We start from the raw sequence: 47,407 nt of genomic DNA, 5'->3' as shown, positions 1-47,407 counted from the left end.
GCACTCTTCAGACTGATTGGTTTTGAATAGAATAATACCGAACATAAAAGGAATCCAGGCATGACTTTGGTTCCTTTATATTTTTGTGAGACAAAGAGTGCGGAATTTTGATTGTAATTCGGTTAAAAAATGGTGAATTATACCATATGGAATTATTTTTCGAGGCCTGCCTGCTTGACCCTCATATTATATTCTGCTAATATGTTTTTTCCAGCGTTTCTCGATGGTTACTCAATATTAATGACAGGGGATGGTTTGCCAGTTTTCTTCCTCGTGAGGTGCTTTATGAACATAATACAACATATTGTTGCAGGGTTATTTGTTTTATTATTGTGCAGTTGCGCGGCAACGCAGGGAGATAATGCCGGCGGCCATGCCGTGGTCTATGAAGATCCTTCCGCCAGAGGTGAAGTGAGCGGTATCGGCATTGACAGTAATGACATTGTGGCGATGACCGGAACAATGGTCAGCAGTATGCTGCAGAATCCCTTGCTCATGGGCAGAAAACCTGCACCCAGGATCATTATTGACGCCGAACATTTCAAGAACGAAAGTTCCACGAGAATCAACAAGAATATGATAACCGACCGGCTGCGTATCGAGCTTAACAGGGCGGCCAATGGCAGGATTCTTTTTCTCTCCCGCGAATACAGCGATGTAGTTGACAAGGAAAGAACAGATAAAAGGGAAGGCAATCTCACCAAGGGATCCATGGGGATGGCCAAAGCCCAGGCCGGCGCTGATTTCAGGCTTGTGGGGCGTATTTCCTCAAAAGACGCGCTCCGGCATAAAACCGGGCAGACCAGCCGTTTCCATCAGATTACCTTTGAAATGATTGATCTGGAAACCAGTGCGGTTATCTGGGGTGACCAGTTTGAATTCAAGAAGACTGGGCAGGATGATGTTGTATACCGCTAGTGTCAGTCCAGAAATGGTCTTTTGTATCCGATCTCTGTGTCATGCGAAAAAAATAATGCTCGAAATATCATTTATATGTCTGTGCTTATTTTTTTCGAATTCCTTGATCTCGAATAAAAATCCTCATTTCTGAACAGACACTAAAAAATCAAAGTGGACTATCTTTTATGAAACTATCAGCACATATTTTTCTTATCCTGGCTTTGGTTGTTTTATCTGGTTGCAAGAAAGAAGTCCGGGATACAAGTCATGACCCGGTGCCGCCCCCCAAACCGGTGAGCGCCCTTGAGCAGAATCTCCTTGAGCTCTATGAGGCGGAGACGGTTGCCGACTCCGGGCAACCTTCCTACACGCAATCCAAAAAGACGGTGGTCAATGATACCGACACCATCCCGGATTTTGCCAAGGCCTTCGATGACGACGACCTGGCGGTGGTCATCGGCATTGAATTTTACCAGACCCTGCCGCCGGTGGAATTTTCCGCCAACGATGCGGATCTTGTCCGGCAGTATCTGGCCAAAATGGGGTTTGCCGAAAGAAATATCCGCTATCTGGCAAATGAAAAGGCCACTGATTCGGCAATCCGCGTCTCCATTGAAAAATGGCTTGCCAACAACGTAAAACCAACAAGCCGGGTATTCTTCTTTTACTCGGGGCACGGGTCGCCTGAACCGACAACCGGCAACGCCTATCTGGTGCCATACGACGGCGATCCCAATTATCTGGCGGATACCAGCTATTCACTCACAAAACTATACGACAACCTTGGGAGGCTTCCGGCATCCGAGGTCATTGTGGTGATTGATGCATGTTTTTCAGGGATCGGCGGCCGTTCGGTTCTTGCCAAAGGAGTGCGGGCAATAACCATCAGAAAAAAGGAGCCCAAGGTCTCGGCCAATATGGTGATTCTGGCTGCGGCTCAGGACAAGGAGATTGCCACATCGTATCCTGAAAAGCAGCACGGACTTTTCACCTATCATTTCCTTAAGGCTTTGAAAGATGGGAAAAAGACAATTCCCGAAGTATATGAGTACCTCAAACCCCTGGTTGAAGATGAGGCAAGACGCCAGAACAAATCCCAGACACCACGTCTTTCACCGACGCCGGAGGAGACCGCCGGCCGTTTCACACTAGTCAGATAATCAAAACGCTAACTTGGCTACAATCTCAAAGAAGGAGAAAGTTCATGCGGGGAATAGTTTTATTATGTTGCGGACTGATGTTTCTTGCCACCGCTTGCGCCAGAACCATTTATCAGCCGGAGCAGATGTCCGGCTATGTTCAAGACGAGGAGCGGACGGTAACATCTTCGGACCGCGACCTTACCATTAATTACGATGGTGGCGATCTGGTTGCCGTTTCCCTTGACGACCGAACCCTTGACCAGCCCCAGAAAAGGCGGCTTAAGCAGTTCAAGCAGTGCTGGACCGTTGTGCACGGGCCGCAGAACCCCAATCCCATCGAGGCGATTTTTGGAATCGTCGAACTGCCCTTTGCGATTCTTGAGGTATTGCTCGGCGGCGGGCCATCACCCGGATGCAGAAATACCCGAACCGAATGGGCGGATTGGGAAAATTATGGTCCGGCAACCCCGGCGATCAATGAGCCCATTGCCAATGTTGCGGTGAAATTTGAGATAGAAGGGACCGGTTTCAGCAAGATGCTTGAAACCAATGAATGCGGCCTTGCAGCGGTGGACCTTGTTCAGGCCCTGGGTGGCATAGATAAGGGGGCGCGCGGCGTCACTCTTGCTGTCAAGGCATGGACCGGCGGCGGCGAATACATTGCGAAGCTTGATGTTTCCGGTTCAAAACTTTTTGAAAGACTTGGAAATAATTATCAGGAGGGAAGTCAGTCAGAAGCAGACATTGCCGCCACGCTGAAAAGTGGTTGCAAGGATCTTGCCGCAGATGTCGCCACCAGGAAATACGAGAATGCCAAGCAGACGGTTGCAACCCTGGTTCCCGGGATCATTCACGATAATTCCGGCAGCTATATGTGCCCCTTTACACAGGACGGCACTCTGGCCGATTGGACTGATATGATCATCAGCGCCAAGATCGGCGAGACCGCCGGCAGTGTAGTGGGTACCGCAGCCGGGGCCTATGCCGGCAAGGAAATCGCCGACCGGGCATTTGATAATGTGCCCTTTGGCGGTTTACTGGGCGGTATAGTTGGCGGCGCGGTGGGCAACAAGGTCGGCAAGGAGGTTGGCAAGAATCTTGGTCTTGAGGCTGCCGGCGGTATGGAAAACATCAGGAAGACATCTGATCTTTCTTTTAACAGTCTGGATCAGATGGCAAGATATATGTATCTGCAACATTCAGGGGGGGAGCATTATCAGGAGGCCTTGAACGCCGCGATTGCGATTTATCCAGAGTTTCAGGGAAGTTATGACAATACTGCCGCTGGTCTTTCTGTAAGTCAGAAAAGTCAATTCAGGGATGCTACGAGCTTGCTTTCAAATGATTAACGTGTGTCTGTCAGAAAAGGTTTTTTTCACCGATCTCTGCGTCATGTGGAAAAAATAATGCTCAGAATATTAAACATATGCCTGCGCTTATTTTTTTCGCAATCCTTGATCTCAATGAAAAATCCTCATTTCTGGACAGACACTATATCCAAATGATCCACGGAAAAAGGAATAGTGTTTAGGTAATCATATGGCTTTATTTGACAAGGTATCCTTCTTGTTCCGTATTTCGCGTCTCCTCGTTCTTGTGGCGGGTTGTCTGCTGGTTTTCACCGGTTGTGCCACAAGGCAGGAATTTGCCAAAAGAGATGTTTCCACCGGAGAAATGCAGGCGGTGATGCAGGACAGACCTGCCGAACTTCAGTCGGCCTACAGGAGACTCCTGGAGGAAGGCCAGAGAAATGCAGTGCTCAATAATATGAAACTCGGGCTTGATGCCAGGCAGCTGGGCTATCTGGACGAAGCCCAGAAGGCCTTTGAGGCAGCAACCCTGAGTATCAGCACCGTCTATGCGGATAACGAGGATGCGGCCAAGGCCAGAAGCCTCTGGTATGAAGAAGGTCAGAAGGATTTCAAGGGAGAACCTTACGAAAGGGCCATGGCCTTTTATTATCTGGGTTTGAATGATCTTGAGCGCGGGGATTTTGAAAATGCCCGGGCATCTTTCAAATCCGGGATTCAGCAGGATGCCTTTGCCGAGGAAGATCAGAACCGCTGCGATTTCGCAAGCCTCATTTTCATGGAAGGCTGGGCATCACAGTTGAACAACGATATGGGTATTAGCCGGGATGCTTATGATGAAGTGAAGAAATGGCGTCCTGATTTTGAGGAGCCCTTTGACAAGAATACCCTGGTAATTATTGAAACCGGCAAGTCCCCCAGAAAGGTTGCAGACGGGGCAGGGCACTCGCAACTCAAGTTCCGGCGCGGCAGGGATTTTGAGGAGTACCGTGCAGAGGTCTCGGTAAACGGCGGGCCGTATGTGGAGGCCTACCCCATGGAAGATATCTATCTTCAGGCAACCACCCGTGGCGGCCGGCCGGTGGATAATATCCTTAAGGGAAAGGCGGTTTTCCGCAGCCAGAATGTCAAGATCGGCAGTACCTTGAGTTCTGCCAGTGAGAAAGTCATGATGGCTGCAAGCGCCATGACTGCCGTGCCGGTGGTAATGGCTGCCGGCGCCGCACTTGGTCTGGTAAGTGTGACCCAGATGGCCCTGGCCGCCCGTTCGCGGGTGCGCGCCGATACCCGCTATTGGGACAATCTGCCTGACAGCACTCACATTCTGCCATTGAAGCTGACGCCTGGGAAATACACGCTGGATGTCAGGTTCCGGAACCGCTTCGGAAGTATCATTCCCGGAATGAAAGTGGTTAAAAAGATTGAGATGACCGGTGATACGCTGCCCCTGGTGTGGATCAAATCACGGCGCGAATTGAGCCAGGACCTTGCTTATTGATTGTGCATTTCTTGTCCTTTTCAGGATTGCTGGTTCAGTAACTATCTCTAACAAATTATTTTATCATTAACAAAGACTCTTTCTGCTTGAGACTTTTTAACGAGCGGTATATTGTTTTTTGGGATGCAAATTAATTTCTTTTTTGGGAGGAGAAGAAATGGCAGTGGAGCTCGAATACGATTCAAGCAGGGATCTGCATACTATTATTCTTAAAGAAAAATTCGATTTCGAGGGGATCAAAAAGATCCTCATGCCAATTTACCACGGCGCTACTCCTGGATCGACTTTACGATTCCTGTACGACGCCCGGCAACTCACCGGATCCATAGAAAATCACCAGGTCAAAGAGATGGTTGCGTGGACCACCGAAAACCGACCGAAAGTTGCCGGCAGGACCGCGATCATTGCTGAATCCGACCTTATATTCGGCATGGCCCGGGTGACCGAATCCTATTTGAATGCCTCGGAGATTCCGGCGGAGTATCGCACTTTCAGGGACATGGGGGCCGCGGAACGCTGGATTTTTTCTTAGTGATATTCTACGAAGCGTAATTCATCAGGTTTTTTCAAACACCAGTGCATTACTGAAGGCAATGCGCGGCAGGTCTTTGACGACAAAGCCCATTGCTTCGGCAGTATTTTGTTCCTCTTTGAATTGTCCCCTGGATACATGAAATTTGGGTTCGGCAATGAACAGTATTCCACCGGGTTTAAGTGCCGAATATACCTGGCTGAGAAAGTTGCCGATATCCGGAGTTTCGTGGACCACCCAGAAGGCCAGGGCGAAATCCAAGGGTTGGCGCACGCCAATGTCATCTTTCCTGCAAAGCCTGGTGGAAATGATCTGCGACAATCCTGACTTTCGCGCGCGTTTTTCAGTTTTTTCAAGCATTTTGGGCTGCAGGTCAATTGCCAGGACTCGACCGTTATCCTTGACCATTCTTGCAAGACCCAGGGAAAAAAAGCCCATGCCGCAGCCGAGATCGGCAACAGTCATTCCTGCCTTTACATAAAGGGAAAACATATCTTCGGGTTTATGAAAAAGGCTCCGCAGGGGATTATCAAAGGTGTAGGCAAGCCACCACGGGCAGACATGATTTCCCATGATTGTTATTCCTCAGTGCTTTTTTTTGAAATATAATTCAGTTGATCTCTATATCCTTCACGAAGGGTCTTGAATTTGCCGGTTTCCGTGTCCAGATTATAGATATTAAAATTTGTTTTGATGTCGAAACCTTCATAATGGACCGCAAAGTTCAGCGAAGCCGACCCGCCTTCGGCGCTCCTGATCCGGTGGAAGACCCCACGGGGCCAGACAAGCATCGCCGGTCCGTCAAAAAGAATTCTGTCGTCTTTTTCAATGCGATTGGCAGAAACCACAAAGCTTTCTATTTTCCCATGTTTTTTTGTGTAGATATCAACGTGGCGGATGCCATGCAGCACCATGAGGTTGTCGTCCTGGTGCGGATGCATGTACCAGGGCCTTGGGATATCGCCCACCGGTCCGGGGGACACAGCGCCTTTCTCGTGGATAACCCGGTCGATGGCATTGATGCCGGGGATCGCCTGCATTGGGACAATATCAAAATAAACGTTCGGTGTCCGCCGGAAGGGGACCAGGGGGATTATCCTGTATAGGCCGGGAATTTCTTTTTTTATTTCGAGTTGTTGTGTCATTTAAGGCCTCCAGGTGCTGATATTATTTTTTGGTTATTTGTAAAATCCTTACCTGTCTGCATGTAAGATAATTATAAAACAGATGGTTGGCCAGGATTTCGTCAGGAAATTTCGGATTGGCTAAATTTACCGGACACGGTATTTTTACTGGTAATTATTTTTTCCGTGCCGTTGTTTATCTCTTAAGGAATAGAAGGCTCTTGTCATGTTCATGCTTAAAAAATTTATAGCGCAGTTATTTTTTCCCTTGCCGATGATTGCCTGGCTGCTTGCAGCCGGCCTTATTCTCCTGTGGTTTTCTGAAAAGCAGAAAACGGGCAAGATTCTTGCGACCGCTGGATTTATTTTATTTGTGCTCCTCAGCAACAGCGGGTTTTCAAGCATGATCCTTTCCCCCTTTGAAAAAAAGGTTCCGCCGGATGCCGCGCAATTGTCCGGCGGAGAACACCGTCCCGGCAAATATCCGGTACGATTCGTGATTGTGTTGAGCGGAGGGCATGCCACCGATCCTGATCTGCCGGTGACCAGTTATCTGAGCCACTCATCCCTTGTCCGTCTGGTGGAGGGGATACGGCTTATGAGATATTATCCTGGCAGCAGGCTGTTGCTTTCCGGGGGCAAGGTGTTTGATAAAAACTCTGAAGCGAGTTCGATGAAGGATGTTGCCCTGGGTCTGGGTGTGGACGAGAGGCATATCGTGCTTGAAGAGCAGTCACGGGATACCAATGACCAGGCGCGGTTGATAAAAGCGATAGTCGGAGACAGCATCACGGTGCTGGTCACTTCTGCATCGCATATGCCCCGGGCTCTTGCCATGTTTCACAGGAATGATATGCGGCCGATCCCTGCCCCCACCGGCCATCTGGTGCAAAAAAATAGGAATTTCAATGTGTTACACTGGTTTCCCAGTGCGGAAAATCTCCGAAAATCAGAAAGGGCCTTCTATGAGACCCTGGGCACATTGTGGGCAAAGCTGAGAGGGCAGGCGGTATTTTTGGGCAGACACCAGGTACGGAAAAACCTGGGAATGGAAGAGTAGTCTGGAGGGTAGAGCAGGAATATGAAGGCCATGGTTTTGAACAAGCCGGGTGAGGCCCTTGAATATTGTGATTTGCCGATCCCGGATCTTGAGCCAGGAAAGGTTTTATTGCGGGTACAGGCCTGCGGCATATGCCGGACCGACCTGCACATAATCGACGGCGACCTTCGCGACCCCAAACAACAGCTTATTCTCGGCCATGAGATCGTCGGCATTTTGGAAGAACTCGGCAAAGGAGTAACGGGATTCACCCGCGGCCAAAGGCTTGGGGTGCCGTGGCTCGGCGGGACCTGCGGTGCATGCGGCTACTGTATTGCCGGGCATGAAAACCTTTGTGATTTCCCCAGGTTCACCGGGTATCAGATCAATGGCGGCTTTGCGGAATATGCCATTGCAGACCCGAGGTTTTGTTTGCCGATTCCTGACCTGTATTCCGATGTCGAAGCCGCTCCCCTCCTTTGCGCCGGCCTCATCGGTTTCAGATCTCTTACGATGGTTGGTGACGCGAAAAAGATCAGCCTCTACGGCTTTGGCGCTGCAGCGCATATTATCATTCAGATTGCCCGGTGGCAGGGAAGGGAAGTGTTTGTTTTTACCAGGAAGGGTGACAGCAAAGGGCAGAATTTCGCCCGTTCACTGGGGGCAAAATGGGCTGGCGGGTCTGATGAATCACCCCCGGAACCAATGGATGCGGCAATCATCTTTGCACCTGCAGGGGAGCTTGTTCCGGTTGCCCTTAAAGCTGTCGGCAAAGGCGGGGTTGTGGTCTGTGCCGGCATTCATATGAGTCAGATCCCGGCTTTTTCCTACGATCTTCTCTGGGGTGAAAGAAGTATCCGGTCAGTTGCCAACCTCACCCGGCAGGATGGCATTGATTTTTTTGAAATTGCCCAGCAGGTTCCGGTCCGGACCAGGGTTGAGGCGTTTCCATTAATGGAGGCCAATGCGGCGATTTGCAAGCTGAAACAAGGTGAAATTAAAGGCGCCGCGGTGTTGGTAATGGAAAAATGAGAACTGGTTGATAAAAATAATATGTGCCTCTTATCAATTCTCAGGTATTTTATGGTTCAATCTGAAAATAGTTTATAGCAACAAAACAATAAGACCTTAATTGACCGAGTTAGGAAATCGCTCAACTCAGGTAAAACTACATTGCAAAAAGTTTCTATTTTTTTCTATACTTAAGGGAGTGCAACTTGATAACACAAGTTAAGGAGAATATATGATTGTTATTGGCGATCGTTTCAGGGTTTTTGTTCTGGTGATCGGGTTGTTGCTCGTCTCTGTTTCCTGCAGCACCAAGATGACTGCCCTGAATGAAAAATTTGAAAAGAATCCCACCCTGTCTATTCAATACTGGGGCGAGGATTGGCGCAAAAAGAGCTGGACCCAGAGAGTGAGCGTCGCCCCTGATGAGCTTTTACGGAAAATTTCAGCCGAAAATATCAAACAGGGTTTTGTGGAGCAACCGGTAAAAGCAGAGCCATTGCCCGAATTTTACGAAGCGCTGCAGGCCCTTGATGCAGATATGCCCCAACCCCTTAAGTCTCTCCTGCAGGAGCGACTGGTGGGTGTTTTTGCGGTAAACGGCCTGGGGGGTACCGGATATACCGAGGTAGTCTATGATTCCAAGGGAGAGGAGAATCTCGGGATTATTGTCCTTGATGCCTCTGTACTCAAATCGCGGACAGCCAATGAATGGGCGAGCTGGAAGGAAAACAGTTTTTTTAATTCCGGAAACACAGAAAACATATCTCTGCGAATGGCAATTGAAGAAGAGCCCAAGGATACTGTGGCAAATGCGGTTCGCTATATACTGCTTCATGAGATGGGACATTTTTTCGGCATGGTTACCAAGGCGCACTCCTCCTGGATAGAATGGAGCGAAACAAAACAGATTGCGATGAACTACCCCTTTGCGCAACTGACCTGGATTCAGGACCCGACAGGTGAAGTCAGGAGCCGTTTTGACGGAGTGATTCCCGGGCGGCAACATATCAAGGCATACGCCAATGAAAAATCAGCCCTTGACCATTCAAGTGTCTTTCCGATTTACACCAAAATGAGCAGGTTCAGCAGTTTCCCGAGCCTTGCATCGGCTCAGGATCCATGGGAGGATTTTGCCGACAGTTTTGCAACGTATTTCCATACGGTTATTTCCGGCAGGCCCTGGCGGGTGATTCTTGAAAAGGACGGCAAACCCGTAAAAGTGATCGGCACCTGCTGGGATGAGGAGCGTTGCATGTTTAAAAGGGCGTTTATGCGGAAGTGGTTTGAAAAGCCCGGTGTTTGAGGGTTGCCGGGAGGGGGTCAGAGCAGGTCCAGTATTTTTTTTACCTCTGCCATGCGTTTCAGCCGCACAAGCAGGGTGATTTTATCGCCCTCCAGTATTGTCGTGCCGCCGTGGGGGATGTAGAGAGTCCCGTCTTTCCTTTCCAGCGAGACCATATTGACCCCGTGGGGAAGCTTAAGATCGGCAACCGGTTTTCCCACATTTCGGTTGGTGTTCAATATGCAGACTTCAATTACTTCCATATCGGTGATATTTCTCAGCGCCGCGCGATCTCTGGCTTGCTGCGTATGTTGTTTCCGCATAAGGGCAACATCGTAGGCTCGCATAATGTCACTGCGGCTTATGAGTCCGACGAGTTTTGTTTCGGCGTCGCGGGAAACAACCGGAAGTCGTGCAAGATCCCGGGAGGCCATCTTCCTGATCGCGTTCCAGACCGGTTCATCCGGGAACACCGTAATGGGATTTGCCGTTGCGACTTCCTCAACCCGGATATCACTGATTGCGCCATGCTGTGAGTCAAGTCGGCGCTCCATATCATTGAGGGTGACCATGCCGAAGAGATCTTCATCGCTGGCCATCACCGGAAAACCGTTGAGATTGGTTTCCTGAAAGGCGGCGAAAAGTTCCGCTGCCGATTGGTTTTTATGGATGGTGATCGGCGAATGGTTCATGACTTCTTCCACCAGCACCCCCTGCATGACATCCAGGTCCCGGCCCTGATCCAGCTTGATTCCTTTTCTTGTGAGTTTCAGGGTGTAAATGGAATCCGGATGCAGCCACTGTGAAAAGGAGGAGGCCACCATCCCTGCTGCCATCAGCGGCAGAATGAGATGATAGTCATTGCTCATTTCAAAAACTATGAGGATTGAGGTGAACGGTGCTCGAGCCGCGGCGGCAAAGACCGCAGCCATTCCAACCAGGGCGTAGGCCCCGACCTCGCCGGCGATTTCCGGAAACAGGGCTTTGGCTGCATAGCCGAAAGCTCCGCCGAGCATGGCACCGGTGAACAGCGACGGCGCAAAAACCCCGCCGGAATTGCCTGACCCCAGGGTGAATGAAGTGGCAAGGGGTTTTATGAAAACCAGAACGACAAGGAGGATAAAGGTTTCCTTGCCGAGCAGCACCTCTTCTATAAAAGTAAATCCCGATCCATAGACATGGGGAATATTTTCCACGAGCGGCATGCCCAGGCGGAATTTTTCAGGGGTAAAGCCCATGAATCCTGAAAAATGAATATAGGTATAGCCGGTGATGCCGAGAAGCAAAGCTCCTGCCGCCGGTTTAAGGGTTTCGGGGAATTTCCATTTCTTGAAAATGGTTTCCGTGGAATCAAGCATCTTGATAAACATGATGCCGACCACCGCCGCCAGCAGACCCAGTATCATATAGAGAAGAATCTCCCAGGGGGAATGCATGATGTATTTCGGGATTTGAAAAGCCGGGCGGGCGCCAAGAAAAACCTGGCTGACAATACTTGCGGAAACCGCGGCAATCAGCACGTTGCCGAACCTGGTTACCTGGAATTCACTCATCAGGACTTCCGAGGCAAAGGCGACTCCGGCGATGGGAGCGTTAAAAGTGGCGGCAATGCCTGCTGCCGCGCCGCAGGCCACGAGGTTCTTGATCCGTTCCGTTGACAGCCCCAGGATCTGTCCCGCTGAAGAGCCAAGGGCTGAGCCAACCTGGATAATCGGTCCTTCGCGGCCTGCCGAGCCGCCGGTGCCGATGCAGATTGCTGAGGCTATTATCTTTGCAAGAACTACTCGGGGGCGGATGCGGCCGCCTCTCAGGATAAGCGCCTGCATGACTTCCGGGACGCCATGCCCCTTGGCTTCGGAAGCCCAGTAGGCGATTATCGGCCCCACCAGAAGTGCCCCCAGAAACGGAATCAGCACAAAGGCCCAGGCGCCGAGAAACGGGAAGAAATTTTCCGCAAAGGAGTATGAGAAAACTTGAATCGAGGCAATGAGGCGGATGAAGAATACTGCGGCCAGGCCGGTTGCGGCACCAACGGCGACTGCGGTAAAGACTAATACCAGGCCTTCATGGGCGGTGAGGCGGTTCAGCTGTTTCGAGAGAAAATGTTTAAGCATTAAACTCTCCTTGAAAATGGTGCGGTGAAAGCCTTGTAAATCAGGCACATTATCAAGGGTTATATGGGTATAAAAGGTGTAAGGCCCGTTGTTACCTTTAATAGAAACAACACTCCAGGGGAAAAAGCAAATTATATTGTTTCAGTTTGTGCCGCTTAAGACACAGACTCAGGCAAGAAGGAACTAAAGGGTGGGCGCCATGAAACGCCGCATTCGGATATTCATAAGTATTGCCAGGCCCGCCAGAGTGGTGATCAGCGAGGAGCCGCCATAGGAAAATAACGGCAGTGGCATGCCGACAACCGGCAGCAGGCCCAGGATCATCGCAATGTTGATAAACGCCTGCCAGAAGATGAGTGAGATGATGCCGAATGCAAGCAGCACCCCGAATTTATCCCTGGAGGAAAGAGCTATATTCAGTCCGAGAAGGAGAAGAAAGAAAAAACAGATCAGGAAGAATAAAGAGCCGAGAAAACCCCATTCTTCTGCCCAGACCGAAAAGGCAAAATCCGTGTGCCGCTCGGGAAGAAATTCCAGATGCCCCTGAGTGCCTTTCAGAAAGCCCTTGCCGAACGTGCTGCCGCTGCCCACGGCAATTTTTGACTGCAGGATATGGTAGCCGCTGCCACTGGGGTCAAGTTCCGGATTGAATAATGTCAGGACCCTTTGTTTCTGATAGGGCTTGAGGAAGTAATTCCAGCCGATGGGGATGAGGGCGCAGCAAGACCCGACAAGGGTCGCGAGGGTGGTCCATTTGAGTCTTACAAAAAGGGTCATGGAAATAAAGATGAAGCAGAACATCAGCGCCGTACCGAGATCAGGCTGTTTGAGGATCAGCAGGAAAGGCAGGGCCGTGAGTAGGGCCGGCACTCCCAGTTCTCTCAGCCCAAAACCCTTGCCGGTATCTTTCCGGTAATAATAACTTGCCAGGGTGATGACCAGCACAAGTTTTGCCGGTTCCGATGGCTGCAGGCGAAAAAATCCCAGGTTTATCCAGCGCTGGGTTCCGGCGACAGTGCTGCCGAATACCAGAGCGATAACCAATAAAAGGATTGCACCTGCATAAAGAATATAATTCCAGCTCATAAATAACCGGTAATCAAAGCTGATCAGCAAGATGGCAAGGCCGAATCCCAGCAAGTAATAATACAGCTGTTTCATATACACCGGGGTGCCGAAATACTCATTCATCGCGGTGGCGCTGTATAGATTGGCTATTCCCATAACGGCGATGATCAGGATTGCCAGCAGGAATATCCAGTCAAAGTTTTGCAGGAGACGGCGGTCAAATTTGAACATTAAATGTTATCCGTAAGTTTGATGAAATCGTCAAAAGACTGATTCCATCGAGTTATTGCGTTGTAATCTGTTGATTTTGTGGTGGACCTTTTGCTACAGCGACTTTTCGAAGTCTCGTTTCTCTCTGGCTTATCTAAGAGTCCATCACCTTTGAATATTTTAATGTCGGCTCTTAGTCTGTCTCGATTACTGGGAAGAAGTCCGCATCATCTGATAGGATATTAAAATACTGTTTCAGGACCTTTTTAGCAATGGGGCCGGCGGTTGAACCTCCGTGACCGCCGTGTTCGACGATTACTGCAACGGCAATTTCCGGTTTGTCGGCTGGCGCATAGGCTGTAAACCACGCATGGTCCCGATATTTATAGGGGATTTCATCTTCCTTCAGGTCTTTATGCTGACTCAGGCCTACGACCTGTGCAGTCCCGGTTTTGCCGCCGACTTTTATGGATTTAAGCCGGGCGGCGCCGCCGGTGCCGCGAGGATGATTGACTGCAGCGACCAGTCCCTCGCGGATTAAGGCGATGTTTTGCGGGCTGCCCAAAATCTTTCCGTCAACCAGGGGGGTGAAACTCTGCAGGCTTTCCCCTTCAAGTCCCTTGACGGAAAGAACAAGCTGGGGTCGGTAGAGAATACCGCCGTTAACCAGTGCAGCCATCATCTGACATATCTGTAACGGCGTGGCGAGATTAAACCCCTGGCCAATTGATGCGGAAAGAGTCTCGCCGTCCTGCCAGGATTCGCCATATTTTCTTTTTTTCCAGGCCGAAGTGGGGATTAACCCTGGTTTTTCGTGTTCGAGATTGATGCCGGTTTTAGTTCCGAGGCCAAAACTCTGGGCATATTTGGCGATGTTGTCAATGCCGGTTTCCTGGCTGGCATGGTAGAAATAGACGTCGCATGATTCAGCCAGGGCCCGATGGAGGTCTATCGCCCCATGCCCGGATTTTTTCCAGCAGCGATAGGTTTTATTGCCGAATTTCAGGGCGCCGGAACAGTAAAAGATTGTTTTTGGAGTGATCGCCCCGGATTCAAGGGCGGCGAGTGCAGTATTGATTTTGTAAGTTGAGGCGGGCGGATACTGGCCTTGAATGCTTTTGTTGAGAAGGGGATGGAGGGGGTTGTCGAGCATGGATTTCCAGGCGGTTGTGGAAATGCCGTCGACAAACTCCTCAAGCTTTAACGGAGGAGAGCTGGCAAGAACAAGGATTTTTCCGGTGTTTACTTCCATGGCGATAACGGCTCCGGCCTTGCCCTCCATTGCCTGTTCAGCAGCGAGCTGGAGTTTGTGATCAATGGTCAGATATACATCATTGCCCGGCAGTGGTTCCTGGGCTTCGAGCTGTTTCTGCTCAAAACCCAGGGCGTCCACCTCAACATATTTCCGTCCTTTTTCGCCATGCAGATGATCTTCGTAGAGTTTTTCAACACCCATTTTGCCGATCTGGTCTCCACCCAGGTATCCCTTCCATTGCAGGGATTTAAGCTCATCCGGATTTACTTCACCGAGATAGCCGATGAGGTGTGAAGCCAGGTCGCCGAAAAGGTAATCCCGGATCGGCAGAACTTCGATACGGACGCCTGGGAGGTCTATTTTGTGGTTTTCAATATAGACCAGGGTTTTCCAGTCAATATCCTTTTTCAGGCGGATTGGGACATAACGCGGTTTGTCGGCGCTTTCTCTCACAATTTTGAGGAGGGCGGAGATGTCTTCGTCGAGTATTTTGGCAAGGCTTTTGATGACTTTGTCAGGATTCGGGGTGTCTTCCCGAACCCAGACAACATTGAACTGCGGCCGGTTGGCAACAACGATGTTACCTTTGCGGTCGAGGATGTTTCCTCGCGGCGCAGCAATATCTCTTGCCCGAACCCGGTTGTTTTCCGAGAGTTTGCTGTAATCCTGGCCTCGATGGATCTGCAGAAACCAGAGGCGTGAAATCAGGATCGCGATAAAAACTATGATAATCGCGGTTACGACATCTACCCGTCTTTTGAGGACTTTGAGCTCTGCTTCGTCTAATTTTCTTATCCGTGTGGGTATTCGTGGCATCAGGCTTTACTGGAGTATTTAAAAACTACGATTTAAAACGATTGCGCTGTTTAGCCCGCAATGACCAAACCGTTGTCTGTTTATGTTCAAGCACCGGAAAGATCCGGTCATACAGGTGACGGAGTGGAACGGATATAATTGAGATTATAAGGAGCTGGAGCAATATGTCCCGCCAGGACCAGTAGAACTGGTTTTCCGGCGCCATAATCGAGCAGAAAATGAAGAGGCCGACTGTTGTAAAGAGATAGCTGACAACAACAAGCGGTGCCTGGTAGTATGAATCTTCAATAAGAATGTGCCTTGAAACCCCTTTGATTACAAAAAAGAGAATGAGGTAGAGAAGGGGGTACAGTCCCAGAAATAAACCGGAAAAAATATCCATCAATAAACCGAAAAGCAGGACCAGGACCGTGCCGCGAAAGGTTTCCATACTTGTGCCGATAAAAACAACCAGGATGAACAGCAGGTCCGGTCTCCCTATCCATTCAGGCAAAAGAGGCAGGATGCTTGTCTGTATAACGAGCAGCAGGGCGCCTATTATTAAAAAACCGGTAATTCGCATACACAAGGTTACTCGGTGAGGGGGTTTTCCGTCAGTATAATTATAACATATTCAAGGGTTGAAAAATCCACCGCCGGAATAATATCGATCTGCTGAAACATGCCGCGTCTGCTTTTGACCGCTTTGCTCACCGTTCCGACGGGAAGTCCTTTGGGGAAGACGCCGCCGAGACCTGATGTGACAATCTGGTCACCTTCATTGACAACGGCATTCTTTAATACATATTGCATCTCGTAGGAGTTGTCTTTGCCCTTGACCATGCCCTGGACCCTTGTTTCCTGGATGAGTCCGTCAATGGCGCTGTTGGGATCGATTGCAAGAAGGATTTTGGAATAATGTGGAGAGGTGTTCAATACCTGCCCGATAACTCCTTCGCCGGTAACGACAGGCATGCCTGTATGTACTCCTTCGCTGCTGCCGCGATCAATAATTATGGTTTTGAACCAGAGGGAAGGATCTTTGCCGATTATTTGAGCGGTAATGGTCGGTGGTGAAACTTTTTCTTTTATTTCAAGCAGGTTTGTCAGCCTGGCATTTATTGCAACTGCTTCGCGATAAGAATTATTGGTTGCCTGTAATTTAATGATTTTTTCTTCGAGGCGTCTTTTTTCATCGCGGATGTTCAAGAGTGCGATGTACTCTTCCCATATGCTTCGAAAACCAGAGGTCACCTGCGAAACGGCATATTGGGCACTACCGACGATTTCCAGAGCAAGTTTATGCGGAGAATTGAATTTTTTACGGCCCACCGTGGTAACAATCAGGATGAGGATTAGGGTAAGAACAATACCGAAAACCAGTAAGGCTTTGACCTGTTGTTTGTGTTGTATTCTTTTTCTCATTGCATTTGCAACCGGCTGAAATTACAGGCAGATGCAGAAGGAAAGCAGCTGTGGTGGCCTCTTATGTGCTGTTGTGTCAGGAAAAACATTGTAGTTTTTTTGTCTGCCGCACTTCATGCCCGGCGGGATAAAGGGCCGGACTGCAGGTGATATGGGTTTTCAGTCGTTCCATACAGGAGAGAAACACCAGCGAAAAGGATTGTCCGGTGAATGAAACAGGATTGTTCGTTCGGCAATCAGGAGATCATGATGTCTTTAAGGACGTCAATATTTTCAAGGGCCTTGCCGGAGCCGAGGACTACGGAAGACAGTGGGTCTTCGGCAATGATGATCGGCAGGCCGGTTTCTTCCCGTAACCGTTTGTCCAGGTTCTTGAGCAGTGCGCCGCCACCGGTTAAAACAATTCCCCGGTCAACTATGTCCGCCGACAGCTCTGGAGGGGTTGACTCTAAAGCCAGCTTGACTGTTTCAATTATGGCATCAACCTGTTCTGAAATGGCAATTCTGACCTCGTTTGCGTCGATGGTCAGGGTTTTGGGAACGCCGGAAACCAGGTCACGGCCTTTTATGTCCATGGTGGCGTAAGGCTGTTCCGGCATGACATCGGCCAGGGTTGTTTTAATGACTTCGGCGGAATGTTCGCCAATTGCCAGGTTATGTTTTCTTTTAATGTAATGCAGTATCGCTTCATCCATTTTATCACCGGCAACGCGCACAGAGTTCGCGTACACAATACCGGCAAGCGAGATGACCGCAACTTCCGTTGTGCCGCCACCGATATCGACAATCATATTGGCGGTGGGTTCGGTTATCGGCAGGCCGGCGCCGATTGCCGCGGCCATGGGCTCTTCGATGAGGTAGACCTCTCTTGCACCGGCGGATTCCGCCGATTCGCGCACCGCCCTTTTTTCAACCTGGGTAATGCCGGAGGGAACACTGATAATGATTCGCGGATGTACCAGGGTTCTTCGGTTGTGGACCTTGTTGATAAAATAGCGAAGCATTGCCTCGGTGACTTCAAAATCGGCGATAACCCCGTCTTTAATCGGTCTTATGGCCACGATGTTGCCGGGGGTGCGACCCACCATCATTTTGGCTTCTTTCCCCACGGCGAGAACCTTGTTGCCCCTGGGGTCCTGGCGTACGGCGACAACAGAGGGCTCACGCAGGACAATGCCTTTACCCTTGACGAATACCAAGGTGTTGGCGGTGCCCAGGTCAATGGCAAGGTCGTTGGAAAGCCATCCGAAAAGCGAATTGAAGGGAGGGAACATTGGGTTTGTGCCTCAGAATTAAGCAGTTTCTAGGTTGAGTGTAGTAAATTTGAAGCAATTCCGGCATTGATTGCTAATTTCATGAGTTTCGAACGATTGTAATACCCAAGACATTTTTTTTGCAAATATCGGCATAAAGCCAATTAAACTTCAATGTTTTCCATATATTGCTGAATCAGGTATAAGCAAAAATGACTCTAACAGACTCTATTTTGCTTGGCAAGAGAAATGCAAGCCATTGCGTAAGAGAAAAACACTTGACACTGGTTTGGGTTGCATGGTAATCAAAAATCCCTCATTTGCAGGCGATTCTCAGGTGGAAAAATTGCAAAGAATGTGGGGCTATAGCTCAGCTGGGAGAGCGCTTGAATGGCATTCAAGAGGTCAGCGGTTCGATCCCGCTTAGCTCCACCAATATATTATCTGTTTTTTAGGGAGGGCTTGATAGGTTTTTCCTAAAGGTCAGCCTCTGGCGGCATAAAAGAATTGGCCTTCTTCAAGCCGCTGAGGCTTTCTTGTCGTTCGAAAACGATCGCATGGTTCGACTTTGCCCCCCACGATCTGAGCGCCCGACAGGGCGACCCGAACCAACTGACCTGCTCGAAATCGTCGCCTATCTGCGAACATGACCGATCCGGTGATCGCTTACGGATAAATGAAAGGGATTCCAGGTTTGAAACCTGGCGCGCATCCCGGGACCAGTTAATTCAAGTACATCATGAGCTCATCAAATAAACCAGCAGAACAAAACGATGCAACAAGCAAACCGGTCTCCGATGACACTATCCTCAAAGTGGCAAAAGAGGTTGTGGTGAAATTCATCGAAGTGGGGCGATTGTCGCCTTCAAATTTCAGTGAAACCTTCGAAGACATCTATAAATCGGTACGCGACACCGTCCGGTCCTGAGTGATCAGGTGATGCTTGATCCTTCGCTGAATTTTTTCCCTGATCCCGTCAAGCATATACATCTCATGGGTGCATGCGGTACCGGCATGGGCGCCCTTGCCGGAATGCTTATTGATTCCGGTTACCGGGTTACCGGTTCAGACGCAAATATCTATCCGCCGATGAGTGACTTTCTGGCGGGTATCGGCGTTGCTCTTCTCAGCGGTTATGGACCGGGGAATCTCGACCCGGAGCCCGACCTTGTCGTAGTCGGCAATGTGATTTCCGCCGGGAATCCAGAGGCGGTTTCTCTTTATGATCGCGGTCTTCCGTATGTTTCCTTTCCCCAGGCAATGGGCCATTACTTCCTGAAAGGCAAATCTTCTATTGTGGTTTCGGGCACCCACGGGAAAACCACCACATCTTCAATTCTTGCAACGGCTCTTGATTCCGCAGGCCTGGATCCCGGTTTTATGATCGGCGGTCTGGTGCAGGCATTTGGCCGGAATTTTAATATAGGTTCCGGGGATTATTTCGTCATTGAAGGGGATGAGTACGATACCGCTTTTTTCGATAAAGGCCCGAAATTCCTTCATTATCAGCCGCAAATAGCAATAATTACAAGTATAGAATTTGATCACGCCGACATTTTTGATGATCTTGATTCCATAAAAAAGGCTTTCAGGAAATTGGTGGAGATTGTCCCAACGCATGGCTGTATTGTTGCTTGCATGGATGATCCGGTGGTGCGCGAGATTGTTGCCCATGCCAAATGCCCGGTCAAATCCTATGGGACAGGTCCCGATCAGGAGTGGTCATTAAGGAATCTGGTGGTTTCAAGATCGGGGACACGATTTGAAGTTCTGAAGAATGGCGAGCCGTTCGTGGAGGTGATGACCGCAATGCCCGGGATGCATAATGCGCTGAATAGCCTTGCGGTTATTGCGGTATTGGACCATATCGGTGTCAGTCCTGAGAAGATCGCTCAGGGTCTTAAAGAATTTCAGGGCGTCAAGCGGCGACAGGAAGTTCGGGGGATTGCAAAGGGAGTAACGGTGATTGACGATTTTGCCCATCACCCCACTGCAGTTGAAGCAACGCTTGCCGCCTTGAAAGGGGCATACGACGGGGATCGCCTCATTGCAGTTTTTGAGCCCCGGACAAATTCCAGCCGCAGGAAAATATTTCAAAACGCCTATGTTGATGTCTTCGGGAAGGCAGACATGGTGCTGATCAAGGAGCCGGAGCCCTTGAAAAATATTCCGGAAAGCGCACGGTTTTCTTCACACCAGCTGGTTGCCGACCTGGTACATAGACATTCGGCCAATGCCCAGTATTTTGCCGATACTGAAGCCATTTTGAATTTTCTTGTCAAGGTTGTTGAGCCAGGGGATGTAGTGGCAATCCTGTCCAACGGCGGCTTCGATAATATCCATGAAAGACTGCTGGCAATGCTCAAAGAATGACATTGCCTGGGAAATAATTATTTCCGGCAGGATCTTTCATATTGCATGAAGTGTCACGATTCGCACCAACCTATAAGTTGTAATTGTCAGGAAAATGATCCATGAGCGGGGTGTTGTTTTGCTATGGTAACCAATTGTTTCATCGTTCTTTTCATGTTTGTGGCGAGCTGTATCGATTTAAACAGATGAAAAATTTCATCGAGTAATCACTTATTTTTCCTAAGTTAATACAGCTCCGCAGGCCGGAAAAACAATTTCCTGAATGGCCATTCATTTTTTCTTGACAGGGAATATTTATTGGGATAATAAAGTTACCGGTGATTTATTGTTGTGGTAGGAAATTTGTCCGCTCTTCAATTCAACCAGGAGCACTTAATAGTGGAACAACAAGCTCTTTTTGATCACTTGGATCTTCTTTATGTGGTCGCCTTTTGTCTCGGCGGTCTGGCTTTTGCTATCGGCCCGTTCATCATTGCCATCCTCTTTGCCCCACGCGGCACCCGTAATATAGCTAACAAGACCAGTCAGATTATTGAATGTGGTATGGAACCCATCGGCGAAGCCTGGGTCAAATTTGGAATTGTCTATTATCTTTATGCGTTGATGTTTCTCGCTTTTGATGTTGATGTTCTGTTTCTCTTCCCAGTTGCTGTTGCTTATAATTCTGAAGCCGGTATCCGTGACTTTGTTGAAGTCTTGATGTTTGTCGGAATATTATCTCTGGCTGTTCTTTATGCCTGGAAAAAGGGAGTGTTTCAATGGGGACGGAAAACGTACAGCCCTCAATAGTTCAATCCATTGTCCAGCTTACACAGCTTGACAAAATTCTTGGCCTTGGAAGGGCCAACTCATTATGGCCCATGACCTTCGGCCTTGCATGCTGTGCTATCGAAATGATGGCGGCGGGTGCATCGCGCTTTGATCTGGCACGGTTCGGAGCCGAGGTCTTCAGGCCTTCTCCCCGCCAATGTGATGTAATGATTGTTGCCGGGACCATCAGTAAGAAAATGGCGCCGGCGGTGAAAACGCTCTATGACCAGATGCCTGAGCCGAAATGGGTCATTGCCATGGGCAATTGCGCAATTTCCGGCGGGCCTTTTGTGTTTGAAGGGCAATACGGCATAGTTGAAGGCGCGGATAAGTTTCTGCCCGTTGACATTTATATTCCAGGCTGCCCGCCGAGGCCCGAAGCTTTAATCGAAGGAATCCTGCAGCTTGAGGAAAAAATAACAGGCACGCGAAGATGGCCAAGGGTGGAGGCCGGGTGAGATGATCCTTCATACGGTAAAGAAAGCGTTGTCTGATTTGATGGGTGTTCAGGAAATCCCTGCGGCGGTTGAAGCGCAACCAGCAGTTGTGGAAGAAGCGCAGAAGGGTGAGCAGACTCCTGATGGAGAGGGTGCTGAAAAAGAAAAGGCCGAAGAAGGGCCGCGTCAGCCGGTAATGGTAACCGATTATGCTGCCAAGGGGTTTCATCTTGATGCAGAGATAACCCCTGATAAGGTAGTTGCCGCCGCGCAGATCCTCAACAGGGAAAATTTCTTTATCGAAGCGGTTACCGGGGTTGACTGGATTAATGATCAGCAGATGGAAGTTGTGTATGACTTTAATAATTTTTCTGAACTTTGCCGGGTTGTGGTAAGGGTTCGGATTCCACGCGACAATCCGCAGATACCGACCATTTGCAAGGTTTTTTCCGGAGCCGAGTGGCACGAAAGAGAGACCCATGACTTTTTTGGGATAGTGTTTGAAGGACATCCAGATCTTTCACCACTTCTTTTGCCGGAAGACGCCGATTTTCACCCATTACTGAAGGATTTCAAAGCATGAGTGATTTTGCAGCAAGTCAGACGCAAGAGTCCTTTGTCCTCAATCTGGGGCCGCAGCATCCGGCAACCCATGGTGTACTCCGTGTAAAACTCACCATGGACGGCGAATATGTCGATAATGCCGAGCCGGTGCTCGGCTATATTCACAGAATGCATGAAAAAATGGGGGAAAATCGTACCTGGGCGCAATACCTCCCGAATATGGGGCGCCTTGATTATCTGGGAGCATTGTCCTATAACCATTGCCATGTTCTTGCCGTAGAAAGAGCTGCAGGGATTAAAGTTCCGGAGCGGGCCGAATATCTGCGGGTGATTACCGTTGAGCTCAACCGGCTTGCCAGTCATCTTCTCTGGTTCGGCGCATTTGTCCTGGACCTTGGAGGTTTCACCCCACTGCTGTATGCCTTTGATGATCGTGAGCATATACTCGATCTCCTGGAGTCTGTAACCGGCGCCAGGCTCACATTCTGTTATTTTCGTTTTGGCGGCTTATATAATGATATCGATGATGCTTTTGTGCCTGGAGTAAGAGAGTTCATTAAACGCCTTCGTTCGCGGATGCCCATGTACCATAACCTGGTCACCAAGAATATTATCCTGATCAAACGGTTGAAGGATATTGGACCGATTTCTGCTGAAATGTGCAGGCGTTATGGTGCCACCGGTCCTGTGGCCCGCGGTTCAGGCATTAATTTTGACGTACGAAAGCAGGAGCCCTATTCGGTCTACCCCGAACTTGATTTTGATATTCCAGTCTATGATGAATGCGACTCCATGGCACGCTATATGGTGCGAATGGATGAGATGGAACAGAGCATGCGGATTATTGAGCAGGCTATGGATAAACTGCCAGAAGGGCCGATCATGGCTGAGAAGGTTCCTAAGGTTATTAAACCTCCCAAGGGTGACTATTATACCGCTGTTGAAGCGGCTCGCGGTTCTTTTGGAATGCGGGTTGTCAGTGATGGCACCAATACACCATATCGCGTCAAGTTGCGGTCTCCGACATTTTCAAATTTGAGTTTGTATGCTGAAGCTACCAAGGGCTTGCTTTTGGCGGATGCCCTGGCATTGATGGGTAGCCTGGACTTGGTCATCCCAGAGATTGATAGGTAAGGAGCGCTCCAAATGAATGAATTACCTGAAGTCGTGCGGCTGCTTATTTTCCTGGTGGGAATTATTGGTTTTGCCGCTTTGAATGCCGCCTACCTTGTCTGGGTGGAAAGAAAGGGCGCCGCGCATATTCAACGCCGAATCGGACCGAAAGAAGTGGGACCCTTTGGCCTTATCCAGCCCCTTGCCGACGGTGTCAAGCTGATGACCAAGCAACTCCTGGTTCCAGCCGGAGTTGATCCGATACTGTTCAAGGTTGCGCCAATATTGCTGCTGGTCCCGGCGATCATGAGTTTTCTGGTTATCCCGTTCAGTGAAGATCTGGTGGGTCGGGATATCAACATCGGTCTTCTTATGATATTTGCCTTTGCATCAGTGAATGTCTTTGGAGTTCTTATCGGCGGCTGGGGGTCGAACAATAAGTATGCGGTGATTTCCGCTGCCCGTGCTGTTTCCCAGAATGTTGCCTATGAAATTCCCATGCTGCTGATCGTCATTTCAATCGTCATGGTGTCAAATACCATGAACCTCAATGAAATTATCAGGCAGCAGGCCGGCTGGTTCTTTAACTGGAATGTCTGCCGTATTTGGGTTAATCCATTGATGCCCATTGCTTTTGTCGTATTCTTTATCTGTTCTCTCGCCGAAACTAACCGGGCGCCATTTGATCTTGCCGAGGCGGAAAGTGAGCTCATTGCTGGTGCTTATACCGAATATTCCGGCATGGGATTCGGAGTTTTCTTCATGGGTGAATATGCCAATATTGTTATCGGCTGCGCCTTGACAACGATCCTTTTCCTTGGGGGTTGGCAGTCACCCATTCCTTGGAGTCCTGCGGGTTTGCTCGGCACTTTATGGGGGGTATCCTGGTTTCTGGTGAAAATGTATTTTCTCATCTGGACGGTTGTCTGGATTCGTTGGACCTATCCCCGAATTCAATTTTATTACCTTCTTAATCTTTCCTGGAAGATACTAATTCCTTTTGCTCTGATTAACTTGATTCTAACCGCTGCCATGATAAAGGTGTTTTGACCATGAGTGGATACTTTGAAGATATTTATACCGGGACAAAGAGCCTGGGGATAGGACTCGGGATTACGATCAAGGCTTTTTTCCAGCCGGTGGTCACCCTGCAGTACCCTTACGAGACCATCAAAATGTCTGCCAGGTTCCGGGGCCATATTGAGCTTGTTGGCAGTGAAGAAACCGGGGAGCCTTTATGTATTGTCTGCGGAATGTGCCAGAAAGCCTGTCCTTCAGGCTGTATCACCGTGGCCGGAGAAAAACCCGAAGGTTCAAAGAAAAAGGTTCTGACCCATTATATTCTTGATTTTACAAAATGCAGCCTCTGCGGTCAGTGCGTTGAAAGCTGTAAACCGGGCGCCATTACTTTTTCCAAGGATTATAATCTCGCCGGGCCTCGGAAAGAGGATTATGTCTTTGATCTCTTGAAAAGACTTACAGAGAGGAATTCATGATGTTATTCACAGCTGAAGGACTTTCCGGTGTTGTTTTTATTGGATTTATCGGAATTACCCTTGTCGGTGCACTGATTGCCGTACATGCTGAAAGGCTTATTCGCAGTGTATGCGGCCTGGCAATTTGTTTCATAGGAATTTCCGGGCTGTATTATTTTCTCCACAGTCCCTTTGTTGCGCTCATGGAGATGCTGATTTATGTCGGGGCTGTGTGCGTCACTATCGTTTTTGCAATAATGCTTGCCGACTCCCACCCTGAAAAACAGGTGGGTAAGCGTAATGTTCTCACCGGGGCTTTGAGTTTTGCTGTTGCATCCATAATTTTTTTGGGGGTCCTCATTCTGGCGAGAAGAACTGATTGGCTGGCCTGCGGCGCCAAAGAAAACAACGGCTCGATGATGGAAGTCGGCAAGTCGCTTCTCACCACCAACAGCATGGTTTTCGAGTTAATTTCAATAGTACTTCTGGTTGCAATTATCGGTTCGCTGGTCCTTGCTAGGTCCGGCAGGGAGAGATCATGAACATACTCACGATAAGTAATAATCTGGAAACTTACCTGGTGATCGGAGCGTTTCTTTTTGCTTTGGGTTTTTATGGTTTGTTGAGTCGTCAGACCTTTATTGGAATGCTGATTGCCGCGGAGCTGATACTTTCCGGCGCATCGATCAACTTTATGGCCTTTAATCGTTTTCTAGCACCCGACCCAACAGTCGGTCAGATATTTACCTTGTTTATTATGGGTATTGCTGCTGCTGAGGCGGCAATCGCTCTCAGTATTATAATTGCTGTTTATCGCAATTATAAGTCCATAAACACCGAAGATGTTGTGGAACTCCAAGGTTAGGAAAAGGAAATAGGATCATGGAATTAGAGGTCGTTCAATCCTGTAAACCGCTTTATGCCATACTTGCGGCACTGGTAGGCACTATACTTGTGATGCTGAACGGGAAAAAGCCCAACGTTCGGGAGGCCTGTTCATTTTTTGCATCAGTGGTCATGTTCGGCATAATTGTGTCGATGATCCCAACTATACTCTCTGGCAAAACACTGGTCTGCGAGCTTTTTTCCATCCTGCCTCCGGTCGATGGTCTCGGGAAGTTAAGCTTTACCCTGCGAGCAGATGCCTTTTCAATGATTTTTGCAGTTGCCGCCTCCTTTTTGTGGATTTTAGCAGTGTTTTATTCCATGGGCTATATGCGCGGACTTAATGAGCATGCACAGACCAGGTTTAATGCCTGTTTCGCCCTTTCACTCTTCGGTGCAATGGGTGTTGCATTTTCCGACAACATGCTCACCCTGTATCTTTTTTACGAAATAGTCAGCATCTGCACCTATCCTCTGGTTGCTCATCATCAGGATGAAGAAGGCTATGCAGGCGCAAGAAAATATATTGTTTACCTGACCACAACGGCAAAAGGACTGCTGCTGCCGGCTCTGGTGCTTATCTACGTATTGACCGGCACCCTTGATTTTGCCAACAATATGCACACCGGAATCTTTCCGGGCGGCGCCAACGCAACGGTAGTTACTGTTCTGTATATTTTCTGTATTCTTGGTTTTGCTAAAAATGGTGTGATGCCGGTTCATCACTGGTTACCGGGGGCGATGGTTGCACCGACCCCTGTCAGTGCTCTTCTTCATGCGGTTGCGGTAGTCAAGGTCGGTGTATTTTCTACCACCAGAGTCATGTTATATGTCTTTGGTGTTGACACGATGAGTGCCTTGAATCTCGGGATTCCCACCGCCTACTTTGTATCGTTTACCATTCTCATGGCATCGGTTATTGCTATTTCAAAAACCAACCTCAAAGCTCGTCTTGCTTATTCAACTGTCAGTCAGCTTTCCTATATTATTCTTGGCGTCGCCTTGTTGACACCGTCGGCCATTGAAGGCGGACTTATCCATATTGCCAATCATGCCTTTTCCAAAATCACCCTCTTTTTCTGTGCAGGCGCAATCTATGTTGCTTCCCATAAAAAAGATATATCAGAAATGGGCGGGCTTGGCCGGACCATGCCTTTTACCTTCGCAGCATTTGGTATTGCATCGCTCAGTATGATCGGCGCCCCACCGGTTGCTGGTTTCGTTACTAAATGGAAACTACTGATGGGGGCCATGGAGTTGAGCGGTCACCAGATCAGTTTTCTATTGATTCTTCTTGCAAGTACATTACTCAATGTCGGTTATTTTGCGCCGGTTACCTTTAAGGCGTTTTTTGGAAAACGCCCCGAGGGGGAGGTCTATGAAGGGGTTAAAGAAGCGCCTCTCTCCATGGTGATTCCTATTATGATTGCAGCGATAATTTCTGTAGTTATCGGTATTTATCCGGACTTCATGATGAATTTTGTTAAGGCGGTGACAGGATGATTGTCAATTTGATCGATTTCTTGCGGGATCGGCTGAAAACAGTTGTAAGAATATGTTATGCGATTCTTGCCATGTTGGTAGTGTACGACATTATTTTTGTGGATAAAACGCATGCCCACACCTGGATGGAAATGAAGATTCCCGGATGGTGGGCCATATTTGGATTTATTGCCTGTGTTCTTATTATCATACTGTCTAAATGGTACGGTCATTTGGGAATTATGACCCGAGAGGATTATTATGACTGATTTTATACATCCCGCACTTATAATGATAATAGGTGCCTTTGCCTTGCCCTTTTTCAGGGGTGCGGCAAGAAAGCCCTACCTGGTTCTGGTGCCGGCACTGGCGTTTTTAGGTGTTGTGAAAATGCAGTTGGGCGGTGTTGAAGGAACCTTCGGCGTTTATAGTTTCATGGACTGGACCCTGACCTTTGGGCGGGTTGACAGGCTGAGCCAGGTCTTTGGGCATATTATGACATTAATGTGCATTATCGGCACCATCTACGGTATGCATGAGAAGGAAGATTCTCAGTTTATTGCGGCATGGCTTTATGTTGCAGGTTCTTTAGGGGTTATTTATTGCGGCGACTATCTGGTTCTTTTCCTGTTCTGGGAGCTCATGGCGTTTTCTTCGGTATTCCTGGTCTGGTTTAGACGCCGGAAACAATCACTGGCCACCGGCTACCGTTATCTGCTGGTTCATACCGCGGGCGGTCTGGCGCTTCTTGCCGGAATGGTGTTGCGTTATCAGGCAACCGGCGGTGATTTATCATTCGGACAACTGGATGTCAAGACCCCTGAATTATACACCTACCTGATCATGATCGGTTTTATTCTTAATGCTGCAGTTCCACCATTTCATGCTTGGCTCCCAGATGCTTATGGTGAAGCAACAGTCGGTGGGGCGGTTTTTATGTGCGCCTTTACGACAAAGACTGCGGTTTACGCCTTGGCCCGCGGATGTGCAGGTTTTGAAATACTCGTGCCGCTGGGCGTCTTCATGGCTCTCTATGGGGTTGTTTATGCGGTGCTTGAAAATGATAGCCGGCGTCTCCTCGCCTATCATATTATATCCCAGGTCGGCTATATGGTCACCGGTGTGGGAATCGGAACCGAGATGGCGATCAACGGTACCTGCGCCCACGCCTTTGCACATATCCTCTATAAAGGCTTGCTCTTTATGGGTTGCGGCTCGGTACTTTATATGACCGGCAAGAGCAAATTTTCCGATTTGGGCGGATTGTACAAGAAAATGCCCATGGCATTCATCTATACATTAATCGGCGGGCTGTCGATCTCGGCATTTCCCCTCTTTTCAGGATTTGTCAGTAAATCAATGATCGTTGCCGCCGGATTCAAGGACCATATGCTCTGGCCGGCATTTTTACTCACCCTGGCCTCTGCCGGAACTTTTCTCCATACGGGTCTGAAAGTCCCCTATTTCATCTGGTTCGGCAAGAATAACTGCAGCAAGGAAACCTGGGAAAAAGCAGCTGATCCGCCATGGAATATGCAGGTGGCGATGATTATCGCCTCATTCATGTGTATCTTTATCGGATGCTATACACCGTATCTCTATAATATGCTTCCCTATGCGGTCGATTATCATCCGTATAATCAATACCATCTTTCCGAGGCATTGCAGATTCTTCTTTTTACTGCCCTGGGCTTCTTCCTGCTCATCAAGAAGCTTGCTCCGGAACCGACTATCAGTATCGATATGGATTGGTTCTATCGGATGGGCGGTCGGGGTTTTTTCTGGCTCACCAGCAAACCCATCCAGTCTGTTGATGGCTGGGTAAGTGAGATTTACCGTTATCTCGGGCTCATTCCTTTGATGGTTACGGCTCGCTTCTGGTCATGGTTCGACTGGCATGCGATCGACGGGGTTGTGGATGGCACTGCAAGGTCTGTACGTTCACTTGGGGGTACTCTTCGGAGAGTCCAGAGTGGTCAGTTGCAACATAATATTTTTTATGCGGTTTCAATAATTGCGGTGCTGCTCATCGCTTTTGTGCTGGCATAATCATGAAGAGGTCATGATAATATGGAATTTCTCATACTGAATGATAGTTATCACATCTTTGGTATCGGCATTTTAAGTGCCCTTATCTTCCTGCCTCTGGCAGGTGCTCTGATAATGTTTTTCATTCCCGGCGAAAATGCTTCCAAGCTTGCAGCTTTATTCATTACTGTGCTTACAGCGGCAATTTCCTTACCCTTATACAGTCGATTTGACCTCGGAACCGCAAAATTCCAGTTTGCTGAGCATGTGACCTGGATTCCTGCCTTAAATATCAATTACACCTTGGGAATCGACGGAATAAGTCTTTTGCTTATCTTGATGACCACCTTACTCATGCCTTTATGCGTTCTTGGCTCCTGGAAGTATATTACCAAGCGCGTCAAGGAGTTTATGATCTGCCTGCTGATTATGGAAACCTCCATGCTCGGTGTTTTCATGGCCCTGGATTTTGTGCTTTTTTACGTTCTCTGGGAAGCCATGCTCATCCCCATGTATCTGCTTATCGCCATCTGGGGTGGCCCACGTAAGACCTATGCCTCCATCAAGTTCTTTCTGTATACCCTTGCCGGTTCGGTCATGCTTCTTGTGGCAATCATCGCGCTATACCTACATAACAACTATAGCTTTTTCATACCCGAGATGATGGGCCAGCCCTACTCGTCATGCTTTCAGTTCTGGGTTTTTCTTGCTTTTTTCCTGGCTTTTGCCATCAAGGTTCCGATGTTTCCTTTTCATACATGGCTTCCTGCCGCACATGTTGAGGCGCCGACAGCAGGAAGTGTGGTGCTTGCCAGTGTGCTGCTGAAAATGGGAACTTACGGATTCTTGCGATTCTGCCTGCCGATTACCCCGGAGGCAACCTTTGTTTTTATGCCATATGTACTTTGGCTTTCCATTGCCGGCATTCTTTACGGTGGTTTTACAGCGCTGGCGCAAAGCGACATGAAAAAACTGGTCGCCTACTCCAGTGTCGGCCATATGGGTTTTGTCACATTGGGAATTTTTGTCCTTAATAAGCAGGGCATTGAGGGAGCAATTCTTCAGATGATCAATCACGGCGTCACAACCGGAGCCCTCTTCCTCTGTGTCGGAATGATCTACGAGAGAACCCACAGCAGAGAATTGGCTATGGCCACAGGTATTGGAAAATATATGCCGGTGTTTGTGACCTTCCTTGCTTTCTTTTCGTTGTCTTCATTAGCTTTTCCAGGAACCAACAGTTTTGTCGGAGAATTTTTAATCCTTGTAGGTGCATTTACCAAATCAAAGCTTATTGCCGCTTTTGCGATTCCTGGAGCGGTACTGGCAGCCGCCTATATGCTTCGAATGCTTCAGAAGATTGTCTGGGGTGGGGCTTCGAATCCCGACCAGTCTCATCTTTCTGATCTTTCAGCACGCGAGATTCTGACTCTTGCTCCTCTCCTGTTATTTGTCTTCTGGATCGGTCTGGCTCCTGCTCCGTTTATGGATGTTATGCACGTAAGTGTTTCACACTTGCTTGATCAGGTAAATTCGGCAGCGCCCGGTCCTATTACAGTAGTTCAGGCGCTCATTCCGTAACACATTTTGTATTTTGGTGTTGGCATTAAGGAAAATCACTGAAGGAAAATCAACATGAATCTAGCGTTATTCGCACCAGAATTATTCTTATTATTCGGCAGTCTGGTTCTATTTCTGATCAGCCTTGGGAAATCCAATGCCAAATCTGCCCGCAATGCAACAATATTCATCGCTTTGATTAATGTTGTCATCTGCCTTTCGACCATGGGGCAGAATGGCACTCTCTTTTATGAGGCATATCAGGTTGATCTGTTTTCTCAATTTTTCAAAGTTGTCATTTCTGCTGGTTTTGCTTTTGTAGTGTTATTTGGCTGTGATCTCAAAGGGATCAACAAGGATATCCGCGCTGAATACTATTTGTTCATGATGTTGAGCACACTTGGTCTGGTTATGCTGGTCAGCTGTGTTGAGCTTCTTGCCATGTTCATTGCTCTCGAACTTTCATCTTTTTCACTCTATCTGCTTGTCCCCATGCGGGATGATCGGGCCGGCCTCAAAATCCAGATGGAGTCGGCGATCAAATATATACTTTTTGGGGTTGTTGCAACAGGGATCATGCTTTTCGGTATGAGTTATCTCTTTGGACTGACCGGATCAACCTATTTTGTTGAAATGATTCCGAAACTGCATCAGATGTACACCATGCCTGTGGCGATTGTCGCTATTGCCATGTTTATGGGAGGCTTTTTTTTCAAGCTCGCAGTTTTTCCGTTTCATTTCTGGGTGCCAGATGTCTATCAGGGGGCATCCAATGAAACCACCGCATTTATCGCCTCCATACCTAAAATTGCGGCTGTTGCAATGCTCATACGAGTTATAACTCTTGTCTCTCCCAGCAGTGATATAATAGTTACCATGCTGATGATACTTTCTGTGGGTTCCATGTTCTATGGAAACCTGATTGCCCTGGTGCAGAAAGATATCAAACGTTTACTTGGCTTTTCAGGTATTGCCCATGCGGGGTTTGTGCTGATTGGTCTTCTTACCCTCAAGGATTCCGGGTACGCCACGGCCATATATTATATTATCGGTTATCTGGTAATGAATATGGCCTGCTTTCTGGTTATCTGTAAAGTTTCTCGCGAGGGTGAAAATGTTACGATTGATGATTTGAGCGGCCTGCATCAGCGGGCTCCTTTATTGGCCTTAACTCTAGGTGTGGGGATGTTTGCCCTAGCCGGAATTCCTCCCTTTGTTGGTTTTATGGGGAAATTCATGCTTCTTGCCGGGGCATTGAAACAAGGCCATTTGATTCTTGTTATTCTGGCGGCTTTAAACACCGCAATAGCAATATATTATTATCTTTCCGTGGTTCGTGTCTCATACACAACTGATCCAGAAGATCGCCCTGCCGTACCGGTTGACGGTGTGACATGGGCTGTCAGCATCACCTTAATGATTATTATCATTGCCATGGGTGTTCTTCCTTCAAAGATTGTCGATATGGCAACAGCTGCGGTTAATGTAATCACCGTTATGCCTGGAAACTAGGTTCTGTTTTCTTACGGTTGAATACGCCTCTTTTTTGTGTTTTCTTGACAAGAAATAAAATTGCTGTATAGTATCGCATTGGTTTTGAGCGGACATAGCTCAGCTGGTAGAGTACAAGCTTCCCAAGCTTGGTGCCGCGGGTTCGAATCCCGTTGTCCGCTCCAAGTAATCGAAGCTTGACGCCATCTGCGTTGTCCGGCGTGATTATATTCCTCTGGGGCCAACGTTTTCTGCGTGTTATATCCAGAAAGCGTTTTTACTGTTCTGGTGGAATCCGCGTTGTTGGATTATGGTCCAGCGAGTTGGTTCATGCGGGGATGAAAGTGGGCAGTTGCCCGCTTTTTTTATTTTAATATCGAAGAAAGAACAACGTTAAATTATATATGCAAAAAATACCTTGTGTGTCCAGACGGGCAAACTGGTTCGAAGCTGAGAATATAAATGACGAAGAAGGATACCGGTGCTGTTGCTCAGCCGGAAATAATTACTGCCATTGAAAAGTTCGTGCAACCAATAGTTGCAGACCTGGGCCTTGAGCTGGTTGAGGTTCAATACCGGCGTGAGCCTAGCGGGATAGTGCTCAGAATTATTATATATAAGGCAGAAGGCGTTTCCATTGATGACTGTGCTGGTGTGAGCCGACAGGTCGCGCATATTCTCGAAGTCGAAGACCTGATTGACCAGGCATATAACCTGGAGGTGACATCACCCGGCCTTGACCGGCCTCTTGTGAAAGAAAAGGATTTTATTCGTTCCAAGGGGAAAGAAGTAAAGGTAATAACTTCTGAGCCAGTTGATGGCGATAATGTCCATGTCGGTATTATTGAAAATTTTGAGAATAGTGTATTATCCTTGCAAACCGGTAAAGGTTTGGTGAAGATTGATTTTGATTTGATCTCCAAGGCGAAACTGGTAATCAGATTTTAGGCCTGTCGGATAATGGTGTTTGAGTCAACCCCTAATAAAGGGACCGGCTTCGGATTTATGCAGCCGCAAGAAAATAATTTGCAAGTTACCTATGCATTGTGATCATATTTGGTTTAATCATATAGCGGAGAAAAGTGATGCTTTCGGATTTGAAAAGAATAATTGATCAGATCAGCAGGGATAAAGGTATTGACCGCAACCTTTTAGTTGAGGCCCTTGAGGATGCCGTTTTGTCTGCCGCAAAAAAGAAGTTCGGAGCGCGGCGAGATCTGGAAGTAAGATTCAACGATGAGCTGGGAGAAGTGGAGTTATTCCAGTTTCGAACCGTAGTTGAGAAAGTTGAAGATGACCAGACCCAGATATCTTTTGAAGATGCCATAGTTCTTGATCCTGATGTCCAGATAGATGATGATTTAGGCAGTAAGATGGAGAATGTCGCCGACTTGGGGAGGATTGCCGCCCAATCAGCAAAACAGGTAATTATCCAGAAAATGAAGGATGCTGAAAGGGATGTTATTTTTGAACTCTACAAGGATCGAAAAGGGGAAATCATCAATGGTATAGTTCAGCGATTTGAACGAGGAAATATCATTGTAAACCTTGGACGCACCGATGCGATTTTGCCAAGCAGTGAGCAGATGCCCCGGAGATCATATCGGCAGGGGGACCGCATCAGGGCCTATCTTCTTGACGTTCGACACACGGTCCGGGATCCACAACTGATTTTGAGCAGAACCTGTAATGAGTTTCTCGCAAAACTTTTCACAATGGAAGTTCCTGAGATTTCCGAAGGTATAGTCAAGATTATGGGGGTTGTCAGAGAACCCGGCGCGCGTGCGAAAATCGCTGTTACCTCCACTGAATCAGATGTTGATCCTGTAGGCGCCTGTGTTGGCATGAAGGGCTCGCGGGTTCAAAATGTTGTCCAGGAACTTCAGGGTGAAAAGATTGATATCGTGCCCTGGAGCCCTGACCCGGCACGCTTTGTTTCCAATGCCTTGGCACCGGCCCAGATTTCCCTGGTGGTAGTAGACGATGAAAAAAAGACATTGCTTGTAGTGGCGCCGGATGATCAATTGTCACTGGCAATCGGCCGACAAGGTCAGAACGTCCGCCTGGCATCGGCATTACTGGGTTGGAAGATTGATGTCAAAAGTGAACAGCGCTACGCGAAACTTGTTGAGGAGGGCTATCAGTCTCTTCTTGCAGTGGAAGGGGTTAATGATAACCTTGCAGATAACCTTTATGACGCGGGATTTTCATCCATGCAGGAGTTGGCATCGGCATCCATTGCAAGTCTCAGTCAGGTCGAAGACGTTGATGAGGCAAAGGCCACCGAACTCATAAGTGACGCAAAAATTGCTGTTGAAAACAAACCAGTGGAAGAATCTGTTTCTGAAGATGTAACCGATGAGTCCGGGACTGATTCTGCGCCAACAGAAGAACAGAAAAAGCAAGGGTGATACGATAATCCGGCGGCAAAGTCGGTTTACTTGATCCTCTGCAGGAAATGAAGATGAAGAGTGTTCCTTTCCGGACCTGCCTTGGGTGCAAGAAAAAGAAGCCTCAAGATACATTGTGGAGATTTGGAGCGGATAAAAACGGCAGGATTGTGTGGGATGACACGAATACAATGCCCGGCCGAGGTGCATATAGTTGCAGGAGTTACGAGTGCTACATTTTTTTCTGTAAAAATAAAAATCGGTTGTCCGCGGCATTGAGAAGAGAAATTACAGGCTGCGATCAAACAATGCCTGGACATGATGATTAGAAGAGTCTGATTCATTGTTCAGGTGATTTTTCGGCAGTTAAATAATAGCTTTAAGTGAAAGCGGTTTCCGTAGAAGAGATATTCAGGAGTATAGAATGAGTAAAATCAGGGTTTACGAATTGGCCAAGGAAATAGAAATGGACAGTAAGGTGATGGCGGCCAAGCTCATTGATTTGGGATATGATGTTAAATCATATAATTCGTCTCTTGATGAAGAGATAGCCAATGAAATCCGTGAAAAAATGCAGGATTTAACAACTCAGGTTGAAAGAAAAAGAATCCAGACCAAGGGGCAGACGACCATCATCAGACGTCGTACTCGATCAGTCCCTCTGGAGGGGCCGGTGGTTGATGATATACCGGAAGAAACCTCTGATGAAGTATTCCCTGAAGTTTCGGAGAACGAAGATCTCGAAAAGGCGGCGCAAGCCTCTGATGTCGTTTCTGGTCAGGGCGGGGAGCCCGCAGAAAAGGCAGTAGAGCCGGAGCCTGCCGTGGAAACAGGACAAGAAGATGCGTCAGCAGCAGTAGAAGCCGAATCGTCTCCAGAAATTTTGCAAGTGGAGCAGGTAAAAGTCGAAGTGGAGGTTGAATCCAAAGCCGACCCGCAGGCGGCGTCCGAGGAGGAGGTTGCTGTAGAGGTCAGGCCAAAAGTCGATAAGAAACGTAAAGGGTTCGCTCGAGTCATCATGAAGGCGGCAATAGTTCTTCCTCAGGAAGAGCCGAAACCAAAGCCTAAGAAAGCCGCCAAGGCCAAAGGCAAGGTGTTGGAAAAGGATGGCGATCTTGATATCAAAGATTCTGGCGCGGCTGACCTGGACGCTCATGGCAAAGAGAAAAAAGGCAAAAGATTCGTTAAATTCCATACCGAGCCCAAGGAACGTTTCCGGCCAGGCGTAAAGAAAAAGGGCCGGGTTGACGTAGAAATTGAAGATGTGGATGCCTTTGGCGGGCGGATTCCTGCCGGGCTTCGAGTCGGCCGTACTCATCGACCGGGCGGTAAGAGGTCAAAGTTTTCAACTGCAGTGGAAGTTGCCGAGACCAAGGCAATCAAAAAACGAATAAAAATTTTGGAATTTATTTCTGTGGCCGATCTTTCCCATAGAATGGGGGTGCGTTCCAATGAGGTCATTGCCAAACTGATGGGGCTTGGACTCATGGCCACATTGAACCAGGCTTTGGATATTGACACCGCAACCCTGATTGCAACTGATTTCGGATACGAAGTCGAGGCAGGCATGACCGACGAGCAAAGTGTTCTGGACATCGAAGTAAAAGAACAAGGCGGCGAGGAATTTCCGCGTCCTCCGGTTGTTACGGTTATGGGGCATGTCGATCATGGGAAAACATCCATTCTTGATGCGATACGCAAAACCGATGTCGCTGCCGGCGAGGCGGGCGGTATCACGCAGCATATTGGCGCTCATTATGTCCGCTCAGTAAAAGGGGATGTGGTTTTCCTGGATACGCCTGGACATGCGGCGTTTACTGAAATGCGGTCCCGGGGCGCTAAGGTCACGGATGTGGTGGTTCTGGTGGTTTCCGCGGATGACGGCGTCATGGATCAGACCCGCGAGGCTATCAACCATGCCAGGGCTGCGGAAGTGCCCATTGTCGTGGCTGTAAATAAAATTGATAAGCCGAATGCTGATCCCGAGCGAGTGAAACGTGAACTTGCCGACTTGAACCTGGTAGCCGAGGATTGGGGTGGGGATACAATTTTTTGCGAAACATCTGCCAAGCAGAATATCGGCATTGAAGAATTGCTTGAGCAAATTTTACTTCAGGCCGAGATCCTTGAGTTAAAAGCCGATCCAAAGCGCTTGGCGCGCGGCAGGGTTATCGAGGCCCAGCTCCATAAAGGCCGCGGTCCGGTTGCGACAATTCTGATCCAGCAGGGAACGCTCAGGGTAGGTGATACCTTTGTGGTTGGTAATTTTTCCGGCAAAGTCCGGTCTCTTTCAAACGATAAAGGCGAGGATATCAAGGAAGCAGGTCCGTCTATGCCGGTTGAGGTTCACGGTTTAAACGGTGTGCCCCAGGCCGGAGATGAACTGGTTGTCGTTCTTGATGAAAAACTTGCTAAAAGCCTCAGCGCTCAACGACAGCTTAAAAGCCGTGAAATCGAGCTGGCGGTCACCTCAAAGATTTCTCTGGATAATCTCTATGAAAAATTAAAGGAAGGCGACATTAAAGAGCTGCGTGTCATCCTGCGGGCCGATGTGCAAGGTACCCTCGGGGCATTCGGCAAGGCGATTGAAGAGCTCAGCACCGATGAGATCAAGGTGAAGATTCTCCATGAGGGAACAGGAACCATACTTGAGGCAGACGTACTCCTGGCTGCGGCCTCCGAAGCGCTTATTATCGGTTTTAACGTCCGGCCCAATATTAAAATACAGGAGATGGCCAAGAAGGAAAAAGTCGACATCAGGTTTTACGATGTCATTTACCACGCCCTTGATGATATCCGGCTTGCGATGGTCGGCCTTCTCGATCCGACCTATGAAGAGAAAGTTATCGGTACTGTTGAAGTAAGAGAGACATTCCACGTTCCCAAGATTGGCACCATTGCCGGAAGTTATGTACTCACCGGCAAGATAGAACGGAACAGTAAGGTGCGTGTGTTGCGTGACGGGGTCGTAATGCATACCGGCAATGTGTCGTCGCTGAGACGATTTAAAGATGACGCCAAAGAGGTCCTGGCCGGATATGAATGCGGCGTTGGCGTTGAAAACTTTAATGATATCAAGATCGGCGATATATTCGAAGCCTTTGTCATGGTGGAACTTGAAAGGAAATTGTAATAGGTATGCAGTTTCGAGACTTATGAAATTGAGGTCAGTCAATGTCGAGAAGGTCTAAAGCCGGCCCGTTACCGGGAGTATTGGCAAAACCGAAAAGAAGACCGGCCCGGGTTGCCGATTCGATCAGAAATGAAGTGGCTCTCCTTGTTTTGCAGAAAATAAAGGACCCAAGGATAAAGAATATTACGATTACCAAAGTGAAGGTCACCGATGACCTCAGGAATGCAATAATTTTCTTCAGTTGCACTGAAGATCTGATGGATAGCGCTGAAAAAGGTCTTCTCAGTTCAAAAGGATTTATCCGGTCTCATCTGGCAAAAGAGTTAGGAATGAGGTGTGTGCCGGAGCTCAGTTTCGAAAGAGATCTCACCCTGTTTTATCAGGAAAATGTCGAGCGCTTGCTCAAAGATGTGTAAAGAACAATGGGTCATAATTTTCAAGAAATAATTGCAACAATCAACAAAGCCTCAAAAGTGTTGATTACTACGCATATTTTTCCTGACGGTGATGCGTTGGGCTCTCAACTTGCTCTGGGGAATATACTGGAATCCATTGGCAAGGAAGTATTTCTCTATGGAGAGGAAGAAGTAAATTATATGTACGATTTTCTTCCCGGCGGAGAAAAAATTAAGACCGAGCTTCCCGACCTGGACTCTGTTGACTGTATTGTCGCCCTTGACTGCGGCGATCAGTATCGTCTGGGAAAAGCAATGGACCGCCTGTTGGCGCATCCAATGGTGATTATGATTGATCATCATGCAGGGAATAAAGAATTCGGAAATTTGACCTGGGTGGAGCCGAAACGCGCTGCCACCGGCGAGATGGTATTTGATCTGGCAACTGCCCTAGATGCGGAATTATCAAGTGAGGCGGCATATTGCCTGTATACGGCAATCGTTTCCGATACCGGGTCTTTCAAATATAACTCGACAACCGCCGATACCTTCAGGATCGCCCGGGAATTGATATTTAAGGGCATAAGCCCTGCAGAAGTCGCAGGCAACCTGTTTGATAATTTTACCGAAGCGCGTCTTCACCTGATGAAAGAGGTTCTGGCAACACTTGCGCTTTACGATGAGAACCGAATTGCGGTAATCCATGTTACCCGGGAAATGTTTGAGAAGACGGGGGCAGGACGCGAAGACACCGAGACATTTATTAATTATCCCCGCTCTCTTGGCACCGTCAAAGTTGCGGTGTTTGTCAAAGAGGCCGAAAACGGTGAAATATCCGTAAGCCTCCGGTCAAAGGGGAATGGCTGTGATGTAGCCGCGGTAGCTTCGAAATTTGGTGGTGGCGGGCATCGTAATGCAGCTGGTTTCAGGATTCTGAATCAGTCGGTGGATGCGGTTCGCGACCAGGTTTTGGATGAAATTACCCCCGCAATTATTGTTTGAAATTCCTGGGGGTATGCTATAAAAGGATCTGAATTGTCCGTGCAGGACGCAATTGACCCGCTTGTTGAGGCTGGAATTTTTCTCGTTGATAAGCCGGTGGGGCCGACATCTTTTGAGATTGTCAGGGCTGTTCGTCGGGCTTTGAAGATCAAGAAGGTTGGGCATGCAGGCACACTTGATCCCTTGGCCTCCGGTTTGTTGATCGTCTGTGCAGGGAGAGCGGCAACCAGGGTTATTTCCCGGTTGATGGACGGGGAGAAGGAGTATGAAGCAACGCTTCAATTGGGCATTGAAACGGATACACAAGACATGCAGGGAAAGATAATTTCCCAACTGCCGGTCAATGAGATCGATTCGGATGAAATTAATCGATGTCTTGCAGATTTTACAGGAAAACAAACACAGACGCCGCCTAGTTTTTCGGCGTTGAAATATAAAGGAAAACCGCTTTATTATTATGCCCGAAAGGGCATTGAAGTTCCTGAAAAGGAGCCCCGAGAGATAGAAATCAAGAACATCAGCCGAATTGCCACAGGAAAGGATTTCTTGACCATCAGGGTAACTTGCAGTAAGGGGACATATATAAGGACTCTTGCTCAGGATATTGGCCGCAAACTGGGACCCGGCGCATGTATTTCTGCGTTGAGGCGTTTACGCAGCGGGCATTTTTCAGTACAGGATGCCTTGCCCGGTAAGGAACTAACCCATGGCGACAACGCCAGGGAGTTATTGCTGAGTCATAAACTGACAGTAGAAGACGTTCTCCAAGAAATTTGATTTAACCGGTTTGTCGGGCTGCGCAGCCTGACGGAAAATTATTTATAACGGAGGTTTTACAGTGACACTTCAAGCAGAACAGAAACGCGAAATAATCAATAAATTCAACATCCATGAGACTGATACCGGTTCTCCCGAGGTCCAGGTTGCGCTGTTAAGTGCGAGAATCACTTATCTCACCGACCATTTCAAGACCCACAAAAAGGATCATCATTCCCGACGTGGTCTTTTGAAGCTTGTTGGCCAGAGAAGGAGATTGCTCAATTACCTGAAGGGCAAAAGTATTGAAAAGTACCGGGAAGTCATTCAGGAGCTTGGAATCAGGAAGTAACAACTGATTCGTGTTTAAGCCGAGCGGTATTCCCCGGACTGCTTTCCAATGAAGCGCCGGGAAGATGTTTCTCCTGCTGAGGGTGAACGCATTAATGGTATGCTTTGGCCGGTAACGGCATGGAAGCGGCTTATTCTCTCAGTAAGGTCCCGGTAATTATGACCGGGAGATAAATGATACTATCCTGTAACAATAACCAGACAGTATCAAACCGGAACGCAATATAGATTGGTGTGTAAAAATTTCACAGACTCGCGAAGTTTGCATGTTTGCGATTCCGGCAAAATTATTATTCGAGGGGAGACTCTTGAAAACAGGTGGTAATTCAGCCTGAGGAGATTGTATGTACAAAAAAGTAGATGTGGAAATTGGCGGCCGGACCCTTACGGTTGAGAGCGGGCGACTTGCAAAACAGGCAAACGCCGCGGCTCTGGTGACCTATGGGGAAACCGTAGTTCTGGTTACCGCAACAGCTGCGAAAGATGCGCGGGAAAGTGTTGATTTTCTGCCTTTGACTGTTGAGTATCAGGAAAGATTTTATGCGGTTGGCCGTATTCCAGGCAGTTTTTTCCGGCGTGAAATCGGCCGTCCAACCGAAAAGGAAACCTTGTCGGCGCGTTTTATTGACCGACCGCTCAGGCCGTTATTCCAGGAAGGCTATCAGAATGAAACGCAAGTGATCGCAACCGTATTATCCATGGATCAGGAAAATGATCCGGATATGCTGGCGATGATCGGTGCTTCCTGTGCCTTGACGATTTCGGATATTCCTTTTTTAGGACCGATTGCCGGAGTAAGAGTCGGGTATATCGATGGCCAATATGTGCTTAATCCCGTCAAGACCCAGATTGATAAATCCCGCCTGAACCTGATTGTTGCCGGTTCCCGCAATGCCGTGGTCATGGTGGAAGGCGGAGCGGACAGTCTTTCTGAAGAACAGGTGCTGGAAGGAATTTTTTTCGGGCATCGGGCACTTCAGCCGATTCTTGATCTGCAGGAAGAGTTCAGAAATGAGATAGGCAGAGAAAAAATGAAGGTTCAGCCGCCGGTGATCAACGAAGCGTTGCGCCAGAAGGTTCGTGACATTGCAAACGCGGATATGCGAATCGTCATCACAACCGCCGATAAACAGCAGCGCAGTGATCTTTTTCATCACCTCGAAAAGAAAATGCTCGGAGAACTCGGCGAAGAATTCTCCTCGAGTATTCCCGAGGCCAAAAGTCATTTGTACGATTTGAAGAAAACCATGATGCGTGATCGTATCGTCAAGGACAAGACCAGGATCGACGGCAGGGGGTTTGATGAAATCCGGCCGATTACCAATGAAGTGGCGTGTTTGCCCAGGGTTCACGGATCAGCTTTATTCACCCGGGGTGAAACTCAGGCCTTGGTAACCGTGACCCTTGGCAGCTCCGGGGACGAGCAGAAGGTAGAATCCCTGTACGGCGAATCAACAAAGCCGTTCATGCTGCACTATAATTTTCCTCCCTACTGTGTCGGCGAAGTCCGGTTCATGCGCGGCCCCAGCCGGCGTGATATCGGCCACGGCGCTCTGGCGGAACGGGCAATCAGCGCGGTGCTGCCGGATAACGGCGATTTTCCCTATACCATCAGAGTTGTTTCCGAGATCATGGAATCCAACGGCTCTTCTTCCATGGCCTCGGTCTGCGGCGGTAGCCTGGCATTAATGGATGCCGGCGTACCCATAAAAAGCCCGGTCTCCGGAGTTGCCATGGGATTGATTAAAGACGGCGACACCATCGTTGTGCTTTCAGACATCCTTGGTGATGAAGATCACCTGGGAGACATGGATTTCAAGGTTACCGGCACCGCGGAGGGGATCACCGCCCTGCAGATGGATATCAAGATTGAAGGGGTGTCCCGGGAAATCATGTCAAAGGCCCTTGACCAGGCCCGCGGCGGCAGGCTTCATATCCTCGGCGAAATGGTCAAGGCCATTGCGGCGCCCCGCAAAGAACTGCCGGCCCATGCCCCCAAAGCCTTTGCCTTACAGATCAATCCTGACAAGATTCGTGATATTATCGGCCCGGGGGGCAAAGTCATCAAGGCTATGACCCTGGAGTTCGGAGTGAAGATCGATGTCGACGATTCCGGCAAGGTGACGATTTTTGCGCCCAACGGTGAAACTGCCGATGCAGCGGTTGCGCGGATTAAATCCCTCACTGAAGAGGCCGAGATTGGTAGAATTTACACCGGCATAGTGCAGAAAATTGTCGATTTCGGGGCTTTTGTGCAGATCCTTCCAGGGCTTGACGGCCTGGTTCATATTTCCGAATTGGATAACAAGAGAGTGGAAAAAGTAACCGATGTTCTCAAGGAAGGCGATGAAGTGAGGGTCAAAGTTCTGGACATTGACCAGCGTGGTAAAATTCGCCTGAGCCGCAAAGCGGTACTTGCGGAACAGGAATAAGATAGAGAAAATATGCACGGATTTGCTGAAATGGGGACAGACTATTGTTTTGTATAAATAAATCGGTTCCCGTTTTTATTTGACGATGTATAAGAAATCTACTCTCAAAAATGGTGTCCAAATTGTAACGGAGCGGCTTGAATCCCGCTCCGTTTCTGTTGGTATCTGCGTTGAAGTCGGGTCCCGGGATGAAGGGGCCGAGAATAATGGCTATGCGCATTTTGTCGAGCATATGATGTACAAGGGCACAGCCAGACGAACGCCCCTGGAAATCGGCAAGGAGCTCGACGTTCTGGGCGGCATGTCAAACGGCTATACAACCAGGGAGGGCACCTGCTTTTATGCCACCGTTCTTGCCGACAAACTTCCGGAATTGCTGGATATTTTCTCCGACATTATCCTCCATTCCATCTTCAGCCCGGAAGAAGTTGTTCGCGAGCGAGATGTAGTCCTCCAGGAAATAAGCATGGTGGATGATACGCCCGACGATCTGATCCACGATCTTTTTGAAGGAGCCCTCTGGGGAGATCATTCTCTGGGGCAGACTGTTCTCGGCAGGCGCGAGGTCATTGAGAAAGTTGATTCTCCGGGTATCAGGCAATTTGTAAAAGAACATTATACCGGTGACAGATTTGTCATTGCCGCCGCCGGTCAAGTAGATCATGACTCCTTTGTCGCTGCTGTGGACAAGGCCTTTTCCCTGGTATCTCAACACTCGAAGAATACCCTGGAGCGAACGGCTCCTGTCCTGCTGCCTTCCCGAAGAAATATTCTGCACAAGCCCCTTGAGCAGCAGCATGTGGTAGTCGGCACGTACGGTCTTCAAGCCGATGCCGAGGAGCGCTATGCGCTGATTCTCCTCAATACCGTGTTCGGCGGCAACATGAGTTCCAGGCTGTTCCAGGAAATTCGTGAAAAGCGCGGCCTGGCCTATTCGGTTTATTCCTTTGTCTCCTCATACGTTGACAGCGGTCATGTGGGCATTTATCTTGGAGTGGATCCTGCCAGCACCGAAAGTGCGCTTGCGGTGATCGCCCGGGAGATCGATAAATTACGCACGCAGCCTGTGACTCCGGAAGAACTTGCCAATGCCAAGGATTATGCACGGGCTTCGATGCTGCTGGCATCGGATAATATGGAGAGCAGGATGATGCGCCTGGCCAGAAACGAAAGCTGTTTGCATCGTTTCGTTGATCTTGAAGAAGTGACCGATGCCATCACCCGGGTGAGCGATGCGGAAATTCTTGAGCTTGCCGGTCGGCTGTTCGGCAAAAGGCATTTATCCGCCGCCGCCATCGGCCCCTTGGATTCCGGGGCGCTGGATAAGATTTTACATCAGATGATCGAGGATTGAGATGATCGAACAACATTCTGTCCCTGTTCAATTTTGCTGGCTTAATCCGGAGCGTGATGCGGATTTGAACCTGCCGGTTTATCATTCGCATCTGGCTGCGGGTATGGATGTCGCTGCGGCGGTTTCCGTGCCGGTGGTTCTTGAACCCGGCGCGATCAAGCTGCTGCCCACAGGATTTGCCGTAGCCATTCCAGCGGGCTATGAAATCCAGGTACGGCCGAGAAGCGGGCTTGCGGTGAAACACGGGATTTCGATAATCAATGCCCCGGGCACCATTGACGCCGACTATCGCGGTGAAGTGAAGATCGGCCTGATCAATCTCGGGAACAAGCCTTTCACGGTCAACCGCAATGACCGGATCGCTCAACTCATCCTCGCGCCGGTTTGCCGCGCCTCTCTTGAGCAGGTTGACAAGCTTGACGAAACTGTTCGGCAGGACGGAGGGTTCGGGCATACAGGGATATGATGCGTTTTTGTGTTCTTGGCAGCGGCAGCAAAGGCAACTCCACCTTCATTGAATCAGGGGAAACCAGGATTCTCATCGACTCAGGCTTTTCCGGCAAGGAAACCGCCCGGCGCCTTGCTGAAGTCAATGTGGACATTGCGCTTCTATCCGGAATAATCGTCACCCACGAGCACACCGACCATGTCAAAGGTGTGTCGATTCTTTCCAGACGCTATAAACTTCCCGTATTTGCCACCGCCGCAACCTTTGCCGCGGCTATGGATTTGAAATCTTCCCATGCATGCCATGAGATTTCCCCTGGCACGGCCTTTAGTCTTGAAAATCTTGTTATCCATCCCTTTGCCATTTCCCATGATGCTGCCGACCCGGTGGGATTCGTGGTCAGCAATAACCTTTTTTCATTGGGGTACTGCACGGATACCGGCGTAGTTTCGCGCTTGATGCAGCACCGTTTGTCCAGCTGTCATGGGCTCATCCTCGAATGTAATCATGATCCTGAGATGCTTAAAACAGGACCGTATCCTGAAATGCTCAAACAGCGGGTGCGTTCAAAGGTCGGTCACCTTGCCAATGCCGAGGCCGTCAATTTTTTAAGGGAACTTCTGCATGAAAACATGCAGTATGTGGTGCTTGCCCATATCAGTGAAACCAATAACCACCCTGAAAAAGTCCAGCAAACTCTTGCAGAAATAATCAACACTGATAACGGCCCTGACCCGCGGATCAGTCTTGCACACCAGGACAGGCCCGGGAAAATGTTCATTCTTAAGGGGAGTCCAGGGTGAAGCCGGCCGGTCTCAAAGGCTGCTATCCGTGGAAAATCGGCGCACCATCCTATGTTATGCCAGGCGATATCATCACCAATGTCCGCTTGTTAAAAAATCATCTGGACGATGTCCAGATTCTCTGTTTTGAAAGCAGTGAAAACGTCATTCTTGAACACGACATCCCCCTTGGAAGATTAGAGGAAGCGTCCTGGAAAAGCGGTTTGACCTATACGGTTCACCTGCCCACCGATATGCATCTCGGCGCTTCGGATCCTGCCTTGCGGGAAAAAGGCATTGCCGAGATTTGCCGGGTGATGGAATATTTTCAGCCGCTTTCGACACGATGTTTTGATCTGCATCTGGCGCCCGAAGAGCTGGCCGCTGCTGTCTGGCTGGAAAATCTGGACAAATCCCTGGAGGCTCTATCCAGAAAACTTGGACCGGACACAGAGAAAATCTGTATCGAAAATATCGACTATCCGGTTGAGCAGATCCTGCCGCTTATCGACAAACACCGCTTTTCATTGTGCCTGGACCTCGGGCATATTCGCAGGTACGGCGACGATTGGGAGCGGGCATTGGAACGCATCAGCGCTGCCCGCCATATACACTATCACGGATATTCGAAAGGTAAGGACCATCAGGCATTAACCGATGATGATCTGGAACGGACAAAGGATCTTGGAAGAATATTAAAGGAGACAGGGTTTGCCGGAGTTGTGACGTTGGAAATATATGATCTGAAAATGCTTGAGGCCTCAGTTGCTCATCTTCACAAGGCCTGGGGTCAATTCCTGCATTCATAATCTGAGAATTTTCTGACGATTCACACTGTATCTTTTTCTATAATACATGAAAAATATTATCCAAAACCCCGGCATGCCGGGGTTTTTCTCGTTGTACAATCAATGAAATGTTGCGTTTAGTAAATTGCCTTGCTAGGTTGATAACATCAGTTGAAACAAGGTGTTCTGGAGATATTCTGACCGACTTGGAATGGGAATAATCAAGGATGACAGACTCTGACCATCAAGGATGGTTGCCTGCGGAATTGCAATAACGCCCGCTGGACTTTTTCCCTTACATTGAGTTATGACCTGCGAACAGCATGCCCGCGAAAAGATCGATCAACTGCTTACCGAAGCCGGTTGGCTGGTTCAGGATGTCAAGGACACCAATATCTATGCCGCTAAGGGCGTTGCTATCCGCGAATTTCCTCTTAAACAGGGGCACGGCTTCGCCGATTATCTCCTCTATGTCGATGGCAAGGCTGCCGGCGTCATCGAAGCAAAAAAGACCGGCACCACCCTGACCGGGGTTGAAACCCAGTCCGACAAATACGCCAAGGGCCTGCCCGATAGCCTTCCAGCTTGGACCAGGCCGCTCCCTTTTTGTTATCAGTCCACCGGCGACGAGACCCGCTTCACCAACAATCTCGATCCAGCGCCCCGCTCCCGTCAGGTCTTTGCCTTTCATAAGCCTGATTATATCTTCGGGGAAGCCGAAAAAATCCCCAGCCAAACCGCCGAAGCCAGCCCCGAATACCTCAGCCTCCACTCCACCCTCCGGGGTCGTCTCCAACACATGCCCCAGCTTATCGAAGAGGGCTTCTGGCCCGCCCAGATCCAGGCAGTCAAAAATCTCGAAAAATCCCTGGCCAAGGACTGCCCCCGGTCGCTTATCCAGATGGCCACCGGCAGCGGCAAGACCTTCACCGCCATTTCCATTATCTACCGGCTCATTAAATTCGCCGGAGCCAAGCGCGTCCTCTTCCTGGTCGATCGCGGCAACCTGGGCAAGCAGACTTTAAAAGAGTTCCAGCAATACGTCTCACCCTACAATAATTACAAGTTCAGCGAGGAGTTCATTGTTCAGCGCCTCACCTCAAACACCATCGATACCACGGCCCGGGTCTGCATTTCGACCATCCAGCGGCTCTACTCGATGCTCCGGGGTGAGCTACTTCCCGAAGAGGCCGAGGACCAATCACCCCAAGGGTTGGACAGCCTGTTCAAGGAAATCCCGCCCCTGGAATACAACCCCAATATCCCCATCTCCACCTTCGATTTCATCATCACCGATGAATGCCATCGCTCCATCTACAACCTCTGGCGCCAGGTGCTGGAGTATTTCGACGCCCACCTGATCGGCCTCACCGCCACCCCGTCCAAGCAGACCTTCGGCT

General features: G+C 48.9%; 45 protein-coding genes and 2 tRNA genes. 39 read left to right on the top strand and 8 right to left on the bottom strand.

Annotation, left to right across the window (positions count from 1 at the left end):
- Nucleotides 1-285 precede the first annotated feature (285 nt).
- The 5 genes from KKE17_14700 to KKE17_14680 all read left to right on the top strand — a co-directional run bounded on the left by KKE17_14700 (nt 286) and on the right by KKE17_14680 (nt 5,382).
- On the top strand, nt 286-918 hold the full coding sequence (locus tag KKE17_14700; protein ID MBU1711248.1) for a penicillin-binding protein activator LpoB: 633 nt from the start codon (nt 286-288) through the stop codon (nt 916-918).
- A gap of 167 nt (nt 919-1,085) precedes the next feature.
- Nucleotides 1,086-2,060: a caspase family protein gene (locus KKE17_14695; protein MBU1711247.1), complete on the top strand. Its 975-nt coding sequence runs from the start codon at nt 1,086-1,088 to the stop codon at nt 2,058-2,060.
- A 44-nt stretch (nt 2,061-2,104) separates the two neighbouring features.
- Nucleotides 2,105-3,391, top strand: a complete 1,287-nt coding sequence (locus KKE17_14690) for a hypothetical protein (protein MBU1711246.1) — start codon at nt 2,105-2,107, stop codon at nt 3,389-3,391.
- A 190-nt stretch (nt 3,392-3,581) separates the two neighbouring features.
- Nucleotides 3,582-4,850 carry a hypothetical protein gene (locus tag KKE17_14685; protein MBU1711245.1) on the top strand — a complete coding sequence of 423 codons (1,269 nt, stop codon included), beginning with the start codon at nt 3,582-3,584 and terminating at the stop codon, nt 4,848-4,850.
- A 157-nt stretch (nt 4,851-5,007) separates the two neighbouring features.
- Entirely contained in the window at nt 5,008-5,382 is a 375-nt protein-coding gene (locus tag KKE17_14680) for a hypothetical protein (GenBank protein MBU1711244.1), read from the top strand.
- 24 nt (nt 5,383-5,406) lie between these two features.
- On the opposite strand, the gene KKE17_14675 is transcribed toward KKE17_14680, so the two are convergent.
- Both KKE17_14675 and KKE17_14670 read right to left on the bottom strand, forming a co-directional pair.
- Nucleotides 5,407-5,955 (bottom strand): class I SAM-dependent methyltransferase, encoded by a 549-nt coding sequence (locus KKE17_14675; GenBank protein MBU1711243.1) that lies wholly within the window; start codon nt 5,953-5,955, stop codon nt 5,407-5,409.
- Between the two features lie 5 nt (nt 5,956-5,960).
- A complete protein-coding gene (locus tag KKE17_14670) occupies nt 5,961-6,527 on the bottom strand; it encodes a hypothetical protein (protein MBU1711242.1) in 567 nt (188 codons plus the stop codon).
- Between the two features lie 211 nt (nt 6,528-6,738).
- On the opposite strand from KKE17_14670, the gene KKE17_14665 reads away from it, so the two are divergent.
- From KKE17_14665 to KKE17_14655, 3 genes are all read left to right on the top strand, one after another.
- Nucleotides 6,739-7,566 carry a YdcF family protein gene (locus KKE17_14665; GenBank protein ID MBU1711241.1) on the top strand — a complete coding sequence of 276 codons (828 nt, stop codon included), beginning with the start codon at nt 6,739-6,741 and terminating at the stop codon, nt 7,564-7,566.
- A gap of 21 nt (nt 7,567-7,587) precedes the next feature.
- Nucleotides 7,588-8,577, top strand: a complete 990-nt coding sequence (locus tag KKE17_14660; protein ID MBU1711240.1) for a zinc-dependent alcohol dehydrogenase family protein — start codon at nt 7,588-7,590, stop codon at nt 8,575-8,577.
- 211 nt (nt 8,578-8,788) lie between these two features.
- Nucleotides 8,789-9,859 carry a hypothetical protein gene (locus tag KKE17_14655; protein ID MBU1711239.1) on the top strand — a complete coding sequence of 357 codons (1,071 nt, stop codon included), beginning with the start codon at nt 8,789-8,791 and terminating at the stop codon, nt 9,857-9,859.
- 17 nt (nt 9,860-9,876) lie between these two features.
- On the opposite strand, the gene KKE17_14650 is transcribed toward KKE17_14655, so the two are convergent.
- The 6 genes from KKE17_14650 to KKE17_14625 all read right to left on the bottom strand — a co-directional run bounded on the left by KKE17_14650 (nt 9,877) and on the right by KKE17_14625 (nt 17,979).
- Nucleotides 9,877-11,952, bottom strand: coding sequence for a chloride channel protein (locus KKE17_14650; protein MBU1711238.1), 2,076 nt, complete (start codon nt 11,950-11,952; stop codon nt 9,877-9,879).
- 183 nt (nt 11,953-12,135) lie between these two features.
- On the bottom strand, nt 12,136-13,251 hold the full coding sequence (rodA, locus tag KKE17_14645; protein ID MBU1711237.1) for a rod shape-determining protein RodA: 1,116 nt from the start codon (nt 13,249-13,251) through the stop codon (nt 12,136-12,138).
- A gap of 172 nt (nt 13,252-13,423) precedes the next feature.
- The gene (gene mrdA, locus KKE17_14640; GenBank protein MBU1711236.1) at nt 13,424-15,301 is read right to left on the bottom strand and encodes a penicillin-binding protein 2; all 1,878 of its coding nucleotides are present in this window, start codon (nt 15,299-15,301) and stop codon (nt 13,424-13,426) included.
- A gap of 25 nt (nt 15,302-15,326) precedes the next feature.
- Entirely contained in the window at nt 15,327-15,863 is a 537-nt protein-coding gene (mreD, locus tag KKE17_14635) for a rod shape-determining protein MreD (GenBank protein MBU1711235.1), read from the bottom strand.
- Between the two features lie 8 nt (nt 15,864-15,871).
- The gene (gene mreC, locus KKE17_14630) at nt 15,872-16,705 is read right to left on the bottom strand and encodes a rod shape-determining protein MreC (GenBank protein ID MBU1711234.1); all 834 of its coding nucleotides are present in this window, start codon (nt 16,703-16,705) and stop codon (nt 15,872-15,874) included.
- Nucleotides 16,706-16,941: 236 nt separating this feature from the next.
- The gene (locus KKE17_14625) at nt 16,942-17,979 is read right to left on the bottom strand and encodes a rod shape-determining protein (GenBank protein MBU1711233.1); all 1,038 of its coding nucleotides are present in this window, start codon (nt 17,977-17,979) and stop codon (nt 16,942-16,944) included.
- A gap of 338 nt (nt 17,980-18,317) precedes the next feature.
- Between KKE17_14625 and KKE17_14620 the strand changes: the two genes are divergently transcribed.
- The 31 genes from KKE17_14620 to KKE17_14470 form a co-directional block, all read left to right on the top strand.
- Nucleotides 18,318-18,393 (top strand) — tRNA-Ala (locus tag KKE17_14620).
- Between the two features lie 304 nt (nt 18,394-18,697).
- Complete coding sequence (locus KKE17_14615) at nt 18,698-18,886, top strand: hypothetical protein (GenBank protein MBU1711232.1); 189 nt, start codon at nt 18,698-18,700, stop codon at nt 18,884-18,886.
- An 11-nt stretch (nt 18,887-18,897) separates the two neighbouring features.
- A complete protein-coding gene (gene mpl, locus KKE17_14610) occupies nt 18,898-20,331 on the top strand; it encodes a UDP-N-acetylmuramate:L-alanyl-gamma-D-glutamyl-meso-diaminopimelate ligase (GenBank protein ID MBU1711231.1) in 1,434 nt (477 codons plus the stop codon).
- A gap of 378 nt (nt 20,332-20,709) precedes the next feature.
- Nucleotides 20,710-21,120 carry an NADH-quinone oxidoreductase subunit A gene (locus KKE17_14605; GenBank protein ID MBU1711230.1) on the top strand — a complete coding sequence of 137 codons (411 nt, stop codon included), beginning with the start codon at nt 20,710-20,712 and terminating at the stop codon, nt 21,118-21,120.
- Complete coding sequence (gene nuoB / locus KKE17_14600) at nt 21,090-21,599, top strand: NADH-quinone oxidoreductase subunit NuoB (protein ID MBU1711229.1); 510 nt, start codon at nt 21,090-21,092, stop codon at nt 21,597-21,599. Before KKE17_14605 ends, nuoB begins: the two co-directional genes overlap by 31 nt.
- 40 nt (nt 21,600-21,639) lie before the next feature.
- A complete protein-coding gene (locus KKE17_14595; GenBank protein MBU1711228.1) occupies nt 21,640-22,161 on the top strand; it encodes an NADH-quinone oxidoreductase subunit C in 522 nt (173 codons plus the stop codon).
- A complete protein-coding gene (locus KKE17_14590) occupies nt 22,158-23,276 on the top strand; it encodes an NADH-quinone oxidoreductase subunit D (GenBank protein ID MBU1711227.1) in 1,119 nt (372 codons plus the stop codon). Before KKE17_14595 ends, KKE17_14590 begins: the two co-directional genes overlap by 4 nt.
- Nucleotides 23,277-23,288: 12 nt before the next feature.
- The gene (gene nuoH / locus KKE17_14585; GenBank protein ID MBU1711226.1) at nt 23,289-24,305 is read left to right on the top strand and encodes an NADH-quinone oxidoreductase subunit NuoH; all 1,017 of its coding nucleotides are present in this window, start codon (nt 23,289-23,291) and stop codon (nt 24,303-24,305) included.
- A 2-nt stretch (nt 24,306-24,307) separates the two neighbouring features.
- On the top strand, nt 24,308-24,751 hold the full coding sequence (locus KKE17_14580; GenBank protein ID MBU1711225.1) for an NADH-quinone oxidoreductase subunit I: 444 nt from the start codon (nt 24,308-24,310) through the stop codon (nt 24,749-24,751).
- Nucleotides 24,748-25,272: an NADH-quinone oxidoreductase subunit J gene (locus tag KKE17_14575; protein MBU1711224.1), complete on the top strand. Its 525-nt coding sequence runs from the start codon at nt 24,748-24,750 to the stop codon at nt 25,270-25,272. Before KKE17_14580 ends, KKE17_14575 begins: the two co-directional genes overlap by 4 nt.
- Entirely contained in the window at nt 25,269-25,595 is a 327-nt protein-coding gene (gene nuoK / locus KKE17_14570; GenBank protein MBU1711223.1) for an NADH-quinone oxidoreductase subunit NuoK, read from the top strand. Before KKE17_14575 ends, nuoK begins: the two co-directional genes overlap by 4 nt.
- Nucleotides 25,596-25,612: 17 nt before the next feature.
- Entirely contained in the window at nt 25,613-27,118 is a 1,506-nt protein-coding gene (locus KKE17_14565; protein ID MBU1711222.1) for a monovalent cation/H+ antiporter subunit D family protein, read from the top strand.
- The gene (locus KKE17_14560; protein MBU1711221.1) at nt 27,115-27,366 is read left to right on the top strand and encodes a hypothetical protein; all 252 of its coding nucleotides are present in this window, start codon (nt 27,115-27,117) and stop codon (nt 27,364-27,366) included. The genes KKE17_14565 and KKE17_14560 overlap by 4 nt, the downstream gene beginning before the upstream one ends.
- Nucleotides 27,359-29,146 (top strand): Na(+)/H(+) antiporter subunit D, encoded by a 1,788-nt coding sequence (locus KKE17_14555; protein ID MBU1711220.1) that lies wholly within the window; start codon nt 27,359-27,361, stop codon nt 29,144-29,146. The genes KKE17_14560 and KKE17_14555 overlap by 8 nt, the downstream gene beginning before the upstream one ends.
- Before the next feature lie 21 nt (nt 29,147-29,167).
- Nucleotides 29,168-30,706 (top strand): NADH-quinone oxidoreductase subunit M, encoded by a 1,539-nt coding sequence (locus KKE17_14550; protein ID MBU1711219.1) that lies wholly within the window; start codon nt 29,168-29,170, stop codon nt 30,704-30,706.
- Between the two features lie 54 nt (nt 30,707-30,760).
- A complete protein-coding gene (locus tag KKE17_14545) occupies nt 30,761-32,197 on the top strand; it encodes an NADH-quinone oxidoreductase subunit N (protein MBU1711218.1) in 1,437 nt (478 codons plus the stop codon).
- 88 nt (nt 32,198-32,285) lie between these two features.
- A tRNA-Gly gene (locus KKE17_14540) sits at nt 32,286-32,361 on the top strand.
- A gap of 277 nt (nt 32,362-32,638) precedes the next feature.
- Entirely contained in the window at nt 32,639-33,124 is a 486-nt protein-coding gene (locus KKE17_14535) for a ribosome maturation factor RimP (protein MBU1711217.1), read from the top strand.
- Between the two features lie 137 nt (nt 33,125-33,261).
- A complete protein-coding gene (gene nusA, locus KKE17_14530; GenBank protein MBU1711216.1) occupies nt 33,262-34,587 on the top strand; it encodes a transcription termination factor NusA in 1,326 nt (441 codons plus the stop codon).
- Nucleotides 34,588-34,640: 53 nt separating this feature from the next.
- Nucleotides 34,641-34,895 carry a YlxR family protein gene (locus KKE17_14525; protein ID MBU1711215.1) on the top strand — a complete coding sequence of 85 codons (255 nt, stop codon included), beginning with the start codon at nt 34,641-34,643 and terminating at the stop codon, nt 34,893-34,895.
- A 95-nt stretch (nt 34,896-34,990) separates the two neighbouring features.
- Nucleotides 34,991-37,699, top strand: a complete 2,709-nt coding sequence (gene infB, locus KKE17_14520) for a translation initiation factor IF-2 (GenBank protein ID MBU1711214.1) — start codon at nt 34,991-34,993, stop codon at nt 37,697-37,699.
- Nucleotides 37,700-37,740: 41 nt separating this feature from the next.
- Nucleotides 37,741-38,115, top strand: coding sequence for a 30S ribosome-binding factor RbfA (rbfA, locus tag KKE17_14515; protein MBU1711213.1), 375 nt, complete (start codon nt 37,741-37,743; stop codon nt 38,113-38,115).
- A gap of 6 nt (nt 38,116-38,121) precedes the next feature.
- Entirely contained in the window at nt 38,122-39,096 is a 975-nt protein-coding gene (locus tag KKE17_14510; protein MBU1711212.1) for a bifunctional oligoribonuclease/PAP phosphatase NrnA, read from the top strand.
- A 51-nt stretch (nt 39,097-39,147) separates the two neighbouring features.
- On the top strand, nt 39,148-39,873 hold the full coding sequence (truB, locus tag KKE17_14505) for a tRNA pseudouridine(55) synthase TruB (GenBank protein ID MBU1711211.1): 726 nt from the start codon (nt 39,148-39,150) through the stop codon (nt 39,871-39,873).
- 61 nt (nt 39,874-39,934) lie between these two features.
- On the top strand, nt 39,935-40,204 hold the full coding sequence (gene rpsO, locus KKE17_14500) for a 30S ribosomal protein S15 (GenBank protein MBU1711210.1): 270 nt from the start codon (nt 39,935-39,937) through the stop codon (nt 40,202-40,204).
- Nucleotides 40,205-40,547: 343 nt separating this feature from the next.
- Complete coding sequence (gene pnp / locus KKE17_14495) at nt 40,548-42,635, top strand: polyribonucleotide nucleotidyltransferase (protein ID MBU1711209.1); 2,088 nt, start codon at nt 40,548-40,550, stop codon at nt 42,633-42,635.
- A gap of 85 nt (nt 42,636-42,720) precedes the next feature.
- The gene (locus KKE17_14490) at nt 42,721-43,989 is read left to right on the top strand and encodes an insulinase family protein (protein MBU1711208.1); all 1,269 of its coding nucleotides are present in this window, start codon (nt 42,721-42,723) and stop codon (nt 43,987-43,989) included.
- A gap of 1 nt (nt 43,990) precedes the next feature.
- Nucleotides 43,991-44,455, top strand: coding sequence for a dUTP diphosphatase (gene dut, locus KKE17_14485; protein ID MBU1711207.1), 465 nt, complete (start codon nt 43,991-43,993; stop codon nt 44,453-44,455).
- Entirely contained in the window at nt 44,455-45,240 is a 786-nt protein-coding gene (locus KKE17_14480; GenBank protein ID MBU1711206.1) for an MBL fold metallo-hydrolase, read from the top strand. Before dut ends, KKE17_14480 begins: the two co-directional genes overlap by 1 nt.
- Nucleotides 45,237-46,028: a sugar phosphate isomerase/epimerase gene (locus KKE17_14475; protein MBU1711205.1), complete on the top strand. Its 792-nt coding sequence runs from the start codon at nt 45,237-45,239 to the stop codon at nt 46,026-46,028. The genes KKE17_14480 and KKE17_14475 overlap by 4 nt, the downstream gene beginning before the upstream one ends.
- Before the next feature lie 286 nt (nt 46,029-46,314).
- Nucleotides 46,315-47,407, top strand: a 1,093-nt coding sequence (locus KKE17_14470) for a DEAD/DEAH box helicase family protein (protein MBU1711204.1), incomplete at its 3' end; no start/stop codon positions are given.

Source organism: Pseudomonadota bacterium, from assembly GCA_018823135.1.
In the GTDB taxonomy this organism is placed as follows: Bacteria; Desulfobacterota; Desulfobulbia; order Desulfobulbales; family CALZHT01; genus JAHJJF01.
This window is presented reverse-complemented; position numbering and strand designations above follow the sequence as displayed.

Coding starts and splice junctions, on each gene's coding strand:
- KKE17_14700 (MBU1711248.1), top strand. CDS start 286: ATGAACATAATACAACATATTGTTGCAGGGTTATTTGTTTTATTATTG.
- KKE17_14695 (MBU1711247.1), top strand. CDS start 1,086: ATGAAACTATCAGCACATATTTTTCTTATCCTGGCTTTGGTTGTTTTA.
- KKE17_14690 (MBU1711246.1), top strand. CDS start 2,105: ATGCGGGGAATAGTTTTATTATGTTGCGGACTGATGTTTCTTGCCACC.
- KKE17_14685 (MBU1711245.1), top strand. CDS start 3,582: ATGGCTTTATTTGACAAGGTATCCTTCTTGTTCCGTATTTCGCGTCTC.
- KKE17_14680 (MBU1711244.1), top strand. CDS start 5,008: ATGGCAGTGGAGCTCGAATACGATTCAAGCAGGGATCTGCATACTATT.
- KKE17_14675 (MBU1711243.1), bottom strand. CDS start 5,955: ATGGGAAATCATGTCTGCCCGTGGTGGCTTGCCTACACCTTTGATAAT.
- KKE17_14670 (MBU1711242.1), bottom strand. CDS start 6,527: ATGACACAACAACTCGAAATAAAAAAAGAAATTCCCGGCCTATACAGG.
- KKE17_14665 (MBU1711241.1), top strand. CDS start 6,739: ATGCTTAAAAAATTTATAGCGCAGTTATTTTTTCCCTTGCCGATGATT.
- KKE17_14660 (MBU1711240.1), top strand. CDS start 7,588: ATGAAGGCCATGGTTTTGAACAAGCCGGGTGAGGCCCTTGAATATTGT.
- KKE17_14655 (MBU1711239.1), top strand. CDS start 8,789: ATGATTGTTATTGGCGATCGTTTCAGGGTTTTTGTTCTGGTGATCGGG.
- KKE17_14650 (MBU1711238.1), bottom strand. CDS start 11,952: ATGCTTAAACATTTTCTCTCGAAACAGCTGAACCGCCTCACCGCCCAT.
- rodA (MBU1711237.1), bottom strand. CDS start 13,251: ATGTTCAAATTTGACCGCCGTCTCCTGCAAAACTTTGACTGGATATTC.
- mrdA (MBU1711236.1), bottom strand. CDS start 15,301: ATGCCACGAATACCCACACGGATAAGAAAATTAGACGAAGCAGAGCTC.
- mreD (MBU1711235.1), bottom strand. CDS start 15,863: ATGCGAATTACCGGTTTTTTAATAATAGGCGCCCTGCTGCTCGTTATA.
- mreC (MBU1711234.1), bottom strand. CDS start 16,705: ATGAGAAAAAGAATACAACACAAACAACAGGTCAAAGCCTTACTGGTT.
- KKE17_14625 (MBU1711233.1), bottom strand. CDS start 17,979: ATGTTCCCTCCCTTCAATTCGCTTTTCGGATGGCTTTCCAACGACCTT.
- KKE17_14615 (MBU1711232.1), top strand. CDS start 18,698: ATGAGCTCATCAAATAAACCAGCAGAACAAAACGATGCAACAAGCAAA.
- mpl (MBU1711231.1), top strand. CDS start 18,898: ATGCTTGATCCTTCGCTGAATTTTTTCCCTGATCCCGTCAAGCATATA.
- nuoB (MBU1711229.1), top strand. CDS start 21,090: ATGGGGACGGAAAACGTACAGCCCTCAATAGTTCAATCCATTGTCCAG.
- KKE17_14595 (MBU1711228.1), top strand. CDS start 21,640: ATGGGTGTTCAGGAAATCCCTGCGGCGGTTGAAGCGCAACCAGCAGTT.
- KKE17_14590 (MBU1711227.1), top strand. CDS start 22,158: ATGAGTGATTTTGCAGCAAGTCAGACGCAAGAGTCCTTTGTCCTCAAT.
- nuoH (MBU1711226.1), top strand. CDS start 23,289: ATGAATGAATTACCTGAAGTCGTGCGGCTGCTTATTTTCCTGGTGGGA.
- KKE17_14580 (MBU1711225.1), top strand. CDS start 24,308: ATGAGTGGATACTTTGAAGATATTTATACCGGGACAAAGAGCCTGGGG.
- KKE17_14575 (MBU1711224.1), top strand. CDS start 24,748: ATGATGTTATTCACAGCTGAAGGACTTTCCGGTGTTGTTTTTATTGGA.
- nuoK (MBU1711223.1), top strand. CDS start 25,269: ATGAACATACTCACGATAAGTAATAATCTGGAAACTTACCTGGTGATC.
- KKE17_14565 (MBU1711222.1), top strand. CDS start 25,613: ATGGAATTAGAGGTCGTTCAATCCTGTAAACCGCTTTATGCCATACTT.
- KKE17_14560 (MBU1711221.1), top strand. CDS start 27,115: ATGATTGTCAATTTGATCGATTTCTTGCGGGATCGGCTGAAAACAGTT.
- KKE17_14555 (MBU1711220.1), top strand. CDS start 27,359: ATGACTGATTTTATACATCCCGCACTTATAATGATAATAGGTGCCTTT.
- KKE17_14550 (MBU1711219.1), top strand. CDS start 29,168: ATGGAATTTCTCATACTGAATGATAGTTATCACATCTTTGGTATCGGC.
- KKE17_14545 (MBU1711218.1), top strand. CDS start 30,761: ATGAATCTAGCGTTATTCGCACCAGAATTATTCTTATTATTCGGCAGT.
- KKE17_14535 (MBU1711217.1), top strand. CDS start 32,639: ATGACGAAGAAGGATACCGGTGCTGTTGCTCAGCCGGAAATAATTACT.
- nusA (MBU1711216.1), top strand. CDS start 33,262: ATGCTTTCGGATTTGAAAAGAATAATTGATCAGATCAGCAGGGATAAA.
- KKE17_14525 (MBU1711215.1), top strand. CDS start 34,641: ATGAAGAGTGTTCCTTTCCGGACCTGCCTTGGGTGCAAGAAAAAGAAG.
- infB (MBU1711214.1), top strand. CDS start 34,991: ATGAGTAAAATCAGGGTTTACGAATTGGCCAAGGAAATAGAAATGGAC.
- rbfA (MBU1711213.1), top strand. CDS start 37,741: ATGTCGAGAAGGTCTAAAGCCGGCCCGTTACCGGGAGTATTGGCAAAA.
- KKE17_14510 (MBU1711212.1), top strand. CDS start 38,122: ATGGGTCATAATTTTCAAGAAATAATTGCAACAATCAACAAAGCCTCA.
- pnp (MBU1711209.1), top strand. CDS start 40,548: ATGTACAAAAAAGTAGATGTGGAAATTGGCGGCCGGACCCTTACGGTT.
- KKE17_14490 (MBU1711208.1), top strand. CDS start 42,721: ATGTATAAGAAATCTACTCTCAAAAATGGTGTCCAAATTGTAACGGAG.
- dut (MBU1711207.1), top strand. CDS start 43,991: ATGATCGAACAACATTCTGTCCCTGTTCAATTTTGCTGGCTTAATCCG.
- KKE17_14480 (MBU1711206.1), top strand. CDS start 44,455: ATGCGTTTTTGTGTTCTTGGCAGCGGCAGCAAAGGCAACTCCACCTTC.